Annotated in this window: 46 protein-coding genes (2 of these 46 only partly in view); 33 read left to right on the top strand and 13 right to left on the bottom strand. The window is 71.8% G+C overall.

The features are described from left to right. From pyrE to AHOG_RS27335, 7 genes are all read left to right on the top strand, one after another. Positions 1–333, top strand: the 3' portion of a protein-coding gene (pyrE, locus tag AHOG_RS27375; protein ID WP_245856478.1) for an orotate phosphoribosyltransferase. The gene continues 237 nt to the left of window position 1, outside the view; the window shows 333 of its 570 coding nt (coding positions 238–570); its start codon lies beyond the left edge, outside the window; its stop codon occupies positions 331–333. Between the two features lie 972 nt (positions 334–1,305). After that, positions 1,306–2,142 (top strand): LemA family protein, encoded by an 837-nt coding sequence (locus AHOG_RS27365; protein WP_093943875.1) that lies wholly within the window; start codon positions 1,306–1,308, stop codon positions 2,140–2,142. An 86-nt stretch (positions 2,143–2,228) separates the two neighbouring features. Next, on the top strand, positions 2,229–2,828 hold the full coding sequence (locus AHOG_RS27360; RefSeq protein ID WP_245856477.1) for a TrmH family RNA methyltransferase: 600 nt from the start codon (positions 2,229–2,231) through the stop codon (positions 2,826–2,828). A 135-nt stretch (positions 2,829–2,963) separates the two neighbouring features. Then, positions 2,964–4,457: a glycoside hydrolase family 76 protein gene (locus tag AHOG_RS27355; protein ID WP_093943874.1), complete on the top strand. Its 1,494-nt coding sequence runs from the start codon at positions 2,964–2,966 to the stop codon at positions 4,455–4,457. Positions 4,458–4,571: 114 nt separating this feature from the next. Next, positions 4,572–6,428, top strand: a complete 1,857-nt coding sequence (locus tag AHOG_RS27350; RefSeq protein ID WP_093944869.1) for an NHL domain-containing thioredoxin family protein — start codon at positions 4,572–4,574, stop codon at positions 6,426–6,428. A 230-nt stretch (positions 6,429–6,658) separates the two neighbouring features. Beyond that, a complete protein-coding gene (locus AHOG_RS27345; RefSeq protein ID WP_093943873.1) occupies positions 6,659–6,952 on the top strand; it encodes a GroES family chaperonin in 294 nt (97 codons plus the stop codon). Between the two features lie 571 nt (positions 6,953–7,523). After that, positions 7,524–10,304 carry a VanW family protein gene (locus tag AHOG_RS27335; protein ID WP_245856476.1) on the top strand — a complete coding sequence of 927 codons (2,781 nt, stop codon included), beginning with the start codon at positions 7,524–7,526 and terminating at the stop codon, positions 10,302–10,304. Positions 10,305–10,638: 334 nt separating this feature from the next. Here the strand turns inward: AHOG_RS27335 and AHOG_RS27330 are convergent, their stop codons facing one another. The 5 genes from AHOG_RS27330 to AHOG_RS27305 all read right to left on the bottom strand — a co-directional run bounded on the left by AHOG_RS27330 (position 10,639) and on the right by AHOG_RS27305 (position 16,371). Further along, positions 10,639–11,067, bottom strand: a complete 429-nt coding sequence (locus AHOG_RS27330) for a heat shock protein transcriptional repressor HspR (protein WP_093943871.1) — start codon at positions 11,065–11,067, stop codon at positions 10,639–10,641. Positions 11,068–11,503: 436 nt separating this feature from the next. Continuing rightward, positions 11,504–12,691: a molecular chaperone DnaJ gene (gene dnaJ / locus AHOG_RS27320; protein WP_093943869.1), complete on the bottom strand. Its 1,188-nt coding sequence runs from the start codon at positions 12,689–12,691 to the stop codon at positions 11,504–11,506. Between the two features lie 22 nt (positions 12,692–12,713). Continuing rightward, entirely contained in the window at positions 12,714–13,607 is an 894-nt protein-coding gene (locus AHOG_RS27315) for a nucleotide exchange factor GrpE (protein ID WP_245856475.1), read from the bottom strand. Then, a complete protein-coding gene (dnaK, locus tag AHOG_RS27310; RefSeq protein WP_093943868.1) occupies positions 13,604–15,469 on the bottom strand; it encodes a molecular chaperone DnaK in 1,866 nt (621 codons plus the stop codon). Before dnaK ends, AHOG_RS27315 begins: the two co-directional genes overlap by 4 nt. 224 nt (positions 15,470–15,693) lie before the next feature. Beyond that, positions 15,694–16,371, bottom strand: coding sequence for a hypothetical protein (locus tag AHOG_RS27305; RefSeq protein WP_093943867.1), 678 nt, complete (start codon positions 16,369–16,371; stop codon positions 15,694–15,696). 60 nt (positions 16,372–16,431) lie between these two features. Here AHOG_RS27305 and AHOG_RS27300 point away from each other — a divergent pair, with 60 nt between their 5' ends. Continuing rightward, the gene (locus AHOG_RS27300; protein ID WP_093943866.1) at positions 16,432–17,724 is read left to right on the top strand and encodes an adenylosuccinate synthase; all 1,293 of its coding nucleotides are present in this window, start codon (positions 16,432–16,434) and stop codon (positions 17,722–17,724) included. A gap of 82 nt (positions 17,725–17,806) precedes the next feature. Here the strand turns inward: AHOG_RS27300 and AHOG_RS27295 are convergent, their stop codons facing one another. Then, the gene (locus AHOG_RS27295; protein ID WP_093943865.1) at positions 17,807–19,435 is read right to left on the bottom strand and encodes a Na+/H+ antiporter; all 1,629 of its coding nucleotides are present in this window, start codon (positions 19,433–19,435) and stop codon (positions 17,807–17,809) included. A gap of 133 nt (positions 19,436–19,568) precedes the next feature. Between AHOG_RS27295 and purD the strand changes: the two genes are divergently transcribed. Next, the gene (purD, locus tag AHOG_RS27290; protein WP_093943864.1) at positions 19,569–20,840 is read left to right on the top strand and encodes a phosphoribosylamine--glycine ligase; all 1,272 of its coding nucleotides are present in this window, start codon (positions 19,569–19,571) and stop codon (positions 20,838–20,840) included. A gap of 374 nt (positions 20,841–21,214) precedes the next feature. After that, entirely contained in the window at positions 21,215–21,706 is a 492-nt protein-coding gene (locus AHOG_RS27280; protein WP_157737074.1) for a hypothetical protein, read from the top strand. 126 nt (positions 21,707–21,832) lie between these two features. On the opposite strand, the gene AHOG_RS27275 is transcribed toward AHOG_RS27280, so the two are convergent. Then, positions 21,833–23,008 (bottom strand): aminotransferase class I/II-fold pyridoxal phosphate-dependent enzyme, encoded by a 1,176-nt coding sequence (locus tag AHOG_RS27275; protein ID WP_093943861.1) that lies wholly within the window; start codon positions 23,006–23,008, stop codon positions 21,833–21,835. Between the two features lie 384 nt (positions 23,009–23,392). Between AHOG_RS27275 and AHOG_RS29200 the strand changes: the two genes are divergently transcribed. Further along, positions 23,393–23,566: a hypothetical protein gene (locus AHOG_RS29200; RefSeq protein ID WP_169725784.1), complete on the top strand. Its 174-nt coding sequence runs from the start codon at positions 23,393–23,395 to the stop codon at positions 23,564–23,566. A 200-nt stretch (positions 23,567–23,766) separates the two neighbouring features. On the opposite strand, the gene AHOG_RS27270 is transcribed toward AHOG_RS29200, so the two are convergent. Together AHOG_RS27270 and AHOG_RS27265 are read right to left on the bottom strand one after the other, a co-directional pair. Beyond that, entirely contained in the window at positions 23,767–24,384 is a 618-nt protein-coding gene (locus tag AHOG_RS27270) for an HAD family hydrolase (RefSeq protein ID WP_093943860.1), read from the bottom strand. Positions 24,385–24,564: 180 nt separating this feature from the next. Next, positions 24,565–25,578, bottom strand: a complete 1,014-nt coding sequence (locus AHOG_RS27265) for a threonine aldolase family protein (protein ID WP_281258099.1) — start codon at positions 25,576–25,578, stop codon at positions 24,565–24,567. A 244-nt stretch (positions 25,579–25,822) separates the two neighbouring features. Here AHOG_RS27265 and AHOG_RS27260 point away from each other — a divergent pair, with 244 nt between their 5' ends. The 15 genes from AHOG_RS27260 to purL all read left to right on the top strand — a co-directional run bounded on the left by AHOG_RS27260 (position 25,823) and on the right by purL (position 41,818). Beyond that, the gene (locus tag AHOG_RS27260; protein ID WP_093943858.1) at positions 25,823–26,341 is read left to right on the top strand and encodes a SigE family RNA polymerase sigma factor; all 519 of its coding nucleotides are present in this window, start codon (positions 25,823–25,825) and stop codon (positions 26,339–26,341) included. Positions 26,342–26,380: 39 nt separating this feature from the next. Continuing rightward, entirely contained in the window at positions 26,381–27,091 is a 711-nt protein-coding gene (locus tag AHOG_RS27255; protein WP_093943857.1) for a hypothetical protein, read from the top strand. Between the two features lie 847 nt (positions 27,092–27,938). After that, the gene (locus AHOG_RS27250) at positions 27,939–28,262 is read left to right on the top strand and encodes a DMT family transporter (RefSeq protein ID WP_093943856.1); all 324 of its coding nucleotides are present in this window, start codon (positions 27,939–27,941) and stop codon (positions 28,260–28,262) included. Between the two features lie 92 nt (positions 28,263–28,354). After that, complete coding sequence (locus tag AHOG_RS27245) at positions 28,355–28,957, top strand: TetR/AcrR family transcriptional regulator (RefSeq protein WP_093944866.1); 603 nt, start codon at positions 28,355–28,357, stop codon at positions 28,955–28,957. 139 nt (positions 28,958–29,096) lie between these two features. Next, positions 29,097–30,467 carry an MFS transporter gene (locus AHOG_RS27240; protein WP_093943855.1) on the top strand — a complete coding sequence of 457 codons (1,371 nt, stop codon included), beginning with the start codon at positions 29,097–29,099 and terminating at the stop codon, positions 30,465–30,467. Continuing rightward, on the top strand, positions 30,464–31,348 hold the full coding sequence (locus tag AHOG_RS27235) for a MerR family transcriptional regulator (protein ID WP_093943854.1): 885 nt from the start codon (positions 30,464–30,466) through the stop codon (positions 31,346–31,348). The genes AHOG_RS27240 and AHOG_RS27235 overlap by 4 nt, the downstream gene beginning before the upstream one ends. A gap of 152 nt (positions 31,349–31,500) precedes the next feature. Next, entirely contained in the window at positions 31,501–32,049 is a 549-nt protein-coding gene (locus AHOG_RS27230; protein ID WP_093943853.1) for a SigE family RNA polymerase sigma factor, read from the top strand. Then, on the top strand, positions 32,046–32,924 hold the full coding sequence (locus AHOG_RS27225) for a hypothetical protein (RefSeq protein ID WP_157737073.1): 879 nt from the start codon (positions 32,046–32,048) through the stop codon (positions 32,922–32,924). The genes AHOG_RS27230 and AHOG_RS27225 overlap by 4 nt, the downstream gene beginning before the upstream one ends. A 244-nt stretch (positions 32,925–33,168) precedes the next feature. Then, positions 33,169–34,602 (top strand): adenylosuccinate lyase, encoded by a 1,434-nt coding sequence (purB, locus tag AHOG_RS27220; RefSeq protein ID WP_093943851.1) that lies wholly within the window; start codon positions 33,169–33,171, stop codon positions 34,600–34,602. Between the two features lie 534 nt (positions 34,603–35,136). After that, positions 35,137–35,517 carry a hypothetical protein gene (locus AHOG_RS27205; RefSeq protein WP_093943848.1) on the top strand — a complete coding sequence of 127 codons (381 nt, stop codon included), beginning with the start codon at positions 35,137–35,139 and terminating at the stop codon, positions 35,515–35,517. A 76-nt stretch (positions 35,518–35,593) separates the two neighbouring features. Next, positions 35,594–36,358: an ESX secretion-associated protein EspG gene (locus AHOG_RS27200; protein WP_093943847.1), complete on the top strand. Its 765-nt coding sequence runs from the start codon at positions 35,594–35,596 to the stop codon at positions 36,356–36,358. 388 nt (positions 36,359–36,746) lie between these two features. Then, positions 36,747–38,267 (top strand): hypothetical protein, encoded by a 1,521-nt coding sequence (locus AHOG_RS27195; protein WP_093943846.1) that lies wholly within the window; start codon positions 36,747–36,749, stop codon positions 38,265–38,267. 292 nt (positions 38,268–38,559) lie between these two features. Beyond that, complete coding sequence (purS, locus tag AHOG_RS27190; protein WP_093943845.1) at positions 38,560–38,799, top strand: phosphoribosylformylglycinamidine synthase subunit PurS; 240 nt, start codon at positions 38,560–38,562, stop codon at positions 38,797–38,799. Then, entirely contained in the window at positions 38,796–39,467 is a 672-nt protein-coding gene (purQ, locus tag AHOG_RS27185) for a phosphoribosylformylglycinamidine synthase subunit PurQ (protein WP_093943844.1), read from the top strand. Before purS ends, purQ begins: the two co-directional genes overlap by 4 nt. Beyond that, positions 39,464–41,818: a phosphoribosylformylglycinamidine synthase subunit PurL gene (gene purL, locus AHOG_RS27180; RefSeq protein ID WP_093943843.1), complete on the top strand. Its 2,355-nt coding sequence runs from the start codon at positions 39,464–39,466 to the stop codon at positions 41,816–41,818. Before purQ ends, purL begins: the two co-directional genes overlap by 4 nt. Before the next feature lie 99 nt (positions 41,819–41,917). Here the strand turns inward: purL and AHOG_RS27175 are convergent, their stop codons facing one another. Continuing rightward, positions 41,918–42,595: a lysozyme gene (locus tag AHOG_RS27175; RefSeq protein WP_093944865.1), complete on the bottom strand. Its 678-nt coding sequence runs from the start codon at positions 42,593–42,595 to the stop codon at positions 41,918–41,920. A gap of 932 nt (positions 42,596–43,527) precedes the next feature. Here AHOG_RS27175 and AHOG_RS27170 point away from each other — a divergent pair. Together AHOG_RS27170 and AHOG_RS27165 are read left to right on the top strand one after the other, a co-directional pair. After that, the gene (locus AHOG_RS27170; RefSeq protein WP_157737072.1) at positions 43,528–44,358 is read left to right on the top strand and encodes an SAM-dependent methyltransferase; all 831 of its coding nucleotides are present in this window, start codon (positions 43,528–43,530) and stop codon (positions 44,356–44,358) included. Positions 44,359–44,705: 347 nt separating this feature from the next. Beyond that, positions 44,706–46,859: a putative bifunctional diguanylate cyclase/phosphodiesterase gene (locus tag AHOG_RS27165; RefSeq protein WP_093943841.1), complete on the top strand. Its 2,154-nt coding sequence runs from the start codon at positions 44,706–44,708 to the stop codon at positions 46,857–46,859. A gap of 58 nt (positions 46,860–46,917) precedes the next feature. On the opposite strand, the gene AHOG_RS27160 is transcribed toward AHOG_RS27165, so the two are convergent. Further along, positions 46,918–48,876, bottom strand: a complete 1,959-nt coding sequence (locus tag AHOG_RS27160; protein ID WP_093943840.1) for a glycoside hydrolase family 15 protein — start codon at positions 48,874–48,876, stop codon at positions 46,918–46,920. A gap of 78 nt (positions 48,877–48,954) precedes the next feature. Between AHOG_RS27160 and AHOG_RS27155 the strand changes: the two genes are divergently transcribed. From AHOG_RS27155 to AHOG_RS27130, 5 genes are all read left to right on the top strand, one after another. Further along, entirely contained in the window at positions 48,955–49,332 is a 378-nt protein-coding gene (locus tag AHOG_RS27155; protein WP_093943839.1) for a sterol carrier family protein, read from the top strand. Between the two features lie 387 nt (positions 49,333–49,719). Further along, entirely contained in the window at positions 49,720–51,234 is a 1,515-nt protein-coding gene (gene purF / locus AHOG_RS27150; protein WP_093944864.1) for an amidophosphoribosyltransferase, read from the top strand. Between the two features lie 152 nt (positions 51,235–51,386). Continuing rightward, a complete protein-coding gene (gene purM, locus AHOG_RS27145) occupies positions 51,387–52,496 on the top strand; it encodes a phosphoribosylformylglycinamidine cyclo-ligase (RefSeq protein ID WP_093943838.1) in 1,110 nt (369 codons plus the stop codon). 800 nt (positions 52,497–53,296) lie between these two features. Next, a complete protein-coding gene (locus AHOG_RS27135; RefSeq protein ID WP_093943836.1) occupies positions 53,297–55,090 on the top strand; it encodes a thiamine pyrophosphate-requiring protein in 1,794 nt (597 codons plus the stop codon). Between the two features lie 422 nt (positions 55,091–55,512). Further along, on the top strand, positions 55,513–55,719 hold the full coding sequence (locus AHOG_RS27130; protein ID WP_093943835.1) for a hypothetical protein: 207 nt from the start codon (positions 55,513–55,515) through the stop codon (positions 55,717–55,719). Positions 55,720–56,055: 336 nt separating this feature from the next. On the opposite strand, the gene AHOG_RS27125 is transcribed toward AHOG_RS27130, so the two are convergent. After that, positions 56,056–56,874: an ESX secretion-associated protein EspG gene (locus AHOG_RS27125; protein WP_157737071.1), complete on the bottom strand. Its 819-nt coding sequence runs from the start codon at positions 56,872–56,874 to the stop codon at positions 56,056–56,058. Between the two features lie 2 nt (positions 56,875–56,876). Further along, positions 56,877–57,671: the 3' portion of a hypothetical protein gene (locus AHOG_RS28955; RefSeq protein ID WP_157737070.1), read on the bottom strand. It continues 315 nt past the right edge of the window; 795 of the gene's 1,110 nt are visible here — the last part of the coding sequence; its start codon lies off the right edge, out of view — the gene reads right to left on this strand; it ends in the stop codon at positions 56,877–56,879.

Below are 57,671 nucleotides of genomic sequence, written 5' to 3'. Positions count from 1 at the left end.
GCCGATCCGCTGGCGATGTCCCTGTTGCACGACGCCGCGCGGGACGACGTGGCGTTGGACGCCTTCGTGGTGCGCAAGGCGACCAAGCAGCACGGCATGCAGCGCCGGATCGAGGGTCCGGACGTCGCGGGCCGCCGAGTGCTGGCGGTGGAGGACACCTCCACCACGGGCGGCAGTGTGCTGACCGCCGTCGAGGCGCTGCGTGAGGCGGGCGCCGAGGTCGTGGGCGTCGCGACGGTCGTCGACCGGGACACCGGAGCCCGTGAGCGGGTGGAGGCCGAGGGGCTGCCGTATCGCTACCTGCTCGGCCTGCCGGATCTCGGGCTGAGCTGACCGAGGCGGGCGGAGCCGTGCGGCGCGATCCCGCCCGCCACCGACTGGTCTGCGTCCTGCCGGGTGACGCCGGTGGCGAGCGCGACGGGCTGCGGCACATGCAGCGCCGTCGCCGGGCGGCAGGTCGCCCGTGAGCCGTCTGCTCCGCGGTCTGCCCGCACACCATGATCACGACTGCGGCACCCGGCGCATCGGACATGCCGGCTTCGACGGTGTCGTCTCGGCGATCAAGGGTGACGGATTCGGCCGAACCCCGCCCGCCTGTGCGCCGGGCGCCCCGTGTGACCGGGACGCGGCGCCGTCCGGCATCCGCAGGCGGTCACCGAAGGTGAGGAGTCGAGCGATGTCGGTCATGGGAGTCGTAACGCGGCTGCGGCAGGCCCACGCCCTCACCGACGATGCCCGACGGGCGGCGGTGGTCGCCGCCGAGGTGATCATGACGGCGCAGACCTCTCTGACGCCGCCGCGGTCGGATCGGAACAGCCCTGTGTCGAGGCGGCACGACACCGCACGACTGCCGTGGGGCGGAGGTCGGCACCGCGCGCTCTTCGGACCGGCCAGACCCTCTTCGACGCCCGCTGTCGCGCCGTCGCCGGACACGGCATCGCGGGTGACACCGTATTCAGCTTGTCCGACAGGTCCACCGAGACACCTCCGCCGAAGTGCGATGGCACCGGCTCGTCCACGTAGAGGCGGATCGACCGGCGTCGGCGGAACGGCACGAGAACCGACCAACGTGAACCGGTTCGCGGGAGCAGGCCTTCCGACGACCGCGTCGCCTACCTCTGACCCGGCGAGTTCCACAACGGGAGTGCGTCTTCCGACGGGGAGCCGCCCCGTTCATTCCCGTGGTCGGACGCCCACCGAGCCCGACGAAGGACTCGTCGGCGCCGTCAGCCGCTCCCCGTCCTGATCGACGGCGGGTTCCTGTGAGGCGGTGACCCCGGCGAGCACAGCCGGTAGCCTCCAGGAGTGGACCCCGTGCTGTTGATCCTGCTGCTCGTGCTGGCCGTGGTCGTCCTCCTGGGAGTCGGCTACATCGTCAGTTACAACCGGTTCGTCGCGCAGCGCAATACCGTCGAGGAGTCCTGGCGACAGGTCGACGTCGAGTTGCAGCGGCGCTACGACCTCATCCCGAACCTGGTGGAGACGGTGCGGGCCTCCGCTCAGTTCGAGCAGAGCACCCTGCAACAGGTGATCGCGGCGCGGTCGCACGCGATGCAGGCCAGGCAGGCCCACGCGAGCGTGCACGACCAGAGTCGCGCGGAGCAGCAGCTCACCGGCGCCCTGCACGGCTTCCTCGGGCTGGCCGAGAGCTATCCACAGCTCCAGTCGAATCAGAACTTCCTGCACCTGCAGAAGCAGCTCGCCGATACCGAGGACCGGATCGCCGCAGGCCGTCGCTTCTACAACGGCAATGTGCGCGCGTTGAACACCCGTGTGCAGTCGATCCCCTCCAGCATCGTCGCGAGTATCGCGAAGATCGGCCAGGCGGAGTACTTCGAGGTCGACGATCCCTACGTGCGGGCCTCGCCGTCGTTGACCGGTGCGTTCGACTCGCTCCACCGGCCTGGGCCGCAGCAGCAGGCGCCGCAGCAGCAGTGGCAGCCCCAGGCCGGGCTGCCGCCGCATCACGGGCAGGCACCGCAGACCACCCCGCCGCCCGCGGCCGGGCTGCCGCAGGCGAACCCCGGCCCCCAGGGCTTCGGGCAGCAGGTCGCAGGCCCCCAGGGCTTCGGGCAGCCCGGCCCGCCGCGGCAACAGCAGCCGCAGCCCGGTCACCACCCGCAGCCGCCGAGCCGGCCCTGAGCACCGACCAGCCGCCGCCCGTCGAGGACGCACGGCGAGCCGAGGAGCCGGGCCCGACGGAGTGGGTCTTCGGCGAGCCGGTCGGGGTGGGGCCGTGGGAGGGCCCGATCCCGGCGGACGAACGCTATGACCCGGAGCTGCTCGCCGAGGGCGACCGGCGCAACGTGATGGACGCCTATCGGTACTGGCGGCGTGAAGCCGTGGTGGCCGACCTGGACACCCGTCGGCACGAGTTCCACGTGGCCGTCGAGAACTTCCAGCACGATCACAACATCGGCACGGTGGTGCGCACCGCCAACGCCTTCGCCGCCAAGGCCGTGCACATCGTGGGTCGCAGGCGGTGGAACCGGCGCGGCGCGATGGTGACCGACCGCTACCAGCACGTCCTGCATCAGCCGGACGTCGCCGCGCTGCTGGCATTCGCCGCCGACCAGGGACTGAGCGTCGTCGCGGTGGACAACACGGCGGGCTCGGTCCGGCTGGAGGAGACGGCGCTGCCCCGACGCTGCGTGCTCGTGTTCGGCCATGAGGGCGCCGGCGTCTCCGCCGAAGCACGTGAGGGCGCCGACCTGCTGGTCTCCATCGCCCAGTTCGGCTCGACCCGCTCGATCAACGCGGGCGTCGCGGCGGGCATCGTCATGCACGACTGGATCAGCCGCCACGCGGATCTCTCGAACGCCTGGTGACCTCCGCCGGGCTGCCGCGGCCGGCTGCTCTCCGCCGGGGCAGGCGGATCATCGGGCAGGAGCGCGCGGGCGGCGCGAACGCTACGCCCCCCGCCGGGGCTGCGGACTTCGGCGACAAGCCAGCACCATGGCGGGATGACACCCCACCCCGAGAGCGACAGACTGCCGGACCGGCCCGACCCCGGCCTCTCCGGCGCGGACAGAACCGACTCCGGTCGCACGGACTCGGGCGGCTGCCCGCGGCGCCGTGGGGATGCCGACCAGGGCGACACGGGCCGCGACGCCGCACGTCGAGACGCCGCACATCGAGATGCCACCGGCCGAGACGTCTCGGACGGTGAAGCCGCAGGTCGCGACGTCCACAGTGGTGATGCCGCCGAGCGGACCGCGGCCGTCTGGGCCGATCGGGCGGGCGCGGCGGAGCATGCGATCCGCGTCCGGCATCTGCGACCGGTCTGGGGGCTGCCCGGAGCACGCCTCGGCCGGATGCACTGGCCGCCGAGCACGATCGAGCGGCTCGGCGTCGGCTCGTGGGGCTACTGGTGGCAGGCGCACCTGCTGGACTGCGCGATCGACGCATGGCGGCGCAGCCCCTCGCCACGCCGCCGAGCGGTGATTCAGGACGTCATCCGGGCCGTCCCGCTGCGCAACGCGGGCTGGACGAACCACTACTTCGACGACATGGCATGGCTCGGACTGGCTCTGCAACGTGCGGAGGCGGCGGTGGGCATCGCCCGGCCGAGGGCGATGCGGCTGCTGCTCGACGAACTCCGCGGCGCCTGGACCGAGCACGCGGGCGGCGGCATCTGGTGGCGTCGTCCGGAGCGGCACGGCGACGACTTCAAGAACGTCCCCTCCAACGGGCCCGCCGCGATCCTGCTCGCCAGGAACGCCCGGGCGGGCGGCCCCGCATCCGACCTCGCCAGGGCGGCGGACACCGCCGAATGGATGGACCGACTGCTCGTCGACCCGGACACCGGGCTGGTCTGGGACGGGCTGCGCGTCACCGACGCACCGGGCGCCTCGGTGACCCCGGAGCCGCCGCGTGCGCCCGTCGCCCCCGGTGTCCGACTGATCGTGAAACGGATCTACACGTACTGCCAGGGCGTGCTGCTGGGCGCCTTCCTCGAACTCGGGCGGGACATCGGCGCCGAGCACTGGTGGCGCCGGGCGGCGCGCACCATCGAGGGCGTCGCCGCCCACCTGGCCGATGCCGACGGTGTGCTGCCCGGCCACGGCGGCGGAGACGGCGGCCTGTTCGGCGGCATCCTCGCCCGATATCTGGCGGTCGCCGTCACCACGCTGCCCGCCCACCACGCCGACTCGGCGCGCGTCGCCCGGCGGCTCGTGCTGGCCTCGGCGGAGGCGGCCTGGTGTAACCGGGCGGCCGCCGACGGCGGCCCGTTGTTCGGCCCGGACTGGTCGACCAAAGCAGTGGTCCCGACGGGGCCGAGCGTCTCGACGGTCTCCGCCGCCGCGGGCACCATCGGCGCCGCGCGCGGTCGAGACGGCGTTCGACGACCGGAACGAGATCTCTCCGTGCAGCTGAGCGCCTGGATGCTGCTGGAGGCGGCCTCGGTGGTGTCGCGGCACGACGTCAGCGCGGCGAGGACTGTCGACCCGACCTGACGTCGACGGGGGAGCCGGGGACGGCGTCGACTCACGGACGAAGGCCTTCTACGACATGTCCACATGGTGGACGCGGCCGGGAACAAGCTGGTCAACAGGTATGTTCAGCGCATTATGGCCGTTTCGAATCTGCGCCGTTCCCGAGTCCGGGCTCCCGAGCTGGTGGGCCGAGGCTGGCTGAACACCGGAGGCGAGTCCTACTCGATCAAGGACTTCCGTGGTCGCATCACCATCCTGGACTTCTGGACCTTCTGCTGCATCAACTGCCTGCACGTGCTCGACGAGCTGCGGCCGTTGGAGGAGGAGTTCTCCGACGTGCTGGTCACCATCGGCGTGCACTCGCCGAAGTTCGTCCACGAGGCCGACCCCGCCGCGCTGGCGGCGGCCGTGGAGCGCTACGAGGTCACGCACCCGGTGCTGGACGACCCGGAGCTGATCACCTGGCAGGCGCACGCCGTCCGGGCCTGGCCGACGCTGGTCGTCATCGACCCCGAGGGATACGTCGTGCATGTCGCGGCGGGCGAGGGCCACATCGAGGCGTTGCGCGCGGTCATCCTCGAGCTGATCGCCGAGCACGAGTCGAAGGGCACGCTGCACCGGGGAGAGGGGCCGTACGTCGCGCCCGAGCCCGCCGAGACCACCCTGCGGTTCCCGAGCAAGGCGATCGCGACGGCGGCCGGGACGCTTCTGGTCGCCGACACCCGCCACCACCGCGTGGTCGAACTGGACGCCGACGGGGAGACGGTGCTCCGCGAGATCGGCCGGGGGACGCGCGGCGACCGCGACGGCGACCCGGTCGAGGCCGAGTTCTCCGAGCCCTCCGGGCTGGCGTTGCTTCCCGAGGACGTCGCCGCCGAGGTCGGCTACCACCTCGTGGTCGCCGACACGGTCAACCACACCCTGCGCGGGGTGGACCTGGCCACCGGGCGGGTGCGGACCGTGGCGGGCACCGGGGAGCAGTGGCGCTCCGGCGTCGACGCGGGCCCCGGCACCGAGATCCCGCTGACCAGCCCGACGGACGTCGCCTGGTGGGGGCCGGCGGACGCCGTGATCATCGCGATGGCGGGCAATCACACGCTCGGTGCGTTCGATCCCCGACGCGGCACGGTCGCCCGCTTCGCGGGCACGACGGTCGAGGGCCTGTCGGACGGTCCGGCGGCGGACGCCTTCCTCGCCCAGCCCTCCGGACTGGCGGCCACCGACGACCGGCTGTGGTTCGTCGACTCGGAGACCTCGGCCCTGCGCTGGGTCGGCGTCGAGGACGGCGGGTTCGTCGTCCGGACCGCGGTGGGCACCGGGCTCTTCGACTTCGGTCATCGCGATGGACCCGCGGCACAGGCGCTGCTCCAGCATCCGCTGGGCGTGACCGCGCTGGCGGACGGCAGTCTCGCGGTGGCCGACACCTACAACGGCGCGGTGCGCCGGTACGACCCCGTGGACGACTCGGTGTCGACGCTGGTCGACGGGCTCGCCGAGCCCTCCGGTGCGGTGCTGCTCGACGGCGAGCTGGTGGTGGTCAGCTCGGCGGCGCATCGCGTCGATCGGCCCGTCCCGCCCGGCATCGCGGCCACCCTGGTCGCCGGAGCCGCCCATCAGGTGCGTCGCCCTCCGAGCGAGCTGGCCTCCGGAGCGGTGGAGCTGGCCGTGATCTTCACCCCGCCGCCCGGGCAGAAGCTCGACGAACGCTACGGGCCGTCGACCAGGGTCGAGATCACCTCGTCGCCGCCGGAACTGCTCGTGTCCGGCGCGGGGGTCGACACGTCGCTGACCAGGCAGCTCGTCATCGCCGACGACATCGAGGGCGGCGTACTGCACGTCGTGGCCCAGGCGGCGGCCTGCGACGACGACCCCGCCGTGGAACACCCGGCCTGCCGGCTCGCCCGCCAGGACTGGGGCATCCCGATCCGCGTCACGCCCACCGGGGCGGCGCGGCTCCCGCTGATGATGGGCGGGCTGGACCACGCGGGCTGACGGGCCGAGGCCGAGCGGCCGAGACAGCCGTGGCGTCGCTCGGGCGTGTGCGCTCGGCGTTCGAACGGCTACCCCTCGTGTCCGGTGTGCTGGGTCACTCGGTGTAGCGTTGCCTCCGTACCCGGCCGGGTAGTCGAACTCCACGGTGTTCAGCCGCCCGTGACGGTGAAGTCGACAAGTGAGGGACAAGTAGACTCCAGCGAGTGTCAGTAGCGAAGCTCGAAATCCAGATGCTGCACGACCGGGTGCTGGTCCGTGTCACGTCGGAGGACGGGGAACGCCGAAGCAGTGGCGGGATCGTGATTCCGGCCACCGCCCAGGTCGCGAAACGCCTGGTCTGGGGCGAGGTCGTCGGAGTCGGGAACAACGTGCGTTCGGTCAAGGCAGGCGACCGCGTGTTGTTCAGCCCCGACGAACAGTTCGAGGTCGAGATCCAGGGCCAGGCTCATCTGGTGATGCGAGAACGTGATCTGCATGCGGTCGCCCATGAGCAGGCCGAGCACGGGACCGGACTCTATCTGTGATCGTGACCCCGATGTGACGGTGGGCAGGTAGGCACTCTCTCTGCAAGCCCCACACGATCGAGCGCGAAAGATTGGGGGAGCGGTGTCGGAGCGCACTGGTCCGTCTGAACCTCGGAACACTCGGCACGGGGAGCCTGAGCACACCACCTTCCTCACCCCGAGGGAGACGAACTCGTCGGACGCCGCCGCCGCAACCTCCCCGCGGGCTGCGGCGTCTAACGACGTGTCAGACGTACCAGCAAGCCCACGATCCGAGCGGAACGACGGCGACGCCGCCCGCGAGGCCACGCAGGGGCATGCCACGCAGCAGCCGGGTCCGCCGGCAGACGCAGACACCGCTCCGTTCCGGCCGGTGCGGCCGGATGCGGAATCGGTCGGGCCGGCCGCACCCGCGAGCGCACCCGCACCGGATCAGGGACCGTCGAACCAGGCCAGGCTCGGCCAGGAGCAGCCGAATCAGCCACAGACTGGTCAGCACGGGTCCGCCACCGGACCCGCACCACGACCGTCCCCCGAAACGGACCGTGCTCCGGAACGCACGTCGTTGTTCCGCCCTGTCCAACCCGACGTGATGCCGCAGGCAAGTCGGGAGCAGAACACGCCGCAGCAGACTCCGGAGAGCACTTCGCTGTTCCAGCCGGTGCAGCAGCCGCCCGCCGGGCCCCGACAGAACGCACAGCCCTCGCCGCAGCAGGCCGAGAGCACCTCGCTGTTCCAGCCGGTCCGTCCGCAGCCCACCCACCAGCATGGCTCGCCGCAGCAGGGCCGGGCCGGGCAGCCGCCGTCCCCCGACGCGCAGCAGCAGACACAGCCCGCTCAGAACCGGTCGAACCCGCAACATGGCCGGCAGCACCCCGGGGCCTCGAACCAGCACAGACCCGATCGCTCCTCCGATCAGACCACCGCGGCACTGTCCGGCTCCCTCTCCGGGTCGCTCGGCGGCGACAGCCGGGACCACGGGCCGGGCGCTTCACCACAGGGCGACGGTCCCGGACAGCAGGGCGCCGCGTTGAGCGGTTCGCTGTCCGGCTCGCTCACGCCGCACTCGGCGGGCCCGAACCCGCCTGCCGAGGCCGAACCTGAGCGCACGACCACGTTCTCGCCCGTTCGAGACGCCGAGACCACCCGCTTCGAGGGCACCGGCGCAGGTCCGACGCCATCGGCCGGGCAGTCCTCCCTCTCGGGCAGGCTCGGCGACGACGCGGAGACCACCCACGTCGCCGCAGGCTCGCTCGGCAACGCCGGATACGCCCAGCAGACCGAGGCCATGTCGACCACGGCCCTGCCGCAGAACCCACAGCAGGTCACCACAGATCTGAACGCCGCCCGGCCCACCGAGAACTTCGCGGCGGCAGGCCGGGACCCCGACGGCGACCCGGCCTTCCAGGGCGCGCTGATCGGCTCCTTGTCTGTGCCCCCGGCGGGCAACCCGGGTTCGGACGAGCCGCAGACGGTGGTGATCCCCAGGATCGACGCCGGATCGCAGCAGGCGGAGCCGCAGGGCGGATTGACCGCGCTGTTCGACGGCAGCGAGGAGGCCGCGGCGGCAGAGCACGCTCGGCAGGAAGTCGCACGTCGGGAAGCCGACGGCGAACCGGACTCTAATTATCCGATGAGCGATGCCGAGTACGCCCGCAGACTCAGCAAGGTCAAGCGTGGCGGCCTGATCGCCGCCGCCGCCGTCGGCGTGCTCGGACTACTCTACGGCGCCGACCTCATGCTCACCTCCGATCAGATCCCCAGGGGGGTCACCGTCGCAGGCGTCGCCATCGGCGGCATGGATCGGGGCGAGGCCGAGGAACGGCTGCGCACCGAGATCGGCCCGCGGCTCGACGCCCCGGTCGCCGTGCGGGCGGGCGACGTCGAGACCGAGATCGACCCGGAGACGGCGGGCCTCACCCTGGACTGGGACCGGACCCTCACCCAGATTCAGGACCAGCCGTTGAACCCCTTCATCCGGCTGTCCTCCTTCTTCACCAGCCGGGACGTCGACGTCGTGACGGCCACCGATCGCGCGGCGCTGACCAGCACCGTGGAGGCGCTCGCCCCCGAGGTCGATCGCGAGCCCGCCGAGGGCACCATCGAGTTCGAGGGCGCCACGCCTGTCGCCGTCGAGCCGGTCAACGGCCAGAACCTCGACGTCGGCCGATCCGTCGACGTCCTGTACTCGGGCTGGGCGGACGGCAGACGGCTCGACCTCCCGGTGAACGTCGTGGAGGTCAGCACCACCAGCGAAGGCATTCAGCAGGCGCTCACCGACTACGCGGAACCCGCCGTGAGCTCTCCCGTCACCATCACCGGCGACGGCAAGAACGCGATGCTGGAGCCCGGCGCCATCGCCTCGGCGCTGTCCTTCTCCTCGGACGACGAAGGCGGTCTGCGTCCGGAGCTGGACATGGGCAAGGTGACGGAGTCACTCGCGCCGCAGCTCGCTGACACGGAGGAGGAGGGCAAGGACGCCGAAATCTCCTTCGGTGGCGGATCGCCGACGATCGAGCCCTCCGTGGACGGCCGGGGCATCAACTGGGAGAACACGCTGGAGACCCTGCCGGACGTGCTGAGCTCCACCGACCCCGCCGAGCGCACCCTCGCGGCGGAGTACGAGGAGCAGCCGGCCGAGATCACCACCGAGCAGGTGGAAGGCCTGGGCATCAAGGAGGTGATCAGCACCTTCACCACCGGAGGCTTCGCTCCCGACTCCGGCATCAACATCCGGCAGGCCGCCCAGGAGGTCAACGGCGCGATCGTCCTGCCCGGTGAGACCTTCACCCTGAACACCCACACCGGTCCGCGTGGGACGGCCGAGGGATACGTGGACGCGGGCATCATCCAGGACGGCGCACCCGGCCGAGCGGTCGGCGGCGGCATCTCTCAGTTCGCCACCACGCTCTACAACGCCTACTACTTCGCGGGCCTCCAGGACAACGGCCACCAGGAGCACAGCTACTACATCAGCCGCTATCCCGAGGGGCGCGAGGCGACCGTCTTCCAGAACCCGGACGGCAGCAGCGTCATCGACGTCGGCTTCGTCAACGACAGCGACACCGGCGTGGCGATCCAGACGCACTGGACGCCCAGTGAGGTCACCGTGACGATCTGGGGCACCAAGCGCTACGAGGTCGAGTCCGTCACGGGTCCGCGCACCAACCACACCGAGCCGCAGACCAAGGAGATCCCCGAGGGCGAGCCGTGCAGCCCGAGCAACGGGGGCGCGGGCTTCACCGTCACCGACACGCGGATCATCCGCGATCTGTCGGGCAACGAGGTCCGGCGCGACGGCCCCCGCTCGGTCGTCTACAACCCGCAGCCCCGCATCGTCTGCGGCGGGAGCGGCGACGACGGCGACGAGTGATCCTCGGGTCGAACCGATGAGCAGCAGGCCGGGCGAGGCGAATCCTCTCGCCCGGCCGTCCTCGTCGTAGGACCGCCGGCGTGGTGCGTGCTCCCGTGTCGGGCCTGCTCAGCCGGACGACCGGGTCCCGCCGGCGGTGTCCGAGTCGGGTGCGGCGGCCGTGGTCCGCAGGCGAGTGCCGCTCGATCGATCCCGTGCCCAGCGACCGCCTGCGCCTACATCGGTCGAGAAGTCGGGGCGCCGCTGAACAGGCACATCCCGGCACACGGGCTCCGGCGGGGTGGACCGCCCACCGCGACGCCGGACATCCGCGCCGCCGACCACGCCGCGCGGGTCAACGCGACTGCGGACGCCAGACCACCAGCGCGGTCTCGTGACGCACCGGCACCAGGTCTCGACGGTATGAGGTGTGCACGGCGGCGGCGGCCTGCTCGGCGGCGACCCGCGCGGCCGCGACCTCGTGTGCCAGCTCGTGCACCTGCGCCCGCAGGTCCTCGACCTCGTTCTCCAGTTCGATGATGCGCTTGACGCCCGCGAGGTTGACGCCCTCGTCCTGGGAGAGCCGCTGCACTTCGCGCAGCAGGCCGATGTCACGCGCCGAGTAACGCCGCCCGCCGCCTGCCGTGCGCCCCGGCGACACCAGCCCGAGCCGGTCGTAGGTACGCAGTGTCTGAGCGTGCAGTCCGGAGAGCTGGGCGGCCACCGAGATGACGAACACCGGAGTGTCCTCGTCGACTCCGGGCGGAAACGGGATTCCGGTCATGTCGTCTCCTCCGCTTCAGGTCTCCGCTGTCACGACTCGGCTGGTCAGGTCTCGGCGGTCACACCACCGCGGCCGGGACCGGAGGCCTCGGCGACCGCGATCCGACGGCTGCGGGGAAGACGCCGCGGGCAGGCCGCGACGTGGCTGGTCCGCGGCGCGCGTCCGCCGCCGACGGTGCTCCGGAGCGGACCGTTCCCGCGCGTCCGTCGCCGCGCCCCGCCGTCTGCCGTCGCCGCACCGCCGCGAGGGAGACGCGGCACACCGGTCCGACGGGCCTCCGGGGCATGCCCGGAGTGAGCACCGGGCACGTGCCCGCGGCGCGCAGGCGGCTGGTTCCCCACCATGAGATACCCGGTACGGGCGCTCACCACGCCGGACGGCGGTCCGAGCCGGATCGCCGTCGCCGCGGCCTCCGCGGTGGGGAACACGTCGGTGCTCACTCTCGGTGTCCGTCGTTCAACAGTCTGGTCAGTTCCGCGCGAGGATCATGATCCTCGGTGGCGTCGGCGTAGGCCCGCAGGGCCTCCTCCGCCTTGCCCTCCAGCCGGGACGGGACCGTGACCTGGAGGGTCACGAGGAGGTCGCCCGTCGAGCCGTCGCGCCTGCCGATGCCGCGCCCGCGCACCCGCAGCACCCGGCCGCTCGTCGTGCCCGGCGCCACCTTCACCGACACCCGCCCGTCGAGGGTCGGCACGCTCAGTGTGGCGCCCAGCGTCAGTTCGGGAAAGGTCACCGGCAGCGCCAGCGTCAGATCGTCACCCTCTCGGCCGAACACCGGATGCGGGGTGACGTGTACTCGCACGTAGAGATCGCCTGCGGCGGCGCCTCGCCTGCCGGGCTCGCCCTGCCCGGAGAGTCGAATGCGTTGTCCGTCGGTGACGCCGCTGGGAATGCGCACCGTCAGCGTCCTGGTCTGGGTGCTGACGCCCTCGCCGCCGCACTCGGGACAGGGGTCGTCGATCAGCTTGCCGGTGCCCCGGCAGTCACGGCACGGCTCGCTGAACGCGAAGGCGCCCTGACTGCGGGTGACCAGTCCCGCTCCCGAACACGTCGGACAGGTCCTCGGCGAGGTCCCCGGCCGCGCACCCGAGCCGTGACAGGTGGTGCAGGCCGCCGGGCTGGACAGTCGCAGCGGAACGGTGGCGCCCCGGATCGCCTCGACGAAGTCGAGACGGATCTCGGTCTCCACGTCCGCGCCGCGCTGCGGTCGGGCGCCGCCCTGCTGGGCGCCACGCTGTTTGCCGAAGAGGCCGCCCAGGATGTCGCCGATGCCGCCCGCTCCGCCTGCCGCGCCGCCGCCCCGGTTGGCGAACATGTCGCTGAAGTCGAAGGTGCTGTTGCCGAAGCCCTCGAAGTTGTTGGGGCGGAAACCGCCGCCGCCGGAACCACCGAAGAGCCTGCGCGCCTCGTCGTACTGTTTGCGCTTCTCCGAGTCGGAGAGGACCCCGTAGGCCTCGGACACGGCCTTGAACCGGGCCTCGGCCTTGGTGTCACCGGGATTCGCGTCCGGGTGCAGCTCCCTGGCCAGCTTGCGGTACGACCGCTTCACCTCGTCAGAGGACGCGTCGGGAGGGACGCCCAACTCCGCGTAGAAGTCCTTCTCGATCCAGTCTCTCGCGCTCATTCGGACGTCCCCCCTTCTCCGATCAGTCTTCCTTGTCAGCCGACTCGCCGACAGGGTCGGACGACGAATCGGCTCGCTGATCCGCCGACGACGTCTCGGCCGCCGCAGGCTCGGCTGCGCCGGGCGCCGCGGCCTCGTAGTCGGTGACCGCCACCAGAGCGGGTCGCAGGACGCGGTCGCCGAACCGGTAACCGCGTCGTAGGACCGTGGTCACGGTCGGCCCGGACACGTCGGGGGACGTGTCGTGCTGCACCGCCTCGTGTGTCGTCGGGTCGAACGGCTCGTTCACCTCGCCGAAGGGTTCCAACCCCGACTTGGTGAGCGTCCCGATCAGCTTGTCCGCCACCGCGCGGAAGGCCCCGGTCAGATCGCCGTGGGCCTCGGCCCGCTCGAGGTCGTCCAGCACCACCAGGAACTCGGCCGCGAGCTGCGCCCGCCCCGAGACCGCTACGGCCTCCCGATCGCGGTCGACCCGCTTGCGGTAGTTCGCGTACTCGGCGTTCAACCGCTTGAGGTCGGCGGTGCGATCGGCGAGCTGACGGGTGAGGTCCTCCCACTCGGCCTGCACCGGGTCGGCGGCACCCGACGGCGCGGAGGCCGTCTCGGCCGCCGCCTCCGCAGCCTCAGCCGCTGCCGTGAGATCGGCGACGTCGTCCTCGGTGGGGAAGACCGGCTGATCGGCCGCCGCGTCGGCGGACTCGGTCACCGCGTCCGCCCCGGCGCCCGGAGCCGCCGTCGTCGCGTCGGCGGATTCCTCGGACGGCGCTGCCTGCTTGTCGGACGTCGCCTCGGCGGGCTCGGACACACGCACCTCTCCGGTCTGGGGGTCGATGCGACGGCGGTCGTGAAACGCGAACCGCGGCTGCTCCGTCCCGCCGTCGTTCTCGCCGGTCTCCGCTCGGTCCGCGGAACTCACTTCTTGTCCTTGTCGTCCTCGTCGACGATCTCGGCGTCCACGACGTCGTCCTTCTGCGCCCCGGCGCCTGCCCCGCCGGGTGCCTCGGCGCCCTCGGCGCCGGGAGCGCCCGCGGCGGCTCCGGATTCGGCGTAGAGCGCCTGTCCGAGAGTCTGGGACTCGGTGGCCAGCTTCTCCACCGCCGTGCGGATCGCGGCGACGTCGGTGCCCTTGAGCGCCTCCTTGGCCTCGGTGACGGCCGAGGTGACCTTCTCCTTGGCGTCGGCGGGCAGCTTCTCGTCGTTGTCCTTGATGAACTTCTCGGTCTGGTAGACGAGGGTCTCCGCCTGGTTGCGGACCTCGGCCTCCTCGCGACGCTGCTTGTCGTCCTCGGCGTGCGCCTCGGCCTCCTGCATCATCCGGTCGATCTCGTCCTTGGGCAGAGCCGAGCCGCCGGTGATGGTCATCGACTGCTCGTTGCCGGTGCCCAGGTCCTTCGCGGACACGTGCACGATGCCGTTGGCGTCGATGTCGAAGGTGACCTCGATCTGCGGCAGGCCGCGCGGCGACGGCGGCAGGCCGATCAGCTCGAACATGCCGAGCTTCTTGTTGTAGGCGGCGATCTCCCGCTCGCCCTGGAAGACCTGGATCTGCACCGACGGCTGGTTGTCGTCCGCGGTGGTGAAGATCTCCGAGCGCTTCGTGGGGATCGTCGTGTTGCGCTCGATGAGCTTGGTCATGACGCCGCCCTTGGTCTCGATGCCCAGGGACAGCGGGGTGACGTCGAGCAGCAGGACGTCCTTGACCTCGCCCTTGAGGACGCCCGCCTGGAGCGAGGCGCCGACCGCGACGACCTCGTCCGGGTTCACGCCCTTGTTGGGCTCGCGTCCGCCGGTGAGCTCGGTGATCAGCTCGCCGACGGCGGGCATCCGAGTGGAGCCGCCGACGAGGACGACGTGGTCGATGGCCGAGACCGAGATGCCCGCGTCCTTGATGACGTTCGAGAACGGCGCGCGGCAGCGGTCGAGCAGGTCCGAGGTGATGCGCTGGAATTCGGCGCGGGAGAGCGTCTCGTCCAGGAACAGCGGGTTCTTCTCGGAGTCGACCGTGATGTAGGGCAGGTTGATCGTGGCCGTCGACGAGGAGGACAGCTCGATCTTGGCCTTCTCGGCGGCCTCGCGCAGCCGCTGCATGGCCATCTTGTCCTTGGTCAGGTCGATGCCCTGCGAGGACTTGAACTTCTCGACGAGCCAGTCGACGACCCGCTGGTCCCAGTCGTCACCACCGAGGAGGTTGTCACCCGAGGTGGCGCGGACCTCGACGACGCCGTCGCCGATCTCCAGCAGGGACACGTCGAACGTGCCGCCACCGAGGTCGAAGACCAGGATGGTCTGTTCCTTCTCGCCCTTGTCCAGGCCGTAGGCCAGCGCGGCCGCGGTCGGCTCGTTGACGATGCGGAGCACGTTGAGGCCCGCGATCGTCCCGGCCTCCTTGGTGGCCTGCCGCTGGGCGTCCTCGAAGTAGGCGGGCACGGTGATCACGGCGTCGGTGATCTCCTCGCCGAGGTATGCCTCGGCGTCTCGCTTCAGCTTCTGGAGGGTCCTGGCGCTGATCTCCTGCGAGGTGTACTTCTTGCCGTCGATCTCCACGGTCCAGTCGGTACCCATGTACCGCTTGACCGATCGGATCGTCCGGTCGACGTTGGTGACGGCCTGGTTCTTGGCCGACTGACCGACCAGCACCTCGCCGTTCTTCGCGAACGCGACGACCGACGGCGTCGTCCGCGAACCCTCGGAGTTCGCGATGACCGTCGGTTCACCGCCCTCCAACACGGCGACAACCGAGTTGGTCGTACCGAGGTCGATACCGACCGCACGCGACATCGAGGAACCTCCAGCTAAAGACGTGATCTGTCCGAGCCTGAGCGGCTCACGCTCAAGTCTGACAGACCTTTCGGCCCACGCAAGCGACTTGAGCGAGTCGCGCTCAATCTTCCTGCCTGTGAACGCAGGATAGCGGTGGGAGGTTCCCGTGTCCGTCCGCCGCCGAACGCGAGGAGACGCGGATCACCGTCCCCGCGGCGCGGCCCGCCCGCCTCGGTCGCGCCTCAGACCAGCCCGCGGACCAGTCGAAGGTCCTCGGTGTGTCGGTACCAGATCCACTTGTTGACCGGACGGGCATGGGTCACGCCGTCGCGGACCACGCGCGTCGGCAGACAGCCGATCTGCACCGCCCGACCCGCCGCCGACGCGCCGCGCCCGCCGAAGAGGCTGCGTCGCACGGTCCGCACCAGCAGGCCCTCACCCGCGCCGGGGTCCGGCGTGACCTCCAGCCTGCCTGCCTGACCGCGCAGCACCAGCTCGTCGTCGCAGTACGCGACCCCGCGCAACGGCCCGAGGACGCCCCGGCCGAGCAGCACGCCGCCGACGTCGTCGCGGATCAGGGGCACCCGATCCGGGTCGCCGGAGAGGGCGAGATCCAGGGCGCGGCCCGGGTCGCGCGCGGGCAGTCCCCAGAGATCGGCGACCACCGAGGAGGCCTCGGCGGGCACGTAGCCGACGGCCACCGAGCCCAGCAGCTCGCGGCGCAGGAGTCGCAGCACCACGGCGGCGAGATCGGCGTCGGTCCCGTGCACGAGCAGCCTGGCTTCGGGGAGTCCCGTCAGCAACGGGTCGATCTCGGACTTCCCAGGCGTAGCGCTCACTCGATGCAGTGATATCTCGCTACGCTCAGTGAGGCCGGGGAACTCGTTGTTTCCGCAGGCCAGTGCGACCACAGCCACCATTCGCTCCTGGTTTACCCTCGTTCACCGGCATTGCCCGTTCAGGCTGGTTGGAGAATCCATATGCCCGCGATCGTGCTGATCGGCGCCCAATGGGGCGACGAGGGCAAGGGTAAGGCCACCGACTTGCTCGGTGGGAGTGTGCAGTGGGTGGTGCGGTACCAGGGCGGCAACAACGCCGGGCACACCGTGGTCCTGCCCGATGGTCAGGACTTCGCCCTGCACCTCATCCCGTCCGGCATCCTCACCCCGCGGATCACGAACGTGATCGGCAACGGCGTGGTCATCGACCCCGCCGTGCTGCTGGAGGAGCTGGCCGGACTCGAAGGTCGCGGAGTGGACACCTCGAAGCTGCTCATCTCCGCCGACGCGCACCTGATCATGCCGTATCACGTCGCCATCGACCGGGTCACCGAGCGTTACCTGGGCAAGGCGAAGATCGGCACCACCGGGCGGGGCATCGGGCCCGCCTACCAGGACAAGATCGCCAGGGTCGGTGTCCGGGTCCAGGACCTCCTCGACGAGAAGATCCTGCGCCAGAAGGTGGAGGCGGCCCTGGAGTTCAAGAACCAGGTGCTGGTGAAGGTCTACAACCGCCGGGCACTCGACCTCGAGGAGGTCGTGAACGATGCCCTGGAGTACGGCGCCCGCTTCGCGAGTCGCATCGCCGACACACGGCTGCTGCTCAACCAGGCGCTGGAGCGTGACGAGACCGTGCTGCTGGAGGGTTCGCAGGGCACGCTGCTCGACGTCGACCACGGCACGTATCCCTTCGTGACCTCCTCCAACCCGACCTCGGGCGGGGCGTCGGTCGGCTCGGGCATCGGCCCGACCCGGATCGGCACGGTGATCGGCATCGTGAAGGCCTACACCACCCGGGTCGGCTCCGGCCCGTTCCCGACCGAGCTGCACGACGAGATGGGCGAGCGGCTCCGCAAGACCGGCGGCGAGGTCGGCGTGACCACCGGCCGGTCCCGCCGGACCGGCTGGTTCGACGCGGTGATCGCCCGATACGCGCAGCGGGTCAACGGCATCACCGACTTCTTCCTCACCAAGCTCGACGTGCTCTCCGGGTTGGAGAGGGTGCCGGTGTGCGTCGGCTACGAGATCGACGGCAGGCGGGTCGACGACATGCCGATGACGCAGACCGACGTCCATCACGCCGTCCCGGTGTACGAGGAGCTGCCCGGCTGGTGGGAGGACATCTCCCACTGCCGCAGCTACGAGGAGCTGCCCGCCGCCGCCCGCGCCTACGTGGAGCGGCTGGAGGAGCTGTCCGGGGCACGAGTCTCGGCCATCGGCGTCGGGCCGGGCCGGGAGCAGACCATCCAGCGGCATTCGCTGCTGGGCGGCTGACGGGCCAGGTCGCCGACGATCGGACGGCGGGTCACGGCCCGCCGTCCGCCTGCGGGAGTTCGCCGTCCGCCTGCGGGGGCCCTCAGCGGTTTCGCCAGGAATTGGAGAGCGCCGCCTCTTCGAGGTCCAACTCGCGTAGCACGCGCCGCAGCACCTCGTCGTCGATTCGTCCGCTGTCCCGCCAGCTGATCAGCTCCACCCGCTGGGCGTCGATCAACTGGCGGCGGAGCCGGGTGAACAGTCGTTGAGAGTTCTCCTGCCGTTCCGACTCGCTCTGGCCGAGCAGTCGGATGGCCTCGTCGCCCGCCAGCCGGACGCTGGTGCGCAGCCTGCGGGCGACCTTCTCCGCCTCGGCCTCGCTGGGGAAGTCCTCCTGCGCGATCAACACGTCGAGTCGACGCAGTGCCGCGTTTATGGCGCTGCGTCGCGCCTCGATCTCGCTCGCCGCGTCCTGCTCCTCCTCCGTCGGATCGCTCACGCCGAGCCGCCTGATGAGCCACGGCAGTGTCAACCCCTGCACGAACAGGGTGCCGACGGTGACCACGAAGGCGGTCAGCTGGATCGAGTCCCTGGCCGGGAACGGGCTGCCGTCCAGCGTGGTCAGCGGCACGGCTCCCGCCGCGGCGAGGGTGACGACGCCCCGCATGCCGGTCCAGGACATCACCATGACCTCGCGCCAGGATGGTCGCCGTCGCCCGTTGGTCGGACCGAGGAGCCACGAGACCACCGGGAGGTAGGTCGTGCCGAACAGCCAGACCATCCTGATGAGGATGGCCGCCGCCAACAGGAGGAAGGACGCGCCGATCAGTTGCAGCAGGTCGCGGCCCTCGTCCCGCAACGAGGCGATGACCGTCCGCAGGGTCAGGCCGATCAGCGAGAACACGACGCACTCCAGCAGGAGGTTCACCGCCCGCCAGATGGTCTGCACCTCCAGGCGCTCCCGCGCACCCAGCTTGTGTGAGTGGTGGCCGATGTGCAGGCCCGCGGCGATCACGGCGAGCACCCCGGACCCGTGGAACTCCTCGGCCAGTCCGTAGGCGCCGAACGGCAGCACGATGCTCATCGCCGTGCCCACCCGGCCCGCCGCGTCGCTGCCGGACATTCGTTCCCAGGCCAGCCGTACGCCGACGGCGAGCACGAGACCGACCAGCAGGCCGATGACCACGGCCTGGGCGAAGATCAGGAAACCGCCGGAGAGCGTCGTCGCCGCGCCCAGCGCCGCGGCCAGCGCGATCCGATAGATGGTCAGCGCGACGGCATCGTTGATCAGACTCTCGCCGGTCACCACCGTCATCAGTCGTCGGGGCAGGGCCATCCGGCGGCCGACGGAGGCGGCGGTCACCGCGTCGGGCGGGGCGAGCACCGCGCCGAGCACGAACGCCGCGGCCAGCGGCAGGTGCAGGATGAGCAGGTCGGCGAGCAGGCCGAGGATGACGGCCGTGACCACCACGAGGACCACGCCGAGCTGCAGGATCGGCCGTACGCTGCCCTTGAGGCTGATCAGCGACGAGTCCAGCGCCGCCGTGTACAGCAGCGGCGGGAGCACGACCGTCAGCAGCAGGTCCGGATTGATCACGAACTCGGACAGTCCGGGGATCAGGGAGACCAGCAGCCCGACCCCGACGAGCAGCAGCGGGGCGATCAGGTTGTTCCGTTTGGCGAAGGCCGTCACCAGCAGGGCGCAGAAGAGCACCACCAGCAGCTGGCCCACGCCTGCTCACCGCCTTCCGACGCTCACGACGCACCGACCGTAAACGGGAACCCGAGTCCCCGCCGGGTGGCTCGGCGCGCGTCGCCCCGGGGTAGCAGGCCGCCGCGGGGACGACGGAACTACGCTGCTCGGCGTGCGAATCCTGGTTATCGGTTCCGGTGCCCGCGAACACGCGATCCTGCTTGCGCTGTCGCAGGACCCCGCCGTCACCGCCTTGGCCGTCGCCCCGGGCAACGCGGGGATCGCCGCGCTCGCCGAGACGCTGGGGGTCGACGCGGCCGATCCCGCCGCCGTCGTCTCCGCCGCGACGAACTGGGCCGCCGACCTCGTCGTCGTCGGCCCGGAGGTTCCGCTGGTCGCGGGGCTCGGCGACGCTCTGCGCGCCGCGGGCGTCGCCTGCTTCGGCCCGACGAAGGCCGCCGCCGCCATCGAAGGCTCCAAGGCCTTCGCCAAGGACGTCATGGCGGCGGCGAAGGTCCCGACCGCGCACAGCGAGGTGGTCGACAACCCCGCTCACCTGGACGCGGCTCTCGGCCGGTTCGGCCCGACCTGGGTCGTCAAGGACGACGGGTTGGCGGCGGGCAAGGGCGTCGTGGTGACCCGCGACGTGGACGAGGCCCGCGCGCACGCCTTGACCCTGCTGGACGGCGGACACCCGGTGCTGCTCGAGGAATTCCTCGACGGCCCGGAGGCCTCGCTGTTCTGCCTGGTCGACGGCGCCACGGTGGTGCCGCTGCTGCCTGCTCAGGACTTCAAGCGCGTCGCCGACGGCGATACCGGGCCCAACACCGGCGGCATGGGCGCCTACGCGCCGCTGCCCTGGGCGGACGAGGGCCTGGTGGATCGAGTGGTCGCCGAGGTCGTGCAGCCGACCGTCGACGAGCTCGGCCGACGCGGGACGCCCTTCTCCGGACTGCTCTACGCGGGGTTGGCGCTGACGGAGGCCGGCCCCCAGGTGATCGAGTTCAACTGCCGCTTCGGCGACCCGGAGACGCAGGCGGTGCTCGCTCTGCTGCGCACACCGCTGAGCACCGTGCTGGCCTCGGTGGCGGCGGGCACCCTCGCGGATCTCCCGCCGCTGGAGTGGGCGCCGGGCGCGGCCGTCACCGTGGTGATCGCCGCCGAGGGCTATCCGGGCAGGCCGCGCACCGGCGACGTCATCAGCGGCAGCGAGGCCGACGGTGTGCTGCACGCGGGCACCCGGCGTCGTGAGGACGGCGCGGTGGTCTCCTCGGGCGGGCGGGTGCTCTCGGTGGTCGGCACGGGCGCCGATCTCGCCGAGGCCAGGGACGACGCCTACCGACGGGTGGCGGGGGTGCACATCACCGGCTCGCACCACCGGGGCGACATCGCCTCGGCGGCCGTGCGCGGGGAGGTCGCGGACCCGGCACGGTCGAACGTCTGACCGAGGTCGGCCGCGCGAGCCGCGGCGCGCATGTGCCGGCGGCCGAGGCACTGGGCGGCCGACCCGCTCGGCGGGTCGGAGCGCTCCGACACCCCGGCATCACGACGATCCGCGCTCGGCGGCCTGCGGATTCGGCGGCCCGGTCGTCGGCGTGCGGCGGCTCGGCCGCTCGTGATGGTCTGGCTGTGATCGGGCTCGCGAGCGGGCCGGTCGTCGTCGATCGCTCGGTGATCGGCGTTCGGACCGGTGATTCGCGCCTCATCGTGAGCCCTTTGGCGGCGGGCTGACCGTCGATCGCGTCGGGACCGCCCGTTCGAGCTGCGAATATTAACTTAAGGTGAACCCGACCGCAGCGCGACGACACAGAGGATCTCATGACGACAGACAGGCGACCACGTCCAGCCGGGGCCTTGTTCCATGAGAAGAGGTACCCGCCGCTGTGGCTTCGGTTGGTCGTCCTGTTCAGCGGTCTGACGACGATCGCCGCGGGCGTCCTGTCCTATACGACCGGTGACGAGGGGCCGGCGGGGGCCATCGTCGCGGCGCTCATCGGCCTGCTGATCGTCGCCGTGCTCCTGCCGGTGGCGGGCGTCGTGCTGGTGGCGGACGACATGCTGCTGCTCAGCCTGCGTCCCTTCAACCGTCGCACCATCGCGGCCGCCGACATCAGCGACGTGGAGCAGCTCGGCGAGGTCTCCGGCATGTTCTACGGCGGTGTGGGCTGGCGACGGACCAGGTCCGGGCGGGTGCTGATCATGGGTCGGGGAACACGCGTGCGGGTCAGGACGACGTCGGGTGAGGACTATGTCGTCGTCACCCGGCGCGCGGACGAGCTGCTGGACGCGCTGCGCAGGATCGCGCGCTGACGAGGAGGAACGGCGGCCGGCGCGGGCGAGCGGACCCGCCGCGCCGGACAGCCGAGCCGAACCCGGACGTGCTGAGCGCCGGACCCGCCGAGTGCCGCCCGCCCGAGCCGCGCCGAACGCGCCGGGTCAGCCGCGGTCCAACCACGGGCCGAGCCTGCGCAGCGCCTCGGCGACGTCCTCCGTCGAGCCCGCCACCGACATGCGCACGAACCGCCCGCCGTCGACGGGATCGAAGTCGATGCCCGGCACGACGGCCACCCCCGTGTCGGCCAGCAGCCGCTCGCAGAACCCCATGCTGTCGTCGGTGAGATGCGATACGTCGGCGTAGACGTAGAACGCGCCGTCGGCGGGGGCGATCCGGGCGATGCCCAGCTCGGCCAGTCCGCGCAGCAGCAGGTCCCGATTCGTGCGGTAGCGCACGACCTGTGCGTCGGCCTCCGCGTAGCTCTCCGGGGTGAACGCGGCGAGCGCCGCCTGCTGGGCGAGCGAGGACGGGCAGACGGTGAAGTTGCCTGCCAGCGCGGCGACGGCCGACCGCAGGCCCTCGGGCACCAGCGCCCAGCCCAGCCGCCAGCCCGTCATCGACCAGTACTTCGAGAAGGAGTGCACGACGACGGCGTCGGGGGTGAACTGCCGGGCCGAAGCGGTCCGGGCGCCGTAGGAGATGCCGTGATAGATCTCGTCGCTGATCAGCCGCACGCCGTTGATCCCGCACCAGTCGGACAGCGCGCGAAGCTCCTCGGGGCTGACCACGCTGCCGCTCGGATTGGCCGGGCTGGCCACGATCAGCCCGCGCACCGGCTCGTCCAGCGCCGCCAGCATGGCCGCCGTCGGCTGGAATCGCGTCTCCGGCCCGGTGGGCAGTTCGACGACCTCGCAGCCCAGCGCCCGCAGGATGTTGCGGTAGGCCGGGTAGCCGGGGCGGGCCAGCGCCACCCGGTCCCCGGCCTCGAAACAGGCGAGGAAGGCGAGCAGGAACGCACCCGAGGCGCCCGAGGTGATGACGACCTCCTCCGGGTCGACGGTCAGGTCGTACCGAGTCCGGTAGTGACCGGCGACGGCGGTCCGCAGCTCACGAGTGCCGAGCTGTTCGGTGTAACCGAGGGAGGTGGTGGCCAGCGCCTCGGCGGCGGCGGCGCGGACCGGGCCGGGTGCGGGAGTGGACGGCTGTCCGGCGACGAGCGACACCACGTCGCCGTGCTCCCTGGCTCGTCGTGCGGCGGCCGAGACGACGTTCATCACGTAGAACGGCGGAACCTGCGCCCGGGTCGCGGCGCGCAGTGGATCGAGGGCTGCTGACATGGGAGTCAGGTTAGGTCTTGCCCGCCTGACCCGGGGCGGGCGTGGTGCGGACGTCCGTCGGGACCGACGTCGTGCACCGCTGTCTCGCCGTCGAGATCGGCCCGCCCTCGCGGCGCGGCAGGCGCCGGCTCGCCCCTGTCGCCTGCCCGGGGTCGGCGCCTGCCGCGCGACTCCCGCCTGCCGAACGCCGCCGCGCCGCCTGCCGCCGCGGCGGAGACCCGTGGTGTCGGCTGTCACGCCGCCCTCTCCGTGTGGTCCTCCGCCGGCCGGGATCGGGGATGCCCTGAGCTTTCCCTGAAGTCTGGAGTCGAGTCCGCGTTCCCGCCTCGGCTCGTGCGAAGCTGGAGAGGCGGCGCTCCCGCGCCGTGGAATGGAGGCTCTTTCGTGTCGACTGTGTGGAAGGTCGTCGGCGTCCTGCTCGTCGTCTGGCTGGCACTCTCCGTACTGGGCGCCGTCGTCAAGGGACTGTTCTGGCTGGCGATCGTGGGCGGCGTGCTGTTCGTGATCACGGCGGCGGTGGGGGCGATCAAGAGCGGCGGTAAGAAGCAGCTCCCGTAGCCCGCGTCCGACTCGGCCCGGGCGTGTCCGGGACGGATGCGATCGGCGGACTCCCCGGCGTACTCCGGCACGATCCCGCCCGGCGGGATCGGTGTGTCGGTCGCCGGGCTGGGCGGGACGCCCCCCGGCGCCGGACGCCGCTTCGGGAACGGCTTCGCCGAGCGCGGGTCGCCGTGCGACCCTGCTCGGCGAATCTGGTCTCAGGCGAGGACGCCCAGCTCCGCCAACCGGCCGCGGATGCCCGCCGCGCTGCTCCAGGCCTCGGCCCACAGACCCGCGGTCCTGGCACCGACCACGTTCGCCTCGCGGTCGTCCAGGAAGAGACAGTGCCCGGGTTCGGTGTCGAGTCGTTCGACCAGCCCCCGCCAGATCTCCGGGTCCGGCTTCGCGATACGCAGGTCGCCCGAGAAGACGAGCGTCTGGAAGTGGCGAGTCCACGGCTGCTGCTCGGCGGTCCGCGCGAAGCTCGTCGGTGCGTTGGAGAGCAGCGCTAACGGCACGCCGCGCTCGTCCAGCTCCGCGAGCAGCCGCTCGGTCTCGGCGTCGGTGTGGAGCCAGCCCGCGATGTCGATGCGGGTCAGCGTGGCGGAGACGTCCTCGGTGACCTCGACGCCCAGCCGATCGCCCACGGAGCTCCAGTAGTCGAGATCCGAGCAGCCTCGGTCGTACGGATCACGAGCCGCCCAGTAGGCCGCTTCGAACCGCGTCGGGTCGACTCCGAGGATCGCGGCGAGGTCGGGCAGTGCCGTCGTGCGGCGGCTGATCACCTCGCCGTAGTCGAATACCACCCAGCGGATGTCGGTCTCCGTGGTGGGCATGGCGTCCTCCAGTTGGTCTCGGCGTGGTCTCGTGCTCGTGGGCCTTCATCCTCGCGGAGACGAGGGCGGTCGTCCGCCCGAGGCTTGCCTCCGGAAGGGCTGAGGCGAAGGGGCGCGGGTGCTCGGGCGGCGGCTCGCCGCAGCGCATGGCGCCTCGCCGCAAGGGCACCGGGCGGCGCGTCAGCGGGCGATGCGCCGTAGCACCGTGCGCAGGTCGCCTCGGGTGACGTCTCGATGCGTGACGAAGCGGACCCGCCCGGCCATGGGGGTGGCCAGGACGCCCTGACTCGCCAGCTGTTCCAGCGTGGATCTGACGTCGGCGACCGAAGCGAGCACGATGTTGGTCTGCGGCTGGTCGACCTCCCATCCCAGCTCGACCAGCCCCTTGGCCAGGAAGGTCGCGTTGGCGTGATCCCGTTCCAGCTGATCGAGGCGGTCCAGCGCCACCAGGCCCGCCGCCGCGAGGACGCCGCCCTGCCGGACACCGCCGCCGAGCATCTTGCGCACGCGGCGGGCCTCGGCGATGAACTCGGCGGAACCGGCGATGACCGATCCGACGGGTGCCCCCAGCCCCTTGCTCAGGCAGACCTGAACGGTGTCGACGCCGACGGTCAGTGCCGCGGGCGGCACCTCCATCGCGATCGCGGCATGCCACAGCCGGGCCCCGTCCAGATGCACACGCAGCCCGCCGGCGGCCGCCGCCGACACGAGCAGCGCGTGCTCGTCGGGCGGCGTCACGATCCCGCCCGCGGCGTTGTGCGTGTTCTCCAGGCAGAGCAGCGTGGTGCGCAGCGAGTAGTACGGCCCCTCGGCCGACGCCGCCTCGGTGACGTCCGACGGCGAGATGCGCCCGGCTCCGTCGGTCCACGGCAGGGTGCGGGGCATCCCGCCCGCCAGCCAGGCGGCGGTGCCCAGCTCGTTGTGCAGCACGTGGGAGTGCTCGGCGGCGAGGAAGACGTCGCCCCGCCGGAGATGGAGCATCAGCGCGATGGCGTTGCCCATGCAGCCGGTCGGCACCCACAGCGCGGCAGCCGTGCCGAGCAGACCCGCCACCCGCTCCTCCAGCGCACGCATGGTCGGGTCGCCGTCGAGGACGTCGTCGCCCACCTCGGCGTCGGCCATGGCGCTGCGCATGGCCTTGTCGGGGCGGGTGACGGTATCGGAACGGAGATCGATAGGCGGTAGTTTGGTCACGAACAGATCACACCACAGCCGGAAGTTCGGTGCGAAGATGGCGTTGCGCCGGAGGTTCGCCGTCGGCGGGCGATGGTCCGGCACGGCGGTCCGCGCGCCCGACGCGACACCCTCGGATGCGACGGCGTCCACCGACCGCGAGCCGCTTCGAGCGGGCCGGCTCGGCGAGTCGGACGTGTACATGCAACCGTCTGACGCGGATGTTCCGTCTGAAGACAGAGAGACCAGGAGCGGAGAGTTCCGCGTGGATCAGCGTGAGGAGCAGGAGTTCGCGACGTACTTCGCGGCTCGGCGGGAGGCGGTGCGTCGGATGGCATATCTGCTGTGCGGCGACTGGCACCGCGCTGACGACCTCGCCCAGACTGCCTTCGTGACGCTGCACCGGCGGTGGCACAAGATCCGTGACCGGGAGGCGTTGGACGCCTACGTCCGCCGGGTCGTGGTCCGGGCGATGATCGACGAGACGCGGCGGCCGTGGCGACGAGAGCACTTCGTCGAGCAGCTGCCGGACCAGCCGGACAGCGCGCCGGGGACGGCGGACCGGGTGACCACCAGACAGACCCTGCTGGCCGGGCTTCAGCAGGTGGCGCCGCGACAGCGCGCCGTGCTGGTGCTGCGGTTCCTGGAGGGACTGGACGTGTCGGGCGTGGCGGCGGTGCTCGGCTGCACCGAGGGCACGGTGAAGAGCCAGACCGCCCGAGGTCTGGAGTCGCTGCGGAACGTGCTCGGCGATGCTTTGGATGATCTGAGGTCGGCATCATGAGCTGGACGGCCGTCCGGTGCCGCGAGGAGGTGAGTTCGGATGGATGAGAAGAAGCTGTCCGGGCTGTTCCAGGATGCGGTCGGCGATGCGCCACCCGCCTCGTTCGACGAGCAGGACATCGTGCGCACGTCGCACCGGGTGACCGTACGGCGGCGGATGGCGGCGGCAGGCGGCTCGGTGCTCGGCGTCGCCGTGTTGACCGGCGGACTGGTCTGGGGCGGACTGCTGCCCGGATTCGACGGGCCGGGACCTGCGGGACAACTGGCGCAGGAGGAGTCCGGCGAGGAGGACCCGAGGACCCCCAGCGTCATGGTGCAGCCGCTGCCCGGCGCGGACTCGTCTGCTCCGGACACCGGAGCGGAGCCGCCGATCAGCCGCGTCGAACCGGCGTTCCAACAGGGCTGCGGAGAGGCGGACCCGATGCTCGCGGGGTTGCTGGCCCAAGAGCTGCCCGCGGTCGCCGACGAGACGCCGCGGCCCGCCGACCTGGACTGTCTGCCCGGTGCCAGGGGAGTGAGCGTCGAGGTGCAGGACGACTCGGGCATCGGTGTTCTGTCGATCGTGCTGGCACCGGAGCCCGCTGGGAGCCCTACCGCCGCCGAGCTTCCGACGGACGGAGTGAACGCCTCCATCTCCACGGCGGACGGCGAGCTGCTGACGGTGACGGTGGAGCCCGGACAGGGCTCGGCCGACGCTCCGCATGCCGACGAGATCGGTGAGCTGCTGGCCCGGATCGCCGACCGCCTGTAGGGGGCGACCACAGGCCAGGACGGCCGGGCGTGGCCGCCGCGCGCGGCCGCCCGGCCGAAGCAGAGCGCCCGGCCGAAGTGTCGGGCGCCCGTAGCCATGATCGTCGTGGTGATTCCGGTGTCCGTCGCCGGTGATGGGGCGCCGAATCCGGTCCCGCGTCGCCGTGCCCGCCGACGGTGAGTGCCTGGTGGAGGCGATGCCGTGTCGGGTGGCGCCGTGTCGGGCCGCCCGACGGCGGACCGACGGCTCGGTGCCGGGGACCGCGGGCGGCTGCCGCGTCGCCGGCCGTCGGCGCCCGGGCCGGGCATCGGATCCCCGTCGTCGGCACCCCTGTCGTCGGGGCCCCGTCATCGGCTCGCGGCGCCGAACGGGGGACCACCGTGTCCGATCGGCGGTCGAGCCGTCAGGCCGTCGCGGTGACGTGAGGTCGGCTCGGCGGCTGTCTCGAACCGTGCGCCTGAGCCATGCCGTGCCTGCTCGATGCCTGCCCTGTGATTCGTCCCGACATCCTCTTCCGCCTGGCCGAGGATTCCGGAGCGGCGTCCGGCAGACACGTGGTCCTCGCCTCGCTGTGTCGTGCCGGCTGTCGACCGCCTGTCCGCAGCCGATCGATCCTCGCGCCCGCTCCCCTCGGGATCGCGTCCGGTCGGGATCGAGGCACCGGGCGTCGCGCTGGTGACGAGTCGCTCACCACACCGACGCATGGTGTGCTGATCTGCGGCTTCACCCCGTTCCCCTGCGGGCTTCATCCGGATGTTCGGCCCGCGGGTCGGGCCGCGACCCTCGCGTCCGTTACGCTCGATCGCGAAATAATGGTACGGCCGTACAGGAATGTGGAGGGGTTTCGATGGCATGGCTGGTGTTGATCATCTCCGGCATGTTCGAGGCGGGCTGGGCGATCTCCCTGAAGCTGTCGAACGGCTTCTCCCGGCTGTGGCCGACGGTGAGCTTCGCGGTGCTGGCCGTCGTCAGCTTCGGCGGTCTCGCCTGGGCGCTGCGCGAACTGCCCGTCGGCCCGGCCTACGCGGTCTGGACGGGCATCGGCGCCTCGCTGACGGCGATCATCGGCATGATCTGGCTCGGCGACTCCGTGTCCACCCTCAAGATCGTCTCGCTGGTGCTGATCGTCGCCGGGATCATCGGCCTCAACCTCGCGGGCGGCGGACACTGACGCCGTCGCCGCACCATCGGCCGACTCGGCGACGTTCACCCGCATGGCAGCATGGCCCCTTCACACGCATGTGTCCCGGCGGCGGAGGCCCGATGACGAGCGCGAGCACCCCCAAGGGGGAACGACGCAGGCAGGCCTTGGTTCAGGCGGCGGCCGACCTGCTGATCGAGGGCGGCTTCGAGGTCGTGCGGCACCGAGCCGTGGCCGAGCGGGCAGGCGTCCCCCTGGCCTCGACCACCTATTACTTCTCCTCGCTGGACGACCTCCTCGCCGAGGCCGTCAGACACACCGCTCACGTCGAGCTGACCGCCGCGCGGGACCGGCTCGGCGAACTGGCCGAGCGCCGCCGCAGCGTGGACACGGTGGTCGAGCTGATGCTCGACCTGCTGCTGGGCTCCGCCACCCGAGGATCGCAGTCGGAACTCATCCTCGTGCGCTACGAACGACTGGTCACCACCGGTCGCAGGCCCGCCCTGGCTCCGTTGATCCGAGAACTGGGCCACGACCTCAGCGACTTGCTCGCCGAGGCCTTCGCCCGTTCCTCGATGCCCGTCGACCGGTCAGGCCTGGCCCGGTTGATCGCGCTGGTCGACGGCGCGGTCGTCAACGCCTTGATCGACAGCGATCCCGACCCTCGCGCGGCGGCCAGGGAGATGCTGCGCGCCGAGCTGGCCCGGCTCTATCCGGATTCGTGATCGCCGCGGCCGGGGCCCGTGCCGCCCGCGAATCGGCCGCCGCGTGGTCACCGGCTGCCGGGCCGCTGGCTGCCCGGGGCCACTGACTGCCCGGTCGTTGGTTGCCCTGACGCTACGTCAGGGCGGCAGGCTCCCCGGTATGAAGCGCATCGTCGTGTTGTTCCTCGGCGCGGACTTCGCGTCGCTGCTCGGCAACTCCGTGATCGCCGTCGCCCTGCCCTGGCTGGTCTTCCAGCGGACCGGCGACGCCGCCGCGACGGGCACGGTCGCCGCCGTCACCGCCGTCCCGGCGCTGCTCGCCGCCTTCTTCGGCGGACTGCTCATCGACCGCTTCGGGCGCCGGAGGATGAGCATCCTCGCCGACCTCGGCAGTGCCGTGAGCGTCGCGGCGCTCCCCGTCGTGGACGCCGTGTTCGGCCTGGACCTCGGCCTGTTCATCCTGTTGGGCGTGCTCGGGGCGCTGTTCGACGTCCCCGGTCTCACCGCGCGGGACGCCCTGCTGCCGGACGTCGCCTCGGCGGGCCGCGTCGACCTCGATCGCCTGTCGGGCCTCCGCGAATCCCTGTTCGCCGTGTCCTTCCTGGCCGGCCCCGCGCTGGCCGGGCTGGCGTTGACTCTCTTCCCCATCGAGGCGGTGATCTGGTCGGCCGCGGTGATGCCCGCCCTGGCCGCCCTGTGCACCAGCCTGCTGCCGGCCGAGATCGACCGTGTGCGCGTCCCCGAGCACGGCGATGACGCCGCCGCGTCCGATGACGCCGCCGGGCCTGCCGCCGGACGCGACTCCCTCGGCCTGCTGGACGGGCTCCGGATCGTCCTCGGCTCCTCGCTGCTGTCGGCCCTGACCATCCTGAGCATCGGCTCCGTCCTGGTCATGGGGCCCTTGCAGGCCCTGGTGCTCCCCGTCCACTTCGCCGAGGCGGGCGACCCCGACCTGCTCGGCTACACCGTGAGCGCGATGGCCGTCGGCATGCTCGGCGGCTCGGCCGCCTACGCGGTGCTGGCCTCGCGGGTCAGCAGACGCGCCGTGTTCCTGCTCGCGCTCGCCTCCTGCACGGGCGGGCTCGCCGTCGCTGCCTTCCTGCCGCCCTTCTGGCTGCTGGCCCTCGGACTGCTCCTCGTCGGAGTCGGGTCGGGACTGTTGGGCCCGCTCGTGCCGGTGCTGTTCGCCGAGCGGGTCCCCGAGTCCTCGCGGGGGCGGGTGCTGGGTGTGCAGAATGCGGCGACGCTGGCCGCCATGCCCCTGGGAGTCATGGCGGCGGGCCTGCTGATCGAGACGGGGAGTCTGCGCACCGCCACCGCCGCCGTCGTGGGCGCGTGGCTGGTCGTCGTCGGCTACGCGATCCTGGCCAAGGGGATGCGCGACCTGGAGGCGCCCGCGGCGAAGCCGACGCCCACGGCTGAGCAGACACCCACGGCCGAGGAGACGCCCATGGTCGAGGCGTCAGCGGTCGAGGAGACCCCCGCGCTCGGACAGGCGCTCGTGGACGACGCGGCGGGAGGCCGGGGATGATGTTCACCATCGGAAGGCTGAGCGAGATCGCCGGGGTCTCGGTCCGCACCATCCGCCACTACCACCAGATCGGACTGCTGGCCGAGCCCGCCCGCGACGGTCACGGTCATCGGCGCTACGGCTCGGCCGAGTTGATCATGGTGCTGCGGGTGCGGCGGCTGGTCGAGATCGGCTTCGCGCTCCGCGAGATCGCCGACCTCCTCGACGCGCCGCCCGAGGTGCTGCGGGGATCGCTGGACGAACTCGACGCCGAACTGGCGAGCCGGCAGGAACACCTCGCCGCCCGCCGTGCAGCCCTGGCTCGCTTCCGAGAGCTCGACCACGATCCGCGGCTGCCCGAGTCCGTGGCGCGGGCACAGGCGATGATGCGCGACTGGGGGATGCCGCCCGCCGTGGTCGAGGCCGAGCGCGACGCGGTCCTCCTCGCCACGGCGATGCTGCGCCCGGCGACGGGTCCGGGCGCCCTCGCGGGCTCCGATACGACCGGCGACCCGTCCGAGGCGGCGGGGTCCGTCGAGCCCCCGCAGGTGAGGGCGCTCTTCGACGACGTCTACACCAGTCTGATCGGCGTGGACGGCGGCAGGCTGAGCAGACGGCTCTATCAGGAGATGGACGCCGTCCGGGACCTGCCCGCCGACCATCCCCGCGTCGACGCCCTGCTGGAGACCTCCATCGAGTTCCTGACCACGCACACGGCTCTGCTGCGGCGGCTGCGTGCCGAGCACTGGCAGGCGAGCGTCGCGTTCTCCGAGGCGACGGTCACCACCCTGTTCGAGGACTTCCTGCGCTCGATGCCGCCCGCCCACCTCCGGCTCGTCCGAACCCTGGGCCGATTCCTCGACGAACAGGATGCGGCGGAGCCCGACGCCGACTCCACCTGATCGACCGGACTCCCGGTTCGGCCGTCCGCCGGCCTGAAGACTCGCCGCGCCCGGCGGCCGTTCGGCCGTCCGTCGCCCAAACTCGATGATCTCGCGTGCAACCCGGCGGCCCGCCCGCCCGTGAGTAGGGGTGGTTCTGTGAGAGGAGAGCGATGCGAGCCGAGGAAGAGGAACAGTTCCGCGTCTTCGCCAGAGAGAAGGCGGCGGCCCTGCGCCGGACGGCCTACCTGGTCTGCGGCGACTGGCACCTCGCCGAGGACCTCGTCCAGACGGCGCTGATCAAACTGCACGGCGCGTGGTCACGGGTGCGGCGCCGCAGCACCGTCGATCGGTACGTCCGCACCGTGTTGATGCGGTGCTGGCTGGACGAGTACCGCCGCCCGTGGCGGCGCCGCGAGCATCGCGACGGCATCGTCCCCGAGGTCGCCGATCCGGCCGTCGACCCGGCCGCCGCCGGGCAGCGCCACTGGGCGAAGGGCGTGGTGCACCAGGCGCTCGCCCAGGTGCCGCCTCGGCAGCGGGCGGCTCTGGTGCTGCGGTACTTCGAGGATCTGTCGGTCGCCGAGGCCGCGGCGGTGCTGCGGTGCTCGGAGGGCACGGTCAAGAGCCAGACGTCCCGCGGGCTGACGGCGCTGCGGGATGCGATGGAACGCCAAGACGAGGACCTGCCTCGACTTGCCGTGGAAGGGATGGCGTGGTGAACGAGGACGAACTGCGAGAAGGCCTGCGGGCCGCCGTGGCGGGGGAGCCGCCGATGCGGCTGGACCCGGACCGGATGGCGGCGAAGGCGGAGATCCACACCCGGCGACGGCGGTCCATGGTCGGCGCGGCCGTCGGCACCCTCGCGGTGTTCGGCGCGGTCGCGATCGCCCCGGCGCTGACCGGGCAGGGCGGCGGGGAGACGATGTCGGCGGCGGCCTCCTCCTCGGCGCCGCCGCCGTCGAACCCGGAGGAGGCCGAGCGGCTGCTCGACCTGACCGACATGGAGAAGCTGGCGTTGTTGCCGGACGGGTTCGTGCTGGGAGAGCCGGAACTCGCCTGGCCGCCGGAGGGCACCTCGGCGCCCTACTACTCACGGGGGGAGCTCTACGAGCGCACCCAGGATCTCCGGCCGATCCTCGATGATCGGTTCGCGCAGGTCATGCCGGACGCCTCGGTCGTCCATACTCAGCTCTTCGGGACGGCGGGCCTGGGCGACATCGACGACGGTGCCGACTCGGTCAGCACCAGCATCTTCTTCAACGACGAGCTGGGCGACGGCGGTGCGTTCGTCCAGGTGATGTCGGCAGGCCCCGATCCGATGGTGACGGAGTGCGGCCGGAAGGATCTCGCCTGCGGCCACCGGCTGCTCTCCGACGGCTCCGTGCTGATCGCCTCGGTCTACGACCCGAGAAGGGGCACGAAGCCCTCGGCGATCCAGCTCAACCATCTGCGCCAGGACGGCGAGGTGGTGCAGTTCTCCGCGTTCGACTACAACCCCACCGGCACCGGTGAGCAGGTCGCACGCGAGGAACCCGGCCTGAGCTGGGACCAGCTCATCACACTGGCCACCGACGAGTCGATCACGGTCTACTGACCCTCGCGGCGACGCGGCCGTGATCGGAGCCTGGGGCGAACCCGACACAGCGGGTGCGCCCCGGTGCCGTGCTCGGACCTCGCCGGGAACGACATGGCGAGAGGCCGCTGCCCGGCCCGCCTCACCGCCCGCCGCTCACCCCCGGACCCTTCGCGATCTCCGCCGCCCCGCATCACCTGCCGTCGCGCCCGCCCCCGTCGCGCCGCGGGCGAACCCGCTGTCCACGAGGCCTTAGGCTCTCCCGGTGACCGCGACACCACCCATCCCCAATGTCCTGGCCGCCCGCTACGCCTCGACGGACCTGGCCACCCTGTGGTCGCCGTCGCACAAGATCGTGTTGGAGCGCAGGCTGTGGCTCGCCGTGCTGAGCGCGCAGGCGGAGCTGGGCGTCGCCGTCCCCGAGACCGCCGTCGCCGACTACCGGCGGGTGCTCGATGAGGTCGACCTCGCCTCGATCGCCGAGCGGGAGCGCGTCAGCAGACACGACGTGAAGGCCAGGATCGAGGAGTTCAACGCCCTGGCCGGCCACGAGCAGGTCCACAAGGGGATGACCTCTCGGGACCTCACCGAGAACGTCGAGCAGTTGCAGATCCGGCTCAGCCTGCTGCACGTCCGCGACCGCGTCGTCGCCCTCCTCGCCAGGCTGGGCAGCCTGGCCGCCCAGCACTCCGAGCTGGTGATGGCGGGCCGCTCGCACAACGTCGCCGCGCAGGCCACCACGCTGGGCAAGCGCTTCGCCGGCGCCGCCGACGAGTTGCTGTGTGCGCTGGACCGCCTGGAGGACCTGCTCGGTCGCTACCCGCTGCGTGGGATCAAGGGCCCGATGGGCACCGCGCAGGACATGCTCGACCTGCTCGGCGGGGACGCGGATGCGCTCGCGACCCTGGAGGAGACCGTCGCGACCCACCTCGGCTTCGAGCGCGTGCTCACCAGCGTCGGTCAGGTGTATCCGCGTTCCCTGGACTTCGACGTCCTGACCTGCCTGGTGCAGCTGGCGGCGGCGCCGTCGAACCTGGCCACGACGGTGCGGCTGATGGCGGGCCACGAACTGGTCACCGAGGGCTTCAAGCCGGGGCAGGTCGGCTCCAGCGCGATGCCGCACAAGATGAACACGCGATCCTGTGAACGGGTCAACGGCCTGGCCGTGGTGCTGCGCGGCTACTCGTCGATGGTCGGCGAGCTGGCGGGCGACCAGTGGAACGAGGGCGACGTCTCCTGTTCTGTGGTACGGCGAGTCGCCCTGCCGGACGCCTTCTTCGCCTTCGACGGCCTGGTGGAGACCATGCTCACCGTGCTCGACGAGTTCGGCGCCTTCCCGGCGGTCGTCGACCGCGAGCTGAACCGCTATCTGCCGTTCCTGGCCACCACCAAGGTGCTCATCGCGGCGGTGCGCGCCGGAGTGGGGCGTGAGACGGCGCACGAGGTGATCAAGGAGCACGCCGTGGGCGCCGCTCTCGCGATGCGCGAGCAGGGCGCCGAGCAGAACGACCTGCTCGACCGGCTCGCCGCCGACGACCGTCTTCCGCTGGATCGCGGCAGGCTGGCGGAGCTGCTCGCCGATCGGCTCTCCTTCACGGGCGCGGCCACCAGCCAGACGGCCGCCGTGCTGGCGCGGATCGCCGAGGTCGTCGAGCGTCATCCCGAGGCGGCGGGCTACTCGCCGGGCGCGATCCTCTGATCCGCGGCGCCCGTCCCGGTCCGGCTGCCTGCTCGCCGCCGGACCACCGACGTGACGGGCGACGCGAGCGGTGGGTCGTCGTGCGGCGCCCGACCGCGAAGGCCGCTCCGCGCGAAGCCGAAGGCATCGCTCCGGTCGCCGGAGGGGTCGCCTCCCCGTCGACGACGCACACCCGAAGGCGATCGGCCGCGGCGTGCCGGTGCCGTCGCCGGCCGAAGCCGCGGCCTGGCCCGCCCGAGGTATCGAAGGCGAGCCGTCCGCCGCCGTGAACAGGACGGCGGTCGTTCGTCGGTCGGGGCCGGGGCCTGCGGCCCGCCGCGGCATCGGATGGTGCGGCGCGGCGGTCGCCGGTGCGCCGTCTGCTCGGCGACCGGATGCGGGCCGGCCGCGGGAGGCCGCCGGGTCGGGCGGACCACCGGGTTCCCGGCCCCTTCACCTCGGCCTGCCGCGGCGGGGTGCATGCTGGGGGTTCGCCGTCCTCGACGTGCCTCGGACGGCCGCCGTACACGACCGACGAGTCGAGGAGGAGACGTGATGGCCGGACAGGTGAACATCTCCGTGCCGCTGCCCGCAGGCGCCGACTCGGCGGCGGCGTCGGGTTTCCAGATCGACGTCGACGCGGTGCCCGCCCTGCGTGAACGTCTGCTCGCCGCGATCGAACACCTGCGCGAGGCAGGCGACTCGGCGGAGGAGCTGACCGACCTCACCGCGCCGGGTGACGACCCGGTCAGCCTCGCCGCGGTGACCGGTTTCGTGGGACGGGCCGCCGACCCGGCGGGTTCGCTGACCACGACGGTGGCCGCCGCCGTCGCCATGTTGTCCGACGTGATCGCCCGACTCGATCGGGCCGCGGCTCGGCAGCAGTCCTCGGCCCTCGATCCGGCCGTCGCCCACCCGGTTCACCGCTCGGAGTGATTCCCTCGCCGTTGACCCGAGACTCACGGCGGCCCTGCGATGATCGGCCGCGTCATCCGAGCGGGGAGGCCCGGCTTTGCCGATCGTCGTGGAACGAGCCGAACTGAATCTGTTGTGGCGACACCTCGAGCTGGGCAGCAGACCGTTGACGTTGGCCACCCGCGAACGCGGTGTGACCCTGGCCGAGAACGCGGAGTCCGATCGGCGCGCCACCGCGTCGCTGCGCGAGCGCGGGCTGCTCGACGGGGTGGCCGTCCATCCGTCGCTGGCGTCGGCGTTGCGATGCCTGGCCGCGCCGCGCCACGCCGTCGACCTGCGATGGACGGTGGAACCCGGTCGGGAGCTTCGTGGGCTGGCCGCGTCCGACGGCGAGCGCGGTGCCCGAGGCGTGCTCGACGACGAACGGCTCACCCTCGACGACGTGCACCCGGCCGCCGTGATCGACTCGGCAGTCGACGTCCTGGGGGCGATGCGAGCGGGCAGCGGCCGCGCGGTGTGTCTGCCCGCCGCGGTCGTCCAGGCCGCCGGGGCGGACGGCTCCTGCCCCGATACGCGCTTCGCGGACGCTCTGGTGCGGCACGGCGTCGCACAGGCGGAGGCCCGAGAAGTCCTCGCGATGCTCGGGACCGCCCGGCTGCGCGGCGGTCAGCTCGGCGCGACGTGGCGGGATGTCGGGGGCGCGCGACGACGGGCGCCGTGGGTGATCGACGTCTACGACACCGTGCAGGGCCGCTATGCCGTGCATCACCGGGACGGCCGCGTGGCCGTCGAGCCCGCCGACTCCGCTCGGCTCGCCCAGATGCTCCGCGAACTGCTCGACGCCGGGGCCGAGCCGGGATGACGCCGACGATCCACGCCCGGCCCGGCCACGGCGGAGCAGGCGGCGGCGAGTCCGACCGCGTTCGCCCCGCGTCGTGTCCTCGGGTTCACGACGGCGTGTCGCGGCGGCCTCGAGATGCCGGGAGACGGTGGATTCGCGACGTCGCGGGACGGCGGGCTCACGGCGCGCGTGCCGAGCCGCGAACCGAGCCTGCCGTGCCTGAGTGGCGTTCCGGGCAGGCCGGGGCGCCCGAGTGCGACCGGCCACGCGGCCGCTCGAAACGGATCGGCCGTCGTCGTCGCCCGCCCGCCGCCCCCGTTCGGCTCCGTGCCTTCCGCGTGGGTCCGCCCGCGCACCCCGGGGCATCGGCCGATCCGTCACCGCCGCCACTGTTCGGGAGGCAGACCACATGACCGGCACCAACTGGGACGGCATCGCCCATCAGCAGCTCGTCGACTGGTTCGCCGCCGGTTCGACGGACTCGGCCACCGAGGCGGCCGTCCGCTGGCGAGAGCACGTCGGCGGCAGCTTCGGTCGTGTCGCCGATCTCGTCGAGGGCGCCCTCCGGGACAGCGGAGCGGTGTGGCACGGGTCGGCGGCGGCGGCGATGCGCGACGGCGTGTCGCCGTTGGCACGGTTCGCCCTGGACGCTCAGCAGGCGTCGGTGGGCATCGGGGTGGGCGTCGATCGCTGGGCTGCGGCCTTCGAGCACGTCACGGCCGAGATGCCCGCCCCGATCCGCGTCACCGACGACGAGGCGTGGCGGGACCAGCCGGTGGCGGTGCTCCTCGGCACGGCGACGGACCGGGAGGATCGAGAGACACGGGCCCGCGAGGCCGAGGAACGTGCCAGGGACCTGGCGCGAGCCTACGAGCGTGCCGTCGACGCGACCGTCGCCGAGCTGCCCGCCTTCGCACCGGACCATGCCGGCGCGGCCGCCGGGGCAGGACGATCCGGCGGGGCTCGTCCGGCGACCGTGTCGCACGCGGGCCCGCCCACTCGGCCGAACCCGCAGGTCACCGGAGGGGACGAGCAGGAGCGGCGGGGCGGGCTCGCGTGGACGTCCGGCCATCCGGGTGGGCCTCCGCAGGTCGCCGGGCCGCCGCAGGCCTTCGCCGCGCGGGTGGCGCCTGCCGGACCGCCGCCCGTCGGTCCACGCCGGGTCGGGTCGAATCCGCCTGCCGCGTCCGATGCGGCGGCGCGGCATCGCCCGTCACCTGCGGTGCCACCCGGCCCGACCCCGGACTCCCGTGGAGCGAGCCCGGCCGGATCGATGCCCGCGAGTCCGATGCCGCCCGATTCCCCCTCATCCGGTCTCCTCGCGCCCGGTCCTCCCGCGCCCGGTCCCGGCCAGGTCGCTCCCGCTTCGGCAGGCCCCGCTGCGGCAGACCCGGCGTCGAGCGGCCCGGCATCGATCAGCCCCGGCCCACGCGGCTCGGCGCCACGCGATGCAGCGCCGTCGGGGTGGGGCCGGGTCGATGCCGCCGCACCGGCTCCGCCGCCCGCGGGCGCGACGCCCGACCCGCCGTCGGCCGCGACTCCGACGCCGACCCCGACGCCGACCCCGACCCCGACGCCGACCCCGACCCCGACGACCGCACCGCGGCCCGTGTCACCGGAGCCCCCGCCCCCGCCGCTCACCCTCGCCCAGCAGTTCGGTCCGGACGCCGTCAAACAGCACCAGGAGATCGGGTACCGCGACCCCGAGCCGGCGGGTTCCTCGGCATCGCCCTTCCAACCTTCGGTGTTGGACCGGCCCGCCTGGGGGCCGGACGCCGGGCCGAGCCGGACGACGACCCGTCGCCCCGGCCGCGGCGAAGGACGGGATCAGGACGCCCTGGAGTACTTGGAGCCGGTCGACGAGATGTGGGGCGACACCGGTCACGCGGCGCCGCCCGTCCTCGGCGGCGAACGGCAGGGCGAACGCTGACCGACGAACGCGGACGGCGTGGTTCCGCCGACACTGCGACCGGCGCACACCACCCCGGAGGCCGCACCGGACCGCCCTGACGACCCGGCCTCAGGGGACGCTGACGACCGGAATCGGCACCTATTCGGGACGGTCCTGACGTCGACGTCCGTCGCGAGGAGCATCACCGTTCGTCGAGGGCGCGCGGCGACCGGGCCTCCCGCCGACGCACCACGCCCGACGTCGGTCGAAAGCACAGCTCAGGTAGCCTCGGTGCCACATTCCGCCGACCTGAACAGCTGGAGCAGCAGCAGTGGCCCGAGTCGTCGTCGACGTCATGCCCAAGCAGGAGATCCTCGACCCCCAAGGCCAGGCGGTGGCAGGCGCATTGCCCCGGTTGGGCTTCCAGGGAGTGACGAGCATCCGTCAAGGCAAGCACTTCGAGCTGGAGGTCGACGACTCCGTCGACGACGCCACGCTCGGGCGCATCGCCGAGACGCTCCTGGCCAATCCGGTCATCGAGGACTGGGCGATCCGGAGGGAACAGTCATGAAGGTCGGGGTGATCACCTTCCCCGGCACCCTCGACGACGTCGATGCCGCCCGCGCCGTCCGCCTCGCGGGCGCGGAGGCCGTGTCGCTGTGGCATCGGGACGCGGACCTGCGCGGCGTCGACGCGGTGGTGGTGCCCGGCGGCTTCTCCTACGGCGACTACCTGCGCTGCGGCGCGATCGCCAGCTTCGCCCCGGTGATGACGGAGGTCGTCGCCGCGGCGGGCCGGGGGATGCCGGTGCTCGGCATCTGCAACGGCTTCCAGATCCTGTGCGAGGCCGGGCTGCTGCCCGGCGCGCTGGTGCGCAACGCCGGACTGCACTTCGTCTGCCGCGACCAGTGGCTGCGCGTCGAGCGCACCGACACGGCCTGGACCGGTCGGTACGAGGCGGGCGCGGAGATCATCGTCCCGTTGAAGTCCATGGAGGGTCGGTACGTCGCGGACGCGGCCACCCTCGACTCGCTCGAGGGCGAGGGTCAGGTCGTCCTGCGCTACCTCGGCGACCCGCCCAACGGCGCGCTGCGCGAGATCGCGGGCATCAGCGATCCCAGCGGTCGGATCGTCGGCATGATGCCGCATCCGGAACACGCCGTCGACGCCCTGACCGGCCCGAGTGACGACGGCCTCGGCGTCTTCCTGTCCCTCCTCGACGCGATGGTGAGCGTGTGACCGGCAACGACCAGTCCGTAGACACGAACTCCGCCCAGCCCGACGTCGCCGACCACGTCGACACGGTGGAACACGCCCGAGCCACCCCCGACACGGCTCAGCCGCATCGGGAGCTCGGGGTGAAGGACGACGAGTACCAGCGCATTCGCGAGATCCTGGGCAGGCGGCCCACGGACGCCGAGCTGGCCATGTACTCGGTGATGTGGAGCGAGCACTGCTCCTACAAGTCCTCCAAGGTGCACCTCGGCTACTTCGGTGAGACGACCACCGACGAGATGCGGTCGACGATGCTCGCGGGCATCGGCGAGAACGCGGGTGTGATCGACATCGGCGGCGGCTGGGCCGTCACCTTCAAGGTCGAGTCGCACAACCACCCGTCGTACGTGGAGCCCTATCAGGGCGCGGCGACCGGTGTGGGCGGCATCGTCCGAGACATCATGGCCATGGGCGCGCGGCCGATCGCGATCGCCGACCCGCTGCGCTTCGGCCCCGCCGACGCGCCCGACACCCGGCGGGTGCTGCCCGGCGTCGTGGCGGGCGTCGGCGGTTACGGCAACTGTCTCGGGCTGCCCAACATCGGCGGCGAGGTCGTCTTCGACGAGAGCTACGCGGGGAACCCGCTGGTCAACGCGCTTTGCATCGGTTCGATGCGCGTGGAGGACCTGCACACGGCCCATGCGTCCGGCGTCGGCAACAAGATCATCCTCTTCGGGGCTCGGACCGGTCTGGACGGCATCGGCGGCGTCTCCGTGCTGGCCTCGGACAGCTTCGCGGGCGGCGACGCGGGCGGCGGACGCAAGAAGCTGCCCGCCGTGCAGGTCGGCGATCCCTTCGCCGAGAAGGTCCTGATCGAATGCTGCCTGGAGCTGTTCGGCAGCAGGCTCGTGGTCGGCATCCAGGACCTCGGCGGCGCGGGCCTGTCCTGCGCCACCTCGGAGCTGGCCTCGGCGGGCGACGGCGGCATGCGCGTCGAGCTGGACCGCGTCCCGCTGCGCGCGGCGGGCATGACCCCGGCGGAGATCCTCTCCAGCGAGTCGCAGGAGCGGATGTGCGCCGTGGTGCGGCCGGAGGACGTGGACGCCTTCCTCGCCGTGTGCGAGAAGTGGGACGTCACCGCGACGGTGATCGGCGAGGTCACCGAGGTCTCCGAGGAGGAGGCCGCCCGAGGCGGCAGGCTCGTCATCACCTGGAACGGCGAGGTCGTCGTCGACGTCCCGCCGCGCACCGTGGCCCATGAGGGTCCGGTGTACCGGCGTCCCGTGGCCCGGCCCGCCGATCAGGACGAGCTCGTCGCGGACGACACCAGCGGCCTCGCCCGGCCCAGCGGCCCCGAGGAGCTGAGCGACACCCTGCTGCGGATGATCGCCTCGCCGAACCTGGCCAGCAGGGCCTGGGTGACCGATCAGTACGACCGGTACGTGCGGGGCAACACGGTGCTGTCGCAGCCCGCCGACGCGGGGATGGTCCGCGTCGACGAGGAGACCGGACTCGGCGTCGCCGTGGCCACCGACTGCAACGGGCGCTACTGCAGGCTCGACCCGTACACCGGCGCGCAGCTCGCCTTGGCCGAGGCATATCGCAACGTCGCGGTGAGCGGCGCGGTTCCCGCCGCCGTGACCAACTGCCTGAACTTCGGCTCGCCGGAGGACCCCGGTGTGATGTGGCAGTTCGAGCAGGCGGTGCGCGGGTTGGCGGACGGCTGCCGCGAACTCGGCATCCCCGTGACCGGCGGCAACGTCAGCTTCTACAACCAGACCGGTGCCACGGCGATCCTGCCGACGCCGGTGGTGGGAGTCCTCGGCGTCATCGACGACGTGCACCGGCGGATCCCCAGCGGAATCGGCAACGAGGCCGGCGAGTCGCTGCTGCTGCTCGGCACGACCGCCGACGAGTTCGACGGTTCCGAATGGGCGCGCGTCGTGCACGGCCACCTGGGCGGCAGGCCGCCGAAGGTGGATCTCGCGGCGGAGCGGCTGCTCGCGGAGGTCCTGCTCGCAGGGTCCCGGGACGGCATGGTCTCGGCCGCGCACGACCTCTCCGAAGGCGGACTGGCTCAGGCCGTGATCGAGGCCGCCCTCACCGGGCAGACCGGCTGCCGGATCGTGCTCCCGGAGGACGCCGACCCGTTCGTCTGGCTGTTCTCCGAGTCGGCGGGTCGGGCACTGGTGTCGGTCACCCGCACCGAGGAGCTGCGGTTCACCGACATGTGCACCATGCGCGGGCTGCCGTGGACGAAGATCGGCGTGGTGGACCCGGCGGCCGACGCCGTCGAGATCCAGGGCGTCGGCGACTTCCCGCTCGCCCGCCTGCGAGAAGCCTGGGAGGGCACCCTGCCTGCGCTCTTCGGCTGAGCCGGTGCGGCCTCCGACAGGCCCGCACCGGAGCGCTCGACGTGATCGGGGTGCACACCGTCACCGGTGCGCACCCCGAGTCGGCGTGCTCGCCCGCCGTCAGCCGTTCGCGAGCGCCTGAAGCCGATCCTGGGCACCGTTGAACCAGTTCTGGTCGCCGGGGAAGATGCCGCTGTCGGAGTACTGCCAGATGGTGTGGAAGCCCCACCCGTTGGGCAGCGTGCCCACGGAGTTGGAGTAGCGGGCGATCCACAGCGGGTTCGTCGCGCCGAATCCGCCGTTGTTCCCCGTGCAGGTCTGCCACCAGCTCGTGCTGGTGTAGATCGTGGGGTAGCGGGTGGTCAGCCGGTGCACCTCGTTGCTGAAGTCCCGGATCCAGGACACCATCTGCGACTGGCTCAGCCCGTAGCAGGTCGCGCCGTAGGGGTTGTACTCGATGTCGAGCGCCGGGGGCAGCGTCCGGCCGTCCTTCGACCAGCCGCCGCCGTTGGCCACGAAGTACTTCGCCTGTGCCGCGCCCGTCGAACGATCGGGCAGCGCGAAGTGGTAGGCGCCGCGGATCATCCCCACCCGGTAGGAGCCGTTGTACTGCTGGGTGAAGTCCGGGTTCTTGAAGCCGGTGCCCTCCGTCGCCTTCACGTAGGCGAACTTCGCGCCGTTCGCCCAGGCCTTGTCCCAGTCGACGTTGCCCTGCCAACCGCTGACGTCCATGCCGTGGGTCTGTCCGCTCTGTGCCGCGCTCGGATCGGGGCTGCCGCTGCGGCCCTCGTGCTTCATGATCTGCGAGCCCGCGTAGTGCTCGTTGGAGCCCTCGGGCAGCGGGGTCTCCTCCGCCGAGCCTTCGGAGTGCGGCGCCTGCTCGGCGGGGCCCTCCGCGGCCTGGTCCGTGGACTCTTCGGGGAGCGGAGTCTCCCCGGTGTGGTCTTCGGGGAGCGGAGCGTCCCCGGTGTGGTCTTCGGGGAGCGGAGCGTCCCCGGTGTGGTCTTCGGGGAGCGGAGCGTCCCCGGTGTGGTCTTCGGGGAGCAGAGTCTGCCCGGTCGTCTGCTCGGCCTCGACGGACGTGCGGCTCGCGATGGCAGGAGCGACCGCACCGAGAAGGAGCAGCGTGGTGGTGGCGGCGATGACGCCGACTCTGGCGCGCAGGCGATTCGTCTTGGTCAACTGGCACCCCTACGTTGAATTCCTGTCGGAACAACCGACTGACTTCGAGGGTCGATGGGCCGGCCGCGGAACATGAAGACTGGCTCGTGATCTGTCGCTCACCGTAAGTCGGATATCGCCGGTTCGCCCGGAGACGTCGCACCGAGGGGACACGCCGGATGAACCCGGAGAAGCGCCTCCGAGATCGACTCCGTCCACTGCGGAGACGGGGAGCAGCGGTATCCACAGTGGATGGACAAACGCCCGGCCGGGCTCGCCGCCGCGCCGCCCGGCGTCGGAGTGAGCCTCAGGGCGTCGACGGACCCGCCCGTCGATCGGCGCCGTTGACCAGCGTGATCTCGCCGGTCGACCGTCGTCGATCGACGAGCGTGCCGCCGCGGCGAAGGTCAAGACACGGAGTTCCGGGATGACGCTTCGACCGGGTGTCGCCCGCAGGCGCAGTGACCGGGCAAAAGGACACGGAACGCGGTCCTGCGGTGACGGCGGGCGATCGACAACGCTTATGCTTATCGCCTGATCGAGTGGTCTCGGCGAACAGGAGTGCTTCCGTGGCAGGAGAACGTCCTTCTTGGGTGCCCAGCGAGGTCGACGTGGAGCGCCCGAGCGCCGCTCGGATGTACGACTACTTCCTCGGCGGCGCGCACAACTTCGCCGTCGACCGGCAGATGGCCGACCAGGTGATCGCGACGTTCCCGGGCACGCGGCGGTTCGCTCAGCTCAACCGCTCCTTCCTGCGATGGTCGGTCCGGCTGCTGCTGGACTCCGGGGTCCGCCAGTTCATCGATCTCGGCTCCGGCATCCCCACCGTCGGCAACGTCCACGAGACCGCGCAGCGCATCGACCCGACCGCCAGGGTGGTCTACGTCGACAACGACCCGGTCGCCTATGCGCACAGCCGCTCCATCCTCGCGCAGGACGCACAGGCGGCCGTGGTCAAAGCCGATCTCCGCGACGTCGACGCGGTGCTGACCGACCCGGCCGTCGTCGACCTGCTCGACCTCGACCAGCCCGTCGGGCTGCTCACCGTCGCCGTGCTGCACTTCATCCCGGACACGGACGACCCGGCGGCGACCCTCGCGCGGTATCACGACGCCGTCGCACCGGGCAGCCACCTGGTGATCTCGCACGCGCTCGCCGAGCCGGTGCAGGAAGGTGAACCGGAGGACGAGCGCGCCACCACCGTGAAGAAGGTCTACAGCCGGAGCGCGACGCCGTTGACTCTGCGCACCGAGGAGCAGATCGCGCGACTGTTCGGCGGATTCGCGATCATCGACCCGCCGGGGCTGGTCAACGCCGGCCTGTTCAGTGGCGGCGACCTCTACGACGGGCCCGACCCGGACTGGGCGCCCGGCGCGGTGGGCGTCGGACGGAAGGCGTGAGCACCGATCCCCGCAGGCCGCGCCACCGTGCGTCGTATGCTGCTGACGACCGGTGATACTCCAGACGGGTGATGAGGGGAGGCCGTCGTGACAGCGTCTCCCCGTCCCCACCGCCGTCCGGATCACTCGCCGTCGCCGAACGGGCGAGCCGAACGACGCCATGCGGGGCGAGCGATGCGGTCGGGCGTTACCCTCGAACTCGTGGTTGACGATCCGGCCGCGGCCGGGCGCCACGGAACGGTCCCCGGCGCGGCACGGCACTCCGTGACGCCGCCCGCCGACCCGACGCGGCGGCCCGTGTCGTCGCCTCAGCGGTTCGAGACTGGTGAGCAGGCCCCATTGTGCGCATGACGGAGCGACCCGGCGATTCCGCGGGCACCGGTGATCACGACGCGGACCACGCGGTCGTGGCCCGACGACTCGCGCGGGAATGGGCTGCGGCGATCAACGGCACCAGCTATGTGTCGATGTCCCAGGACGAGGTCGTCGACTACCTCGTCGGACTCGCGACACGGATCTTCGCCGCGCTCGACGCGGAGCCCTTCAACCCGCGCGCGGCATGGGAGGTCGGCGTCGACCTGGTCGACAGCCACTTCACCAGCTCGGCCACGTTGGAGCGCACCATCACACTCCTGGGTGATGAGATCACCCAGGAGATGCCCGACGTCGCCGCCGGCCGGATCTCCGCGGTGCAGGGCGCGCTCGCAGGCGGTTACGGCTACGCGCTGCGGCAGCGCACCCTCCACGAACAGGAGGCGATCCGCGAGGCGGTGCTCGACGCCCGCGAACAGGCCGAGGCGGCGCTGCGGGCGAGCGAGGCACGCTTCCGGGCACTGTTCACCGAAGCCGCCATCGGCATCGGCCTCGCCGACGTGGACGGTCGGATGCTCGACGCCAACCTCGCCCTGCAACAGATGCTCGGCTACTCGCTGGAGGAGTTCCGCGGCTTCTCCCTGCACGAGTTCCTGCACGCGGGCGATCCCGAGGCGACCCACGAGGCCTACCGACAGCTGACCAGGGGAGACCGCGAGTACTTCCGGGCGGAGAAGCAGTTCTTCCGCAGCGACGGCGACTCGGTGTGGACCAACCTCACCGTCTCCCTGGTCCGGGGTCCCGACGGCGAACCCCAGTACCAGCTCGCGATGATGGAGGACGTCACCGACCGCCATCAGCTTCAGGACCGGCTGCGCTACCAGGCGCTGCACGACCCGCTCACCGGGCTGGCCAACCGTGCGCTGTTCCTGGATCGGCTGGCGCGGGTGTTCAACCGGCCGGAACGGGACCGTCGAGTAGGCCTGTGCTTCATCGACCTCGACGGTTTCAAGGTCATCAATGACAGCCTCGGCCATCACGTCGGCGACGAGCTGCTGGTCGCGGTCGCGAAACGGCTCGCGGCGAGCGTCGCCCTCACCGATTGCCTGGTGGCCCGGCTCGGCGGCGACGAGTTCGTGCTGCTGGCCGAACGCAGCTCCGGGACGGACCAGCTCATCGAGCTGGGGAACCAGGTGCTCGACGTGCTGGCCGATCCCATCCGAATCGGCGGTCACCAGCTCTCGGTGTCGGCGAGCATCGGCATCGTCGAACGTCCGGTCGTCGCGGGCGGCTCGGGCGACCTGATCCGGGACGCCGACGTGACGCTGTACTGGGCGAAGTCCGAGGGCAAGAGCCGGTGGGCGCTGTTCGACCCCGAGCGCAACGCTCGTGAGGTCGCCAGGTTCCGGCTCTCCGCCACCATGCCCGCGGCTCTGGAACGCGACGAGTTCTACGTCGACTACCAGCCGCTCGTCGCCTTGGCCGACGGACGGGTCATCGCCGTGGAGGCACTGGTCCGCTGGCAGCACCCCGAACACGGCCTGCTCGCCCCGGACAAGTTCATCGGCCTGGCCGAGGAGACCGGGCTCATCGTCCAGCTCGGTCGATGGGTGCTCGAGCACACCTGTCGGCAGGCTCGGCAGTGGAGCGACGAGTTCGGCGACGACGCCCCCTTCGTCAGCGTCAACCTCGCCGCTCGTCAGTCACGGGACCCGTCCCTGGTCAGTGACGTCGAGTCCATCCTGCGGGACACCGGACTGCGGGCGGGACAGTTGCAGCTCGAACTCACCGAGAGCGCCGTGATGGGCACCGCCGAGGACCAGACCAGCGCGCTGCGCAAGCTCTACGACATGGGCGTCCGCATCGCCATCGACGACTTCGGCACCGGCTACTCCAACCTCGCCTACCTGCGGCGGCTTCCCGTCCACGAACTCAAGATCGCAGGCTCGTTCGTGGAGGGGCTGCGGGTGGCGGGCAGACCGGACCCCGTGGACGAGCAGATAGTCGGGGCACTGGTCACCCTCGCCCATGCGCTCGGGCTGACCGTCACCGCGGAGGGCGTCGAGACGGCCGCCCAGGCGGAGCGCCTGCGCGACATCGGCTGTGAGGCGGGCCAAGGCTGGTACTTCGCCCGACCGGGTCCCCCGGCGGCGATCAACCGCCTGCTGGCGACGCAACGGCGGCGCTGAAGAGGACCGACACGGGGTCGACGACGAGCAGGCCCGCCCCCTCGGGGAGCTCCACGGCTCACTCGGGACGACGTCCGTCGTCGGCGTGTCGACGAGCATGGTGATGCCGGGACGCCCGGCCGTTCCTGCGGTCGGGCTCATGCCTACGGGGGGCGTTCAACGCCAGCAGCGCCGCCGAGTCGACCATGGCGAGCTGACTGAAGGCCTGGGGGAAGTTGCCGGTGAACCGGCGACCCCGCGAGTCGTACTCCTCCGAGTACAGTCCCACGTCGTTGGCCAACGCCACGAGCCGATGGAACATGGCCAGCGCCTCGTCACACCGGCCGGAGAGCTCCAGCGCGTTGACGAACCAGAACGAACAGGCGATGAACGAGCCCTCCCGGCCGCTCAGCCCGTCGATCGGCGAGATGCCGGGTTCCGTCGAGTACCGGTCCACCAGATCGCCATGTCGCAGATCGCGGTCGATCGCCTCGATCGTGCCCACGATCCGCTCGTCGGCGCCCGGCAGGAAGCCCAGCATGGGCAGCAGCAGCGTGGCGGCGTCCAACTCGGTCCCCCCGTAGTACTGGGTGAAGGTGCCGAGCTCCTGGTTCCAGCCTTCCCGCAGCACCTCGGCGTGCACCCGGTCCCGAAGCTCGCGCCACCGCGCCACCGGCCCCGGCAGGCCGAACTCCTCGACGGCGTGCACCGCGCGGTCGAAGGCCACCCAGACCATCACCCTGGAATGGGTGAAGTGCCGTTCCGGTCCGCGTACCTCCCACAGACCGTGATCCGGCAGGTGCCAGACCCGTTCCAGATCCGCCAGCAGGGCACGCTGCAACGCCCACGACTCGGCGGTCTCCGCGAGGCCGCGCTCCCTGGCCAGGTGCAGGGCGTCCATCACCTCGCCGTAGACGTCGAGCTGCCGTTGACGGAACGCGCCGTTGCCCACCCGCACCGGCGTGGCGCCGTGATAGCCGATCAGCCAGTCCACCTCCCATTCGAGCAGGTGACGTCGCCCGTCGATCGCGTACATGATCTGTAGGTCGGCCGGGTCACCCGCCACCGCCCGTAGCAGCCAGTCGCGCCAGGCCGCCGCCTCCGCCCCGCAACCCAGCGAATCCAGGGCCAGCAGGGTCAACGTGGCGTCCCGCAGCCAGCAGTACCGGTAGTCCCAGTTGCGCGACCCGCCGAGCGCCTCCGGCAGCGAGGTGGTCGGGGCGGCGACGATGCCGCCGCTCGGCGCGTAGATCAGCCCCTTGAGGGTGATCAGCGATCGACGTACCGCCGCCTCACACGGCCCGCTGTACTGGATCTTCGACGTCCAGTCGCGCCAGTACCGCTCCGTGCGCCGCAGACACTCGCCCGGATCGACCCAGGCGGGCGGGGACTGCGCGGCCCACCGGTACTGCATCACCCACGCCCGGCTCTCCCCGGCGTTGACGGTGAAGACTGCCTCGTGGGCCAGTCGATGCGGCACCGGCTTCGGCAGCGGCTCTCCCCGCAGCACCACGGCGTCCGGGCCCGCGACGGCGAAGACGCACTCCGTCGAGTCCTCCTCCTGGACTCGACGGACCCACGGAACCGAGTCCGCGTACGCGAAGCGCACCACCCAGTCCAGCCGCAGCTGCACCGAGCCCGTGAGCCCGTACACCATGCGGATCAGCCGGGTCGGCAGGTCCTCGTGATCGGGATGCGGTTCCATCGCGTCCACCAGACGCACCACGCCGTGCGCGGTGTGGAAGTCGGTCTCCAGGATCATCGTGTCCTTGCGGTAGCGCCGCCGGACCTCGAGGACCTCCTCGACCGGTGTGATCCGCCAGTGACCCGCCCGGTCGTCGCCGAGCAGCCGGGAGAAGCAGGACGGCGAGTCGAAACGGGGCAGACACAGCCAGTCCAGTGACCCGTCCTTGCCCACCAGGGCCGCGGTGCGCAGGTCGGACAGCATCGCGTAGTCCTCGATGAGGCCGGGCAGGCCCGCGTCGCTCGCGGGCCGCACCCGCGACGAGGGAGGACGTGGCCCGGCGGAGTGCCCCATGGTCGAACGGTAAGCCCGTCGCCCGGCCCCCGCCCGACAGGCGCACGCCCGTTCCTCGGCGCCGGCTAGGCTGCGGACATGGCTGCACGACGTCGGCTCGACCCTCAGGAGGCCAGGGCCGCCGTGGCGGCGGTCGGCGACTGGTTGGCCGACGGGGAGACGGCACGACCGGAGCGCACGGTGCTCGCCGCCGCGGTGCGGCTCAGTCTGCGCACCCTCGAACAGGTCGCGCCGGGCCACACCGTCGAGGTGCGAGTGCCGCCCTTCGCCGCGGTGCAGTGCGTGGCAGGCCCGCGACACACCCGAGGGACTCCGCCCAACGTGGTGGAGACCGATCCCCGTACCTGGCTGGAGCTCGCCACCGGGAGGCTGTCCTGGGACGACGCGCTGGCGGCGGGCCGGGTCAGCGCCTCCGGCGGTCGGGCCGACCTCTCACACTGGCTTCCGCTGTTCTGACCCGCCTGGTCCCGTCTGACCCGCGCCCGATGCGGGGCGAGAGAGACACACGGCCCTGCCCGCCGCCTACCGGCTCCCACGCCCACGCCTGGACGCCCCTACGTCCGGACCGGCCGTGTCCGGACCCGTCGTGCCGGAACCGGGCACGCTCCGCCTGTCCCGTCCGTCCCTGCCGTCACCCCCGGCACGGCGGGTGGAGCCGACGCGGGCGGCCCGCGCGCAGCACGTCGGCCCTGCCCGGCATTCGGACTACACTCGGGCGGTATCCCGCCTTCCATCCATAGGGAGATCTCGGTGGTCGTCCACCAACCGGCGGCAGCAGGCGCCAACGGCACAGAGAAGGCTGACTTCGATCCCACACCGGCCGGCGGCTCGGCACCGGTCGACATCGACAAGGACGTTCCTCGCGAGGAATGCGGCCTGTTCGGCGTGTGGGCCCCCGGCGAGGAGGTCGCGAAGATCACCTTCTACGGGATCTACGCCCTCCAGCACCGCGGCCAGGAGGCGGCGGGCATCGCCGTGGGCGACGGTCGCAAGGTCGTGGTCTACAAGGACCTCGGCCTGGTCAGCCAGGTCTTCGACGAACAGGTGCTCTCCTCGTTGCGCGGGCACGTCGCCGTCGGACACACCAGATACTCCACCACCGGCTCAGGCAAGTGGGAGAACGCCCAGCCGACGTTCCGCACCACCGCGACCGGCAGCGGTCTCGTGCTCGGCCACAACGGCAACCTGGTGAACACCGCCGAGCTGCTCGGCCGCGCCGTCGAACTCGGCGCCGTGGGCTCCGGCGGGGGCACCGACATGGCGGCCACCACCGACTCCGACCTCGTCTGTGGTCTCCTCGCCCACGCCGCGGCGGACCGCACGATCGAACAGGCCGCGCTGGAACTGCTGCCGACCGTCCGAGGCGGCTTCTCCCTCGTCTTCTCCGACGAGTCCACCCTCTACGCGGCCCGCGACCCGCAGGGCGTGCGACCGCTGTGTCTCGGCAGGCTCGAACGCGGCTGGGTCATCGCGAGCGAGACGGCGGCGCTCGACATCGTCGGCGCCTCCTTCGTCCGCGAGATCGAGCCGGGCGAGCTGCTCGCCATCGACGCCGACGGGCTGCGCAGCTCCCGCTTCGCATCGCCCGACCCCAAGGGCTGCCTGTTCGAGTACGTCTACCTGGCTCGTCCGGACACCACCATCGCAGGTCGTTCCGTTCATGCCACCAGGGTGGAGATCGGGCGGAAGCTCGCGGTGGAGCACCCCGTCGAGGCGGACCTGGTGATCCCGGTCCCCGAATCGGGCACGCCCGCCGCCATCGGATACGCCCAGGCCTCAGGCATCCCGTACGGCCAAGGCCTCGTCAAGAACTCCTACGTGGGTCGGACGTTCATCCAGCCGTCCCAGACCATCCGTCAGCTCGGCATCCGGTTGAAGCTCAACCCGCTGCGCGACGTGATCCGGGGCAAGCGCCTGGTCGTCGTCGACGACTCGATCGTGCGGGGCAACACGCAGCGGGCCCTGGTCCGGATGCTGCGCGAGGCGGGTGCGCTGGAGGTCCACGTCCGCATCGCCTCGCCGCCCGTGCGATGGCCGTGCTTCTACGGCATCGACTTCGCCTCCCGGGCGGAGCTGATCGCCAACGGCGTCGACATCGACGGGGTCCGTCGATCAGTGGGCGCGGACACACTCGGCTACATCTCCCTGGAGAACCTGGTCGCGGCGTCCGAGCAGCCGAGAACGCGGCTGTGCGCGGCGTGCTTCGACGGCGAGTACCCCATCGCCCTTCCGTCGGATGAGATGCTGGGGAAGAACCTGTTGGAGGCCTGGGACACGGACGCCTCCGGCACGGCGGGCCCCGCCGAGCCGGTGGTCCCCAGCTCCTACGGTGCGCAGGATGCCGTGCGTCGCCCCTGACACGGCGCGAGCCGGCGATGGTACGACAACCGTTACGTTGTGGATCTAGATCGGCGCGTAGCGTGGTTGGCGAGAACGCCGGCAGGGCCCGCTTCCAGGCGGCGCCGGGCCTGACGAGGCCCTTCGACCCCTCAGATATGTCTTCGGATGACATGGAGCCTGTTGTGACTGCCCAGACCGAGATGTCAGGTGCCACCTATGCCGCCGCCGGAGTGGACATCTCCGCTGGTGACGAGGCGGTTGAGCGACTGAAGCCCTGGGCGGCCAGGGCGACTCGTCCTGAGGTGCTCGGCGGGCTCGGTGGTTTCGCCGGGCTCTTCAAGCTGAAGCTGGACCGCTGGCGCGAGCCCGTCATCGCCTCCTCCACCGACGGCGTCGGCACCAAGATCGCGATCGCCCAGGCGCTGGACCGGCACGACACGGTGGGCATCGACCTGGTCGCCATGGTGATGGACGACCTCGTGGTGTGCGGCGCCGAGCCCCTGTTCATGCAGGACTACATCGCGGTCGGCAAGGTCATCCCGGAACGGATCGCCGAGCTGGTCAAGGGCATCTCCGAGGGCTGTGTGCAGGCGGGCTGCGCCCTCCTCGGCGGCGAGACCGCCGAGCACCCCGGCCTGATGGTCCAAGGCGACTATGACATCTCCGGCACCGGCGTGGGCGTCGTCGAGGCCGACTCGGTGTTGGGACCGGACCGCGTCCGCCCCGGCGACGTCGTCTTGGCGCTGGGCTCTTCCGGCCTGCACTCGAACGGATACTCGCTCGCCCGGCACGTGCTGCTCGACATCGCCCGGATGCCGCTGTCCGGGCATGTCGAGGAGTTCGGTCGTTCGCTGGGCGACGAGCTGCTGGAGCCGACGCGCATCTACGCCAAGGACTGCCTGGCCCTGATCGCCGAGACCGATGTGCGGACGCTCTCCCACATCACCGGCGGCGGTCTGGCAGGCAACCTCACCAGGGTGATCCCCGACGGCCTGACCGCCGTGCTCGATCGCGGCACGTGGACGCCCTCACCGGTGTTCTCTCTGATCGCTCAGCGCGGCCGAGTGGCCCGCGAGGAGATGGAGCGCACCTTCAACATGGGCGTCGGCATGGTCGCCGTGGTGGCCGCCGAGGACACCGACCGGGCGCTGGCCCTGCTCACCGCCCGCCATGTCCCCGCCTGGGTGCTGGGCGAGGTCGCCCGCTCCGGCGATGTCGCGGTGAACACCGAGGGCCCGGCCCCCCGTGTGACGATGATCGGCCAGCACCCCCGCTTCTGACCCGCCGCTCCGTCCCGGCGATGCGCGCGAGCCCGCAGGCGTCCACCTGGTGAAGCCCGCCGCGTTCGCCGGTCCGGAGGCGGGCCGGGGTGGTCGCCGGGGTCGGATCTCGGGGTCCGGCTCGGCCGTGGCAGGCGTCGTCCGGGCGTACGGCCCCGTCAAGGACGTCGTCCGCTCGCTCCGGCGGCCGGTCGCCATGGCCCGGGCGGTGGTGTCATCCGCAGGCGGTCGTCTCTGCCCGCGCGCGGTCGTCGCCGGCCGCGGCTACCGGGCGCCGGCGGGCGTGCCCGTCCGTGCCCTCTTCGCGGCCGTCGCCGCCCGCCTTCGGCCTCGCCGCCGGTGGACAGCCGGCTCGTGCCCGGGAAGTCCGCTTCGGCATCGACGTCGTCGTCGACATGTCGAGGACCGTGCGGGACAGGCCGAGCACCATCCACGACCACGCCGACGGAATTCGTCGGCCCGGGAGACGATGGTGCTCCGCCGGGCCGCGGCCTCTGCGCGCCCAGTCCCGGCCCCTCCAGCCCGTGCCCCCGTGATCCGGCCGTGCCGCCCGATCACGTGAGGCGGTGGAACCACGCACGATGCCGGTTCATGTCGCAGCGGCCGCCACTCCCGTCAGGAGCCGGGCGGCGTGTCCGCGGTGGGAGGGCGGCCGAGCCGGGGCGCCGGACTCCTTCGTCGCCGGGCGTGCTCGTCCGCACCCGTGGTCCTCCCCGCGTCGCGCCTCCACCGCGGGGTGTACCGGAACCGCCAGGCGGGTATCCGCAGACACGTTCCGGGCCCCTGAGTGAGGAGTTTCGATGGCGGAGACGGTCAGCGACTACCTGCTTCGGCGGCTGCGGGAATGGGGGGTGAGACAGGTGTTCGCCTATCCCGGCGACGGCATCAACGGCATCGTCGCCGCATTCGGGAAGGCCGACAACCAGCCCCGATTCGTGCAGGCACGGCATGAGGAGATGGCCGCGTTCGCCGCCGTCGGCTACGCCAAGTTCAGCGGCGGCTTCGGCGTCTGCATGGCCACCTCGGGTCCCGGCGCCATCCACCTGCTCAACGGCCTCTACGACGCGAAGCTCGACCACGTTCCCGTGGTCGCGATAGTCGGGCAGACCGACCGCAGCGCGATCGGCGGCAGCTACCAGCAGGAAGTCGACCTGAAGACGCTGTACAAGGACGTCGCGAGCGAGTATCTCGTCGAGGTCACCGTGCCGGAACAGCTGCCCAACGCGCTGGACCGGGCGATCCGCACCGCACAGGCGTCTCGGTGCCCGACGGCGCTGATCATTCCGGCGGACCTGCAGGAGGAGGACTACTCCCCGCCCCAGCACGCCTTCAAACAGGTGCCCTCCAGCAGGCCCGGCACCTCGTGGAGCCGGCCGGTGCCTGCGGAGGAGGACCTCGCCGAGGCCGCCGAGATCCTCAACACGGGACGGAAGGTCGCCGTTCTCGTCGGCCAGGGCGCCCGAGGCGCGGCCGAGGAGATCCGTCAGCTCGCGGAGATCACCGGTGCGGGCGTCGCCAAGGCGTTGTTGGGCAAGGACGTGCTGTCCGACGAGCTGCCGTATGTCACCGGCACGATCGGACTGCTCGGCACCCGGCCGAGTTACGAACTCATGCAGGGCTGCGACACCCTGCTCATCGTCGGATCGAACTTCCCCTACTCACAGTTCCTGCCCGAGTTCGGTCAGGCCAGGGCCGTCCAGATCGATCTGGACGGCAAGTTCATCGGCATGCGCTATCCGACCGAGGTCAACCTCGTCGGCGACAGTGCGGCGACCCTGCGGGCACTGCTGCCGAGACTGGAGAAGCGGACCGATCGATCCTGGCGGAAGACGATCGAGAAGAACGTCGCGTCCTGGTGGGAGACCGTCGACCGAGAGGCCGCCGTTCAGGCCGATCCGGTGAATCCGATGGCCGTCGTGTCGGAACTGTCCCGCCGCCTCCCCGACGACGCCATCGTCACCGCCGACTCCGGCTCGTCCACCAACTGGTTCGCCCGTAATCTGCGTGTTCGCGGCGACATCCGCGCCTCCCTGTCCGGGACGCTGGCCACCATGGGGCCTGCGGTGCCCTATGCGATCGGCGCGAAGTTCGCCCACCCCGACCGGCCCGTGATCGCGCTCGTCGGCGACGGCGCCATGCAGATGAACGGGCTCGCCGAGCTGATCACCATCGCGCGGTACCGGGAGCTGTGGAGCGATCCGCGCTGCGTCGTCTGCGTGTTCCACAACAACGACCTCAACCAGGTGACCTGGGAGTTGCGCGCGATGGGCGGCGCCCCGAAGTTCGAGGAATCGCAGAACCTGCCGGAGGTCGACTACGCGGGCTTCGCCCGCTCCCTGGGCTTCACCGCCGTCAGCGTGGACGACCCGAGTCGGCTCGCCACGGCGTGGGACACGGTGCTCGCCGCGGACGGACCCGCGCTGCTGGACGTCCGCTGCGATCCCGAGGTCCCGCCGATCCCGCCCCACGCGACGTTCGAACAGGTCAAGTCGGCCGCCGAGGCGATTCTGAAGGGCGACCCCGAAGCGCTGCATCTCATCGCGCAGGGCGTCAAGACCAAGGTGCAGGAGTTCCTGCCCGGCAGGCGGAGGTGACGCCGATTCGCCGCTCGGCCGTGGAACGAACCGGCGCCCGTGCCTGGCGGGTGCTCACTGTCGCCCCCAAGGCGACGGAACCCTGGCCTGGGTGTCGACCACCATCGCGGTGGTCCGTGTCGACGCAGGTCAGATCCGCGGTACGAGGGATGGACCGATGCCGACGAATCGTGCGACGGACTGATCGAGGACGCCGGCCTCAACGATCGCCGAGCATCCGCTCCTCGACGTGCCCGCGGTCTTGGACCGCCTTGCCGCGCGGGATTCGTGATCACGGCCGGGGACTGGTGTGCCGCGCCCCGTCGGGCGTCGACATCGCGCTGTGAGATGCCGCCGGTGCGGTGGCTCGGCCTGACGGCGAGCCGCCTCCTCGGGCAGGTTCACGAGACCGTCGGCCTGTACGCAGCGGCGGCTTCACCACGATGGGCGGTGAGGAGCGCCGGGCAGCCGTCCGGCTGGGTGAACAGCGCGGAATTCCACCTGTCGAGATCACGTTCGGCGAGTCGTGGTGTGCCGACATCGATCACGATCTCGACCGGGTCGCCGGCCCCGAGGTCGTGGACGACGCGGCGTTGTACGTGGACGTCGACGTCGCCTCCTCGATCGGAGGGCGGTGGGTCGGCGTATGAGGCCGTCCGACCGTCCGCGGGCCCGTCGTCGCCTGCCGTGTCGACACGGTAGCCGCCGCCGTCTGTATCGGCAGGCAGTGCCTTCGCCGCCCTGACGACCGCGCGGCGCTCACGGCCGCCGGGGCGGTGCCGCCGCCCGCCCCGCTGCCGGATCTCTCCCGCGCACCGGTCCGTATCGCAGCCGGCCCGTTCAAGCCGGCCCGGTCCGGGTCCGGTCCGGTGAGAGTTCGTCCCGACCCCTTCTCCCGAAGAGCGTGCGGCGCTCCTGATCGCGGGGAGCGCGGGCAGCCCGGCGACACCTGGGCAGCCCGTCCCGGCCTCGAGACGCGGAAGTCGTCAGCGTCGCCGAGGTGCCACGGACTGGAGCACCTCGTCGAGCCGCTCGGCGAGACGACCTCGGTCGGTCGGCGCCATGGTGAACCAGCGCCCGCCGCTCCGATCGGGTTTGTGCTGGAGGAGATATCGCCCGGCCACGGTGTCCAGCACGTCGGCACGGAACTCCGACTTCCGAACCCGGCCGCTGAGTGGATCGAAGGCGCGGGCACTGAACTCGCCGAACCGCAGTCGCTTCGCAGTGAGGACCGCGGCCAGCATGTCCGCGTCGGCTGGTCGGATCCCGGCCTGGACGAAGGCGGTGCGCGCCGCGCTGGAATCACGGCCGATCCGCTTTCCGGCGGCCTCGATCTCCTCGGAGGAGCAGCTCACCGACCTGCCCGGGCCCGGCCGATGCTCGGGGAGCAGCCCGGCTGCCGCCCACGGCAGCGCGGAGCCCCGAACCGGGTCGAGGTGAAGTTCACGATCTCGCGGATGGCGATCCTTGGATCCGTGATGGGCGGCGATCACGGCGAACTCCCCGCTCCCCGCGATCACGGCGTCGATCTCTTCCGCGCCGCCGAGTTGAACGAACGCCCAGATCGACAGGGCGGGGCGGGCGAGCGTCTGGAAGGCCCTGGTGAGGAACGGATGCAGCTCTCCCCGTTCGACGAGCCCCTTGCGCTCCATGCCCTGCCAGGCCTGCCGGTGCAGCTGCCTGCGCTCGTCCTCGGTGTCCCCGAAACCAAGGAAGTGAAAGGCGGTCGGCAGCGACGTCTTGAGTGTGGTGAGAATGCTGTCCACCTCTAGGGCGGACAGGGTGATGCGCCCCCTGATGTCCACTGTCAGCCACCGTATCCGGGTGGATTCTCGCCGAACACGGCGGGCGCCACCTTGATCCCGTCGCCGAAGACGTCTTCGGTCTCGAGCAGGTAGTCGGCACGCTTGTGCTCCTTGTCCTCCTCGCCGGGACCCCCGCGTCCACCCGCGCCGCCACCCGCCATGCCGCCGCCCGCGGCACCGCCGCCGCCGGGCCCGAAGCCGCCGCCCGCCGGACCGAACCCGCCAGGCAGTCGTGCGCCGGGCCCGCCCGCGCCCGTCATCCCGCCCGCGCCTGGTCCGCCCGGCCCGAATCCACCCGCGCCGGGTCCGCCGGGCCCGAAGCCGCCCGCACCACCTGGGCCGAACCCGCCGGGCAGCCGCCCGCCACCGGGACCACCGCCGAATCCGCCGCCGATTCCGCCGGGTACACGCGCGCCGCCGGGACCGCCCACGCCGCCGGGCAGCCGTCCTCCACCGGGACCACCTGCCTGACCACCCGGGCCGCCGGGGGAGGGAGGACCGCCGGGAAGGAATCCGCCAGGCCCCGGCTGTCCGTACCCACCACCGGGCGGAGTGGGCCCCACGTGACCCGGCGGCACCTGCGCACCGGGCCCGGGCCCGACCGGAGTCGGACTCGGCGTGTGGTGATCCGGGCTGATGCCGGGCGCAGCCCCGCCGGGCGGGGTGACGCCGTGCCCGCCGGGCGGGGTGACGCCGTGCCCGCCCCCGCCGCCGGGCGGTGAGATGCCGCCGCCTGGCGGAGTCAGCCCTGAACCGCCGCCGGGCGACGGCGGACCGCCGTCACCGGAGCCGCCGGG

This window comes from Actinoalloteichus hoggarensis, from assembly GCF_002234535.1.
GTDB lineage: Bacteria > Actinomycetota > Actinomycetes > Mycobacteriales > Pseudonocardiaceae > Actinoalloteichus_A > Actinoalloteichus_A hoggarensis.
The sequence above is the reverse complement of the archived record's forward strand: the minus strand, read 5'-3'. Positions and strand labels throughout refer to the sequence as shown.

Coding starts and splice junctions, on each gene's coding strand:
- AHOG_RS27355 (WP_093943874.1), top strand. CDS start 2,964: ATGACACCCCACCCCGAGAGCGACAGACTGCCGGACCGGCCCGACCCC.
- AHOG_RS27350 (WP_093944869.1), top strand. CDS start 4,572: ATGGCCGTTTCGAATCTGCGCCGTTCCCGAGTCCGGGCTCCCGAGCTG.
- AHOG_RS27345 (WP_093943873.1), top strand. CDS start 6,659: ATGCTGCACGACCGGGTGCTGGTCCGTGTCACGTCGGAGGACGGGGAA.
- AHOG_RS27335 (WP_245856476.1), top strand. CDS start 7,524: ATGCCGCAGGCAAGTCGGGAGCAGAACACGCCGCAGCAGACTCCGGAG.
- AHOG_RS27330 (WP_093943871.1), bottom strand. CDS start 11,067: ATGACCGGAATCCCGTTTCCGCCCGGAGTCGACGAGGACACTCCGGTG.
- dnaJ (WP_093943869.1), bottom strand. CDS start 12,691: ATGAGCGCGAGAGACTGGATCGAGAAGGACTTCTACGCGGAGTTGGGC.
- dnaK (WP_093943868.1), bottom strand. CDS start 15,469: ATGTCGCGTGCGGTCGGTATCGACCTCGGTACGACCAACTCGGTTGTC.
- AHOG_RS27305 (WP_093943867.1), bottom strand. CDS start 16,371: ATGGTGGCTGTGGTCGCACTGGCCTGCGGAAACAACGAGTTCCCCGGC.
- AHOG_RS27300 (WP_093943866.1), top strand. CDS start 16,432: ATGCCCGCGATCGTGCTGATCGGCGCCCAATGGGGCGACGAGGGCAAG.
- AHOG_RS27280 (WP_157737074.1), top strand. CDS start 21,215: ATGACGACAGACAGGCGACCACGTCCAGCCGGGGCCTTGTTCCATGAG.
- AHOG_RS27275 (WP_093943861.1), bottom strand. CDS start 23,008: ATGTCAGCAGCCCTCGATCCACTGCGCGCCGCGACCCGGGCGCAGGTT.
- AHOG_RS27270 (WP_093943860.1), bottom strand. CDS start 24,384: ATGCCCACCACGGAGACCGACATCCGCTGGGTGGTATTCGACTACGGC.
- AHOG_RS27255 (WP_093943857.1), top strand. CDS start 26,381: ATGGATGAGAAGAAGCTGTCCGGGCTGTTCCAGGATGCGGTCGGCGAT.
- AHOG_RS27250 (WP_093943856.1), top strand. CDS start 27,939: ATGGCATGGCTGGTGTTGATCATCTCCGGCATGTTCGAGGCGGGCTGG.
- AHOG_RS27245 (WP_093944866.1), top strand. CDS start 28,355: ATGACGAGCGCGAGCACCCCCAAGGGGGAACGACGCAGGCAGGCCTTG.
- AHOG_RS27240 (WP_093943855.1), top strand. CDS start 29,097: ATGAAGCGCATCGTCGTGTTGTTCCTCGGCGCGGACTTCGCGTCGCTG.
- AHOG_RS27235 (WP_093943854.1), top strand. CDS start 30,464: ATGATGTTCACCATCGGAAGGCTGAGCGAGATCGCCGGGGTCTCGGTC.
- AHOG_RS27230 (WP_093943853.1), top strand. CDS start 31,501: ATGCGAGCCGAGGAAGAGGAACAGTTCCGCGTCTTCGCCAGAGAGAAG.
- AHOG_RS27205 (WP_093943848.1), top strand. CDS start 35,137: ATGGCCGGACAGGTGAACATCTCCGTGCCGCTGCCCGCAGGCGCCGAC.
- AHOG_RS27195 (WP_093943846.1), top strand. CDS start 36,747: ATGACCGGCACCAACTGGGACGGCATCGCCCATCAGCAGCTCGTCGAC.
- purQ (WP_093943844.1), top strand. CDS start 38,796: ATGAAGGTCGGGGTGATCACCTTCCCCGGCACCCTCGACGACGTCGAT.
- AHOG_RS27175 (WP_093944865.1), bottom strand. CDS start 42,595: ATGAAGCACGAGGGCCGCAGCGGCAGCCCCGATCCGAGCGCGGCACAG.
- AHOG_RS27165 (WP_093943841.1), top strand. CDS start 44,706: ATGACGGAGCGACCCGGCGATTCCGCGGGCACCGGTGATCACGACGCG.
- AHOG_RS27160 (WP_093943840.1), bottom strand. CDS start 48,876: ATGGGGCACTCCGCCGGGCCACGTCCTCCCTCGTCGCGGGTGCGGCCC.
- AHOG_RS27155 (WP_093943839.1), top strand. CDS start 48,955: ATGGCTGCACGACGTCGGCTCGACCCTCAGGAGGCCAGGGCCGCCGTG.
- purM (WP_093943838.1), top strand. CDS start 51,387: ATGGAGCCTGTTGTGACTGCCCAGACCGAGATGTCAGGTGCCACCTAT.
- AHOG_RS27135 (WP_093943836.1), top strand. CDS start 53,297: ATGGCGGAGACGGTCAGCGACTACCTGCTTCGGCGGCTGCGGGAATGG.
- AHOG_RS27130 (WP_093943835.1), top strand. CDS start 55,513: ATGGGCGGTGAGGAGCGCCGGGCAGCCGTCCGGCTGGGTGAACAGCGC.